This is a genomic window from Burkholderia sp. YIM B11467 (assembly GCF_052952715.1).
The window spans coordinates 390,421-446,335 of the sequence record NZ_JBQVSQ010000002.1; the positions used below are offsets into that span (position 1 = coordinate 390,421).

51 protein-coding genes, 2 pseudogenes and 1 riboswitch (2 of these 54 running past the window's edge) are annotated in these 55,915 nt (G+C 67.7%); of the genes and pseudogenes, 24 read left to right on the forward strand and 29 right to left on the reverse strand.

All coding sequences use genetic code 11. The annotated features are described in order from the left end of the window. A protein-coding gene (locus tag ACTRWB_RS08960) for a collagen-like triple helix repeat-containing protein (RefSeq protein WP_446901638.1) crosses the window boundary here: on the forward strand, positions 1-610 show its final stretch. The gene continues 725 nt to the left of window position 1, outside the view; only the last 610 of its 1,335 coding nucleotides appear in the window; the start codon falls outside the window, past its left edge; it ends in the stop codon at positions 608-610. 114 nt (positions 611-724) lie between these two features. Here ACTRWB_RS08960 and ACTRWB_RS08965 read toward each other — a convergent pair whose 3' ends face one another. Together ACTRWB_RS08965 and ACTRWB_RS08970 are read right to left on the reverse strand one after the other, a co-directional pair. Next, a complete protein-coding gene (locus tag ACTRWB_RS08965) occupies positions 725-1,498 on the reverse strand; it encodes a hypothetical protein (protein ID WP_446901639.1) in 774 nt (257 codons plus the stop codon). A 130-nt stretch (positions 1,499-1,628) separates the two neighbouring features. Beyond that, positions 1,629-2,090, reverse strand: coding sequence for an Lrp/AsnC family transcriptional regulator (locus ACTRWB_RS08970; protein ID WP_129514986.1), 462 nt, complete (start codon positions 2,088-2,090; stop codon positions 1,629-1,631). 116 nt (positions 2,091-2,206) lie between these two features. Between ACTRWB_RS08970 and ACTRWB_RS08975 the strand changes: the two genes are divergently transcribed. Continuing rightward, on the forward strand, positions 2,207-2,839 hold the full coding sequence (locus ACTRWB_RS08975; protein ID WP_419689482.1) for a LysE family translocator: 633 nt from the start codon (positions 2,207-2,209) through the stop codon (positions 2,837-2,839). Here the strand turns inward: ACTRWB_RS08975 and ACTRWB_RS08980 are convergent. The 4 genes from ACTRWB_RS08980 to ACTRWB_RS08995 form a co-directional block, all read right to left on the reverse strand. Continuing rightward, positions 2,836-3,873, reverse strand: a complete 1,038-nt coding sequence (locus ACTRWB_RS08980; RefSeq protein WP_446901640.1) for an alpha/beta hydrolase — start codon at positions 3,871-3,873, stop codon at positions 2,836-2,838. The genes ACTRWB_RS08975 and ACTRWB_RS08980 overlap by 4 nt on opposite strands. Before the next feature lie 22 nt (positions 3,874-3,895). Continuing rightward, the gene (locus tag ACTRWB_RS08985; protein ID WP_343494511.1) at positions 3,896-4,468 is read right to left on the reverse strand and encodes a TetR/AcrR family transcriptional regulator; all 573 of its coding nucleotides are present in this window, start codon (positions 4,466-4,468) and stop codon (positions 3,896-3,898) included. A gap of 129 nt (positions 4,469-4,597) precedes the next feature. Beyond that, positions 4,598-6,526, reverse strand: coding sequence for a TonB-dependent receptor domain-containing protein (locus ACTRWB_RS08990; protein WP_446901641.1), 1,929 nt, complete (start codon positions 6,524-6,526; stop codon positions 4,598-4,600). Positions 6,527-6,864: 338 nt separating this feature from the next. Beyond that, a riboswitch (cobalamin riboswitch) is annotated at positions 6,865-7,057 on the reverse strand. Positions 7,058-7,146: 89 nt separating this feature from the next. Next, positions 7,147-8,205: an AraC family transcriptional regulator ligand-binding domain-containing protein gene (locus ACTRWB_RS08995; protein WP_446901642.1), complete on the reverse strand. Its 1,059-nt coding sequence runs from the start codon at positions 8,203-8,205 to the stop codon at positions 7,147-7,149. Between the two features lie 166 nt (positions 8,206-8,371). Between ACTRWB_RS08995 and ACTRWB_RS09000 the strand changes: the two genes are divergently transcribed. The 5 genes from ACTRWB_RS09000 to ACTRWB_RS09020 are packed head-to-tail and all read left to right on the forward strand — an operon-like array spanning position 8,372 to position 12,113. Beyond that, the gene (locus ACTRWB_RS09000; RefSeq protein WP_446901643.1) at positions 8,372-8,716 is read left to right on the forward strand and encodes a hypothetical protein; all 345 of its coding nucleotides are present in this window, start codon (positions 8,372-8,374) and stop codon (positions 8,714-8,716) included. After that, a complete protein-coding gene (locus ACTRWB_RS09005; RefSeq protein ID WP_446901644.1) occupies positions 8,706-9,338 on the forward strand; it encodes a Dabb family protein in 633 nt (210 codons plus the stop codon). Before ACTRWB_RS09000 ends, ACTRWB_RS09005 begins: the two co-directional genes overlap by 11 nt. A gap of 50 nt (positions 9,339-9,388) precedes the next feature. Then, complete coding sequence (locus ACTRWB_RS09010; protein ID WP_446901645.1) at positions 9,389-10,381, forward strand: NADP-dependent oxidoreductase; 993 nt, start codon at positions 9,389-9,391, stop codon at positions 10,379-10,381. A gap of 30 nt (positions 10,382-10,411) precedes the next feature. Continuing rightward, on the forward strand, positions 10,412-11,287 hold the full coding sequence (locus ACTRWB_RS09015; RefSeq protein WP_446901646.1) for an SDR family NAD(P)-dependent oxidoreductase: 876 nt from the start codon (positions 10,412-10,414) through the stop codon (positions 11,285-11,287). A 1-nt stretch (position 11,288) separates the two neighbouring features. Further along, positions 11,289-12,113 (forward strand): SDR family NAD(P)-dependent oxidoreductase, encoded by an 825-nt coding sequence (locus ACTRWB_RS09020; protein ID WP_446901647.1) that lies wholly within the window; start codon positions 11,289-11,291, stop codon positions 12,111-12,113. Positions 12,114-12,149: 36 nt separating this feature from the next. Here the strand turns inward: ACTRWB_RS09020 and ACTRWB_RS09025 are convergent, their stop codons facing one another. From ACTRWB_RS09025 to ACTRWB_RS09040, 4 genes are all read right to left on the reverse strand, one after another. Continuing rightward, positions 12,150-12,398 carry a hypothetical protein gene (locus tag ACTRWB_RS09025; protein ID WP_446901648.1) on the reverse strand — a complete coding sequence of 83 codons (249 nt, stop codon included), beginning with the start codon at positions 12,396-12,398 and terminating at the stop codon, positions 12,150-12,152. A 117-nt stretch (positions 12,399-12,515) separates the two neighbouring features. Then, positions 12,516-13,490 carry a threo-3-hydroxy-L-aspartate ammonia-lyase gene (locus ACTRWB_RS09030; RefSeq protein WP_446901649.1) on the reverse strand — a complete coding sequence of 325 codons (975 nt, stop codon included), beginning with the start codon at positions 13,488-13,490 and terminating at the stop codon, positions 12,516-12,518. Positions 13,491-13,550: 60 nt separating this feature from the next. Continuing rightward, a complete protein-coding gene (locus ACTRWB_RS09035) occupies positions 13,551-14,189 on the reverse strand; it encodes a helix-turn-helix transcriptional regulator (protein WP_129514974.1) in 639 nt (212 codons plus the stop codon). Positions 14,190-14,250: 61 nt separating this feature from the next. Then, positions 14,251-14,766, reverse strand: a complete 516-nt coding sequence (locus ACTRWB_RS09040) for a YbaK/prolyl-tRNA synthetase associated domain-containing protein (protein WP_193100451.1) — start codon at positions 14,764-14,766, stop codon at positions 14,251-14,253. Positions 14,767-15,065: 299 nt separating this feature from the next. On the opposite strand from ACTRWB_RS09040, the gene ACTRWB_RS09045 reads away from it, so the two are divergent. The 4 genes from ACTRWB_RS09045 (at position 15,066) to ACTRWB_RS09060 (ending at position 18,094) form a co-directional block, all read left to right on the forward strand. Then, the gene (locus tag ACTRWB_RS09045) at positions 15,066-15,665 is read left to right on the forward strand and encodes a DJ-1/PfpI family protein (protein WP_446901650.1); all 600 of its coding nucleotides are present in this window, start codon (positions 15,066-15,068) and stop codon (positions 15,663-15,665) included. Between the two features lie 135 nt (positions 15,666-15,800). Further along, a complete protein-coding gene (locus ACTRWB_RS09050) occupies positions 15,801-16,100 on the forward strand; it encodes a DUF6881 domain-containing protein (RefSeq protein ID WP_193100453.1) in 300 nt (99 codons plus the stop codon). Positions 16,101-16,213: 113 nt separating this feature from the next. Next, complete coding sequence (locus tag ACTRWB_RS09055) at positions 16,214-16,903, forward strand: alpha/beta fold hydrolase (RefSeq protein ID WP_446901651.1); 690 nt, start codon at positions 16,214-16,216, stop codon at positions 16,901-16,903. A 123-nt stretch (positions 16,904-17,026) separates the two neighbouring features. Beyond that, positions 17,027-18,094, forward strand: coding sequence for a hypothetical protein (locus ACTRWB_RS09060; protein ID WP_446902036.1), 1,068 nt, complete (start codon positions 17,027-17,029; stop codon positions 18,092-18,094). Positions 18,095-18,293: 199 nt separating this feature from the next. On the opposite strand, the gene ACTRWB_RS09065 is transcribed toward ACTRWB_RS09060, so the two are convergent. Continuing rightward, a complete protein-coding gene (locus tag ACTRWB_RS09065) occupies positions 18,294-19,010 on the reverse strand; it encodes an EthD domain-containing protein (protein ID WP_226122498.1) in 717 nt (238 codons plus the stop codon). 51 nt (positions 19,011-19,061) lie between these two features. Beyond that, positions 19,062-19,574: a nuclear transport factor 2 family protein gene (locus ACTRWB_RS09070; RefSeq protein ID WP_193100456.1), complete on the reverse strand. Its 513-nt coding sequence runs from the start codon at positions 19,572-19,574 to the stop codon at positions 19,062-19,064. Between the two features lie 212 nt (positions 19,575-19,786). Here ACTRWB_RS09070 and ACTRWB_RS09075 point away from each other — a divergent pair, with 212 nt between their 5' ends. The 5 genes from ACTRWB_RS09075 to ACTRWB_RS09095 all read left to right on the forward strand — a co-directional run bounded on the left by ACTRWB_RS09075 (position 19,787) and on the right by ACTRWB_RS09095 (position 25,251). After that, complete coding sequence (locus ACTRWB_RS09075; RefSeq protein ID WP_446901652.1) at positions 19,787-20,287, forward strand: nuclear transport factor 2 family protein; 501 nt, start codon at positions 19,787-19,789, stop codon at positions 20,285-20,287. Positions 20,288-20,337: 50 nt separating this feature from the next. Then, on the forward strand, positions 20,338-21,204 hold the full coding sequence (locus tag ACTRWB_RS09080; RefSeq protein WP_446901653.1) for an SDR family NAD(P)-dependent oxidoreductase: 867 nt from the start codon (positions 20,338-20,340) through the stop codon (positions 21,202-21,204). Between the two features lie 9 nt (positions 21,205-21,213). After that, positions 21,214-21,969, forward strand: coding sequence for an SDR family NAD(P)-dependent oxidoreductase (locus ACTRWB_RS09085; RefSeq protein WP_446901654.1), 756 nt, complete (start codon positions 21,214-21,216; stop codon positions 21,967-21,969). A gap of 109 nt (positions 21,970-22,078) precedes the next feature. Beyond that, the gene (locus tag ACTRWB_RS09090) at positions 22,079-22,855 is read left to right on the forward strand and encodes a glucose 1-dehydrogenase (protein ID WP_412024491.1); all 777 of its coding nucleotides are present in this window, start codon (positions 22,079-22,081) and stop codon (positions 22,853-22,855) included. A gap of 527 nt (positions 22,856-23,382) precedes the next feature. Further along, the gene (locus tag ACTRWB_RS09095; protein ID WP_446901655.1) at positions 23,383-25,251 is read left to right on the forward strand and encodes a phosphoenolpyruvate carboxykinase (GTP); all 1,869 of its coding nucleotides are present in this window, start codon (positions 23,383-23,385) and stop codon (positions 25,249-25,251) included. 105 nt (positions 25,252-25,356) lie between these two features. Here ACTRWB_RS09095 and ACTRWB_RS09100 read toward each other — a convergent pair whose 3' ends face one another. From ACTRWB_RS09100 to ACTRWB_RS09120, 5 genes are all read right to left on the reverse strand, one after another. Next, entirely contained in the window at positions 25,357-26,265 is a 909-nt protein-coding gene (locus ACTRWB_RS09100; protein WP_446901656.1) for an NAD-dependent epimerase/dehydratase family protein, read from the reverse strand. Positions 26,266-26,338: 73 nt separating this feature from the next. Then, entirely contained in the window at positions 26,339-27,175 is an 837-nt protein-coding gene (locus ACTRWB_RS09105; protein ID WP_193100462.1) for an SDR family NAD(P)-dependent oxidoreductase, read from the reverse strand. A gap of 37 nt (positions 27,176-27,212) precedes the next feature. Further along, positions 27,213-27,971: an SDR family oxidoreductase gene (locus ACTRWB_RS09110; RefSeq protein WP_129514957.1), complete on the reverse strand. Its 759-nt coding sequence runs from the start codon at positions 27,969-27,971 to the stop codon at positions 27,213-27,215. Positions 27,972-28,011: 40 nt separating this feature from the next. Next, the gene (locus ACTRWB_RS09115; protein ID WP_048251561.1) at positions 28,012-28,869 is read right to left on the reverse strand and encodes an SDR family NAD(P)-dependent oxidoreductase; all 858 of its coding nucleotides are present in this window, start codon (positions 28,867-28,869) and stop codon (positions 28,012-28,014) included. Positions 28,870-28,872: 3 nt separating this feature from the next. Further along, entirely contained in the window at positions 28,873-29,289 is a 417-nt protein-coding gene (locus tag ACTRWB_RS09120) for a nuclear transport factor 2 family protein (RefSeq protein WP_193100465.1), read from the reverse strand. A 449-nt stretch (positions 29,290-29,738) separates the two neighbouring features. Here ACTRWB_RS09120 and ACTRWB_RS09125 point away from each other — a divergent pair, with 449 nt between their 5' ends. Both ACTRWB_RS09125 and ACTRWB_RS09130 read left to right on the forward strand, forming a co-directional pair. Beyond that, positions 29,739-29,948: a hypothetical protein gene (locus ACTRWB_RS09125; protein ID WP_047903855.1), complete on the forward strand. Its 210-nt coding sequence runs from the start codon at positions 29,739-29,741 to the stop codon at positions 29,946-29,948. A gap of 290 nt (positions 29,949-30,238) precedes the next feature. After that, positions 30,239-31,735: an FAD-dependent oxidoreductase gene (locus tag ACTRWB_RS09130; RefSeq protein ID WP_446901657.1), complete on the forward strand. Its 1,497-nt coding sequence runs from the start codon at positions 30,239-30,241 to the stop codon at positions 31,733-31,735. A 103-nt stretch (positions 31,736-31,838) separates the two neighbouring features. Here ACTRWB_RS09130 and ACTRWB_RS09135 read toward each other — a convergent pair whose 3' ends face one another. Continuing rightward, entirely contained in the window at positions 31,839-33,503 is a 1,665-nt protein-coding gene (locus ACTRWB_RS09135; protein ID WP_446901658.1) for an acid phosphatase, read from the reverse strand. 472 nt (positions 33,504-33,975) lie between these two features. Here ACTRWB_RS09135 and ftsH point away from each other — a divergent pair, with 472 nt between their 5' ends. Then, positions 33,976-35,952: an ATP-dependent zinc metalloprotease FtsH gene (gene ftsH, locus ACTRWB_RS09140; RefSeq protein WP_446901659.1), complete on the forward strand. Its 1,977-nt coding sequence runs from the start codon at positions 33,976-33,978 to the stop codon at positions 35,950-35,952. 83 nt (positions 35,953-36,035) lie between these two features. Next, entirely contained in the window at positions 36,036-36,503 is a 468-nt protein-coding gene (locus ACTRWB_RS09145) for an OsmC family protein (RefSeq protein ID WP_129514951.1), read from the forward strand. A 6-nt stretch (positions 36,504-36,509) separates the two neighbouring features. Here the strand turns inward: ACTRWB_RS09145 and otsA are convergent, their stop codons facing one another. From otsA to ACTRWB_RS09160, 3 genes are all read right to left on the reverse strand, one after another. Next, complete coding sequence (otsA, locus tag ACTRWB_RS09150; RefSeq protein WP_446901660.1) at positions 36,510-37,916, reverse strand: alpha,alpha-trehalose-phosphate synthase (UDP-forming); 1,407 nt, start codon at positions 37,914-37,916, stop codon at positions 36,510-36,512. Between the two features lie 656 nt (positions 37,917-38,572). Next, complete coding sequence (locus ACTRWB_RS09155; protein ID WP_446901661.1) at positions 38,573-40,192, reverse strand: methyl-accepting chemotaxis protein; 1,620 nt, start codon at positions 40,190-40,192, stop codon at positions 38,573-38,575. 468 nt (positions 40,193-40,660) lie between these two features. Further along, a complete protein-coding gene (locus ACTRWB_RS09160; RefSeq protein ID WP_446901662.1) occupies positions 40,661-42,739 on the reverse strand; it encodes a TonB-dependent receptor in 2,079 nt (692 codons plus the stop codon). Between the two features lie 451 nt (positions 42,740-43,190). On the opposite strand from ACTRWB_RS09160, the gene adhP reads away from it, so the two are divergent. Next, complete coding sequence (gene adhP, locus ACTRWB_RS09165) at positions 43,191-44,219, forward strand: alcohol dehydrogenase AdhP (RefSeq protein ID WP_446901663.1); 1,029 nt, start codon at positions 43,191-43,193, stop codon at positions 44,217-44,219. 60 nt (positions 44,220-44,279) lie between these two features. Here the strand turns inward: adhP and ACTRWB_RS09170 are convergent, their stop codons facing one another. The 3 genes from ACTRWB_RS09170 to ACTRWB_RS09180 all read right to left on the reverse strand — a co-directional run bounded on the left by ACTRWB_RS09170 (position 44,280) and on the right by ACTRWB_RS09180 (position 47,531). Then, on the reverse strand, positions 44,280-45,722 hold the full coding sequence (locus tag ACTRWB_RS09170) for a sialidase family protein (RefSeq protein WP_446901664.1): 1,443 nt from the start codon (positions 45,720-45,722) through the stop codon (positions 44,280-44,282). Between the two features lie 463 nt (positions 45,723-46,185). Then, positions 46,186-46,617, reverse strand: coding sequence for a MarR family winged helix-turn-helix transcriptional regulator (locus ACTRWB_RS09175; RefSeq protein WP_446901665.1), 432 nt, complete (start codon positions 46,615-46,617; stop codon positions 46,186-46,188). Continuing rightward, positions 46,614-47,531 carry an alpha/beta hydrolase family protein gene (locus tag ACTRWB_RS09180; protein WP_446901666.1) on the reverse strand — a complete coding sequence of 306 codons (918 nt, stop codon included), beginning with the start codon at positions 47,529-47,531 and terminating at the stop codon, positions 46,614-46,616. The genes ACTRWB_RS09175 and ACTRWB_RS09180 overlap by 4 nt, the downstream gene beginning before the upstream one ends. A gap of 300 nt (positions 47,532-47,831) precedes the next feature. On the opposite strand from ACTRWB_RS09180, the gene ACTRWB_RS09185 reads away from it, so the two are divergent. From ACTRWB_RS09185 to ACTRWB_RS09195, 3 genes and pseudogenes are all read left to right on the forward strand, one after another. Then, the gene (locus ACTRWB_RS09185) at positions 47,832-48,797 is read left to right on the forward strand and encodes an ABC transporter substrate-binding protein (protein WP_446901667.1); all 966 of its coding nucleotides are present in this window, start codon (positions 47,832-47,834) and stop codon (positions 48,795-48,797) included. Between the two features lie 52 nt (positions 48,798-48,849). After that, positions 48,850-49,125 (forward strand): annotated as a pseudogene (locus ACTRWB_RS09190) (LLM class flavin-dependent oxidoreductase); the annotation flags it as partial. A 292-nt stretch (positions 49,126-49,417) separates the two neighbouring features. Continuing rightward, positions 49,418-50,230 (forward strand): annotated as a pseudogene (locus ACTRWB_RS09195) (LLM class flavin-dependent oxidoreductase); the annotation flags it as partial. Between the two features lie 103 nt (positions 50,231-50,333). On the opposite strand, the gene ACTRWB_RS09200 reads toward ACTRWB_RS09195, so the two are convergent. The 5 genes in view from ACTRWB_RS09200 to ACTRWB_RS09220 are tightly spaced (at most 55 nt apart) and all read right to left on the reverse strand, a layout consistent with a single transcriptional unit that may run on beyond the window. Beyond that, positions 50,334-51,266 (reverse strand): ABC transporter substrate-binding protein, encoded by a 933-nt coding sequence (locus ACTRWB_RS09200; protein WP_446901668.1) that lies wholly within the window; start codon positions 51,264-51,266, stop codon positions 50,334-50,336. A gap of 43 nt (positions 51,267-51,309) precedes the next feature. After that, positions 51,310-53,091, reverse strand: a complete 1,782-nt coding sequence (locus ACTRWB_RS09205) for an amino acid ABC transporter permease/ATP-binding protein (protein WP_446901669.1) — start codon at positions 53,089-53,091, stop codon at positions 51,310-51,312. A gap of 55 nt (positions 53,092-53,146) precedes the next feature. Then, positions 53,147-54,499, reverse strand: coding sequence for an LLM class flavin-dependent oxidoreductase (locus ACTRWB_RS09210; RefSeq protein ID WP_446901670.1), 1,353 nt, complete (start codon positions 54,497-54,499; stop codon positions 53,147-53,149). A 7-nt stretch (positions 54,500-54,506) separates the two neighbouring features. After that, on the reverse strand, positions 54,507-55,556 hold the full coding sequence (locus ACTRWB_RS09215) for an LLM class flavin-dependent oxidoreductase (protein WP_446901671.1): 1,050 nt from the start codon (positions 55,554-55,556) through the stop codon (positions 54,507-54,509). 53 nt (positions 55,557-55,609) lie between these two features. Next, positions 55,610-55,915, reverse strand: partial view of an ABC transporter substrate-binding protein gene (locus ACTRWB_RS09220; RefSeq protein WP_048247689.1) — the final stretch only. It continues 636 nt past the right edge of the window; 306 of the gene's 942 nt are visible here — the last part of the coding sequence; its start codon lies beyond the right edge, outside the window; it ends in the stop codon at positions 55,610-55,612.

Genomic DNA, 55,915 nt, shown 5'->3' on the forward strand with positions numbered 1-55,915 from the left:
CAATCCGGTCAGCGGTCTCGCCGATACGGTGAAGGCGCTCGGCTCCGGCCCGCTGTCGCCGCTGGCACCGCTCACGACGCCGGTCGGCGGCCTGCTCGACACGGTGGCCGGCGGTCTGAAGTCGGGCGGCACGATGCTCGGCTCGGCGCTGTCGTCAGGCCCGGTCCAGCAGGCGACGCAGGCGCTTAGCACGGCGATCACGCCGCTCGTGACGACGGCCGGCCAGCTCACGCAACAGGTCGGCACCGCAACCGGCCTCGGCCAGCCGGTCGCCGGCCTGCTCGGGCAAATCGGCGGGGCAATCACGTCGGCCGGATGGAAGGTGACATCGGCGTCGCCGCAGCCGGTCGTGAGCGGTGTCGGTGAACTCGTCCGTGCGGTCGGCAATACGGTGACCAACGTGGGCGGGCTCGTGAATCCGAGCGGTGCGAACGGCGCGGTGCCGATCGCCGGCCTGGTGACGAGCGTGGTCGGCGGTATGCCGGCGGCCGTGCACGGTGGCTCTGCGACCGGCACCGGCGGCGGCAATCCGTTGGGCGCGCTCGGCAATCCGCTCGCGCCGGTGACGTCGCTGGTGGGCGGCCTGCTCGGCGGCGTGGCCGGCAAATAGCCGGTCGGCGCCGAACGTCGCACGGGCAGCGGTGCCCAATGACCTGGGAGACGGCTTCAAAAAAGTTGCATGGCGACACTCAACTTTTTGCGCAAGCCGTCTCCTGGCTTCACCTCAATGCGGCGGTGCCGCGGCATGCTGCTGCAACGCATCCAGGTGCCCGATGATCTGATTGGCGATATCCTTCGCCAACGAATCAACCGCGGTCGTCCCCTCGGCTTTCTTGACGACGAACTTCGCCGCAACGACGTACGGATTCCAGCTCGCCACCGTGCCTTGCGCCTTGATCGCATCCGCCACGCCGATGACCGCAAACGGCACGTTGGCGTCCCCGGCCGCGTCGGCGATCGTCACCGAGACTTCCGTGTTCGGGCTGTCGTCGCCCGAGCCGCCTTGCAGCAGCGACTGAATGCGGCCGCTCGGGGCGCGTGAATAGAAAACGCCGCCGATCAGCCAGCCCGACGCGACCCGCGGCGACGGTTCGCCGGGCGCGAGATAACGCGCGGTGACGCCCGCGTTGCCGAGCTGCTGGACGATGGCCTGCGCCAACGCACCTGCATTCTGGCTAGCCGACCTCGCGTGAATGGTCGCCCGCGTGCGGGACAGCAAGCGTCCCGAGCCGTCGCTTTCCTGAACGACCTGGAAAGGCCGCACGTACATGACCGGTGTGGCCGGCGCGACGTCCGAGCTGCTCGCAGCCGGCTGCTGCGCGTGCGCGAAACTCGTTGCAAACCCGATGACGAGCGCGGCAAACACTGCCTGATTGAGCTTTCTCAAGGGTTGCGCCTTCTTCACGATTGGAACGAGGGCCAGCTTATGGCCGTGAACAGGGGGCGTCAACCTTGCCATCTCCCACGACCTCGGCTTGCCCGGGTCGTTCAGATGCATGAGGTCAGCAGCTCGCGTCGAAAGTTAACTGCCCCATGAGGCCTTCTTGAAACCCTCGCTCAGGTGACCGGCCGGCACCGGTCGCCTGAGGTTCGGGCCAGGACCTGCCGGTCGGCGAGGCCTCGGCCGGCTACTTGCGGCCACCATCGAGCTTCGACGGCGGCCGCGCCAGCCCGCGCGCCGGCAGCGGCGTCGACATCACGATCGATGTGCGCGTTTCGCCGTACAGGTTGATGCGTTCGATCAGCTGTTCGAGATGGGCCATGCTGACGGCGACGAACCGCATGACATACGAGTCCGCGCCCGTCACGTGATGGCATTCGACGACTTCGGGAATCGTCTCCAGCAACTTGAGGAATTTCGCTTTCGCCGGTTGCGGCACCGTGATGCCGATCAGCGCGCTCACCGGATAGCCGGCCGCGGCCGGATTGATCCGGGCCGTGTAGCCGTCGACGACGCCCGCCGCTTCAAGGCGCTTCACGCGCTCCGTCACCGCCGGCACCGACAGGTGAACCTGGCGCGCCAGCTCCGTATAGCTGATGCGGCCGTTGTCCTGCATCAGCGCCAGTACCTTCCAGTCCAGTTCATCCATCGCGGCGGGATTTTTTAAGGAGGAGCAGCCATTTTTCCTTAAAAACCGCATTCAGCGATGACCGGACTTTCCCTACGATGCCTGTTCCACCCGTTGAAAGTCGCAAGGAGCAGGCGATGCTGTTCATCAAGTCCGTCGTGATGGGGCTGTCGATTGCGGTGCCGGTCGGCCCGATCGGCATGCTGTGCATTCAGCGCAGCCTGAGCCGCGGTTTTCAGGCGGGATTCGCGACGGGCGTCGGTGCCGCGTGCGCCGATGCGATTTACGGGCTGCTCGGCGCGCTGGGCATCGCGGGCATCGTCACGGCCTTCCCGATGCTGACCGTCGGCCTGAAAATCGGCGGCGGCGCGTTTCTCGTGTGGCTGGCGTGGACCATCGCGCGCCAGGCGCCGGCCGCGTCGGCGATGCAACGCGACCTGCCGCGCACGACCGTCCTGCGCGACTTCCTGACGACGTTCGGCCTCACGCTGTCGAACCCGATGACGATCCTGTCGTTCGTCGGCATTTTCGCGGCGCTGGGCCCGCTGTCGGGCGCGCGGGAAGGCGCGATGTGGCCGGCCGTGGCGCTGATGGTCGCCGGCGTGTTTATCGGTTCCGCGACCTGGTGGCTGTGCCTGAGCAGCGCGACCGCCGCGCTGCGCACGAAGATGTCGTTCGCGTTCATGCACGGGCTATCGCGCGTGTCGGCCGTCGTCATCGCGGCATTCGGCGCGATCCAGCTGGTCGCGGGCGTGCGCGGCCTGGTCTAGCCCTGCGGCGGGGCGCCGTTCGAACGAACGCCTTCGGCGGCATTCAACGCCTGCAGATGCGCACGCACGAAACGCGCGATCTCCTGGCTCAGTTCCATGTCTTCCGGCGCGCCCATGAACCCGCCATGCGGCATCCCTTCGAACACGTGAAGCTCGGTCGGCACCAGCGCGCGCCGTAACGCGCGGTGCAGGCGCACGGCGTTCGACAGGAACAGGTCGCGCGTGCCGCTCTGGATGAACGTCGGCGGAAAACCGGCGGCGAAATCGCCGAACAGCGGCGACAGATACGGATGCGCGAGATCGGCGCCATTCGCGTAGAGCAGGTTGTTCGACATCAGCGACGCCGGCAACACGACATCGACGAGCCGGTTGGTTTCGAAGCTGTCGCCGGATTCCGTCAGGTCGGCTTCCGGCGACAGCAGCACCAGCGCGGCCGGCAGCGGCAAGCCTTCGTCGCGGGCGCGCAGCACCATCGCGGCGGCGAGGTTGCCGCCCGCCGAGCGGCCGCCGATGACGATGTTTTCCGGTGCGTAGCGCTCCAGCACATACGCATACGCCGCGATGCAATCGTCGAGCGCGGCCGGGTACGGATGCTCGGGCGGCAGGCGGTAGTCGACGCCGTAGCAGCGGATGCCGAGCCGGTCGGCCTGCATCCGCGCGCCGGCCCGGCATGCAGCGCCGCCGCCGAAGATCAGCGCGCCGCCATGCAGGTCGATGTACGCGCATTCGCCGGAAGCCGGTGCGTCGGGCGTCGCGACATGCACGTCCGCGTCGCCGGCCCGGATCGTTGCCACGCTCGAACGCAGATAGCCGCCGAGCTGCTCGACGGCGGCCGCGTAGTGCGCATCGGTGGCCGCTTTTACGCGCAGCCAGGCGTCGACATCGTCCGGCGCCGGCATCACGTGCCGCGCGTTCAGCGGCACGCCGTCGTCGCCGACCAGCCGTTGCAACGCGGTGCGCGCTTCGTCGCTGATCGAGGTCGGGAAGGGAACGACACGGCTCGGCAGGACGACGCCGTCAGGTTTGTCTTTCATCGCGTGATTTCCGTTCGATGCGTCATGCGGCCGAAGGCCAGTGACGCAGCATCACGTCCAGCGCATCGAGACTGCGCGACCACGACGCGTCGGAATCCGGCGCGCTGTGCGAGAAACCGCCCGCGCTTTCGAGCGTCACATAGCCCATGAAGAAGCCGCCCAGCAGGCGGATCGCATGAGCCTGTTCGGCGTCCGGAATGTCGTAGCTGCGCAGCACCGCGGAGGTCATCCTGACGAGCCGGCCGCCCGCGCTTTCGGCGGCGCGCTCGGCGCTCACCGGATGGCGCGCGGCCGCAAAGCGGCCGGGGTGCGCGCGCGCATAGTCGCGATAGACGTTCGCGAGCGCGGCCAGCGCGTCCTTGCCGGTGCGGCCGGCCAATGCGTCGGTCGCGCGCTCGGCGAGCTCCTTCAGCGCGAACAACGCGATCCGGCTCTTGAGATCGTCGAAACTCGGGATATGCGAGTACAGGCTGGCCAGCTTGACGTCGAAGTGCCGCGCGAGCGCCGCGCCGGTGAGCTGCTCGAAGCCGGTTTCATCGGCGAGCTGCGCACCGGCTTCGACGAGCCTGTCTACGGTAATGCCGGCACGCGCCATGACGGATGCTATGCGGGTTAGTCAAAAAACTAATTCTATTAGTTTTTGCGGCGATGTCAATTTCCCGCGCGCGCCGGTTGCGCCGATACGCATCGGCGCCCGCGACGCAGGCGCCGATGCACGGGGCGGTCAGAACGTGTAGCTGACCTTGCCGAACGCGGTGCGTCCGAGCGTGTTGTAGCCGTACGCGGTCATGTACTGCCGGTCGAACAGGTTCGACAGCGATGCCGACACCGTCAGGTGCGAATTGATCCGGTACGACGCGCGCAGGCTCACCGTCAGGTACGACGGCAGATACTGCGTGTTGGCCGGGTCGTCGAACGTCGAACCGCCGTAGAGCAGCGACGCGCCGGTGCTCAGCGCATGCAGGTGCAGTTCGTCCCACGTGTGGTCGACGTTGAGGCTGACCGTCTGGCGCGGCCGGCGGTTGAGCCAGGTCTGGTTGGTCTCGTCCTGCGGATTCAGGATGCCGACCGCGACGCTCACCGGCGTCGAGCGGCCGATCGTCCCCTTGTACGACAGGTCGATGCCGCGAATATGCGAGCGGCCGATGTTGATCGGCGAGAACGTCGCCGGGTTGTAGGCGACCAGGTTGTTGACCCGCGTGTCGTAGATCGCGGCGGTGAACGTGCCGTACGACGTGTTCGCGTCGATCGCGGCCTCGACCGACGTGCTGCGTTCCGGGCTGAGGTTCGGATTGCCGTAGCCGGGGTAGTACAGGTCGTTGAAGCTCGGCAGGCGGTACGCATTGCCGTACGACACGCGCGCCGTATAGACCGGCGTGATCGCCCACGACAACGCGGCGTTGCCCGTGTTCACGGATTGCCCGGCGATGATTTCGTGGCGACCCGCGAGGAACATCGTCACGCTGCCGAGCGTGGCCGACTGATGCAGCGAGAACGCGGAGTCGTTGCGCGTCGGCACGCCGCCGGGAATGTCGATCGGCAGGAACGCCTGTTCGCGCGTGAAGTCGTAGGCCAGCTTCGATTCGCCCGACAGCGGCAGGCCGAACAGGCGGAACCCGTGCTCCTGATGCGTCAGCGACGTCGAGATGCTGAAGCGTTGCGAATTGATCTGGTCGGTCGCGAGGGCCGGGTTGTCCGCGTAGATGAACTGGCGATCGTTCGCATAACCAAAGGACTGGTCGAACTGCGTGTCGGGCGTGATGTCGAGATGGAACGCGACACCGGTCGTCAGCTGGTGATCGAGCTCGCGGTTCGCATAACCGAGGTTGTCGAAGGACAGATCGGAGCGGTGATACAGCGCGAACGTCGAGATCGACCAGTTGTCGCGCGCGTAACCGAGGCGCGCATCGAGATCCTGCGCGTGATACGGATTGCGGCCGGCCTCGTGACCGGAGAAGAAGGGCCGCGTCGCATCGATGCCGGCCGTGTTGTAGTCGTGCAGCCCGAGCGAATAGGTAAGACCGCCGAGCGCGGCAAGCGGCCCCGTCGACGGCACGGTGCCCGACGTGCGGAACTGCGTGTCGAACGTCTTGTTCGAGCCGCCGCCGAACGAGACGGTGGTCTGGTTCGGCTGGTTGGACGCACGGCGCGTGAAGAGCTGTACGACGCCGCCCATCGCATTGGCGCCGAACGACGCGGCGGCCGGGCCCGAAATCACTTCGACGCGTTCGAACGCTTCGGTCGGCAGGTCGGCCCACGGTGCGATGCCGGTAGTCGGCGAGCCGATCCGGATGCCGTCGATGAACACGGCGACCTGGCTGGCCGACGAGCCGCGAATGCTGACCGACGAGGATGAGCCGGGGCCGCCGCTCTGCGAAACGGTGACGCCCGGCAGCGTCGCGAGTGCCTGCGTGATGCTCGGGTCGCTCGGCGACAGCCGGTCGAGATCCTCGCGCGTGAGCACCTGCGTCGACGCATAACGCCGGTCGAACGATTCGGGCAGGTACCGCGTGTCGGTCACGCTGATCGTCGGCAGGTCGGCGCCTTCCGCGGGCTGGGACGGCTGCGGGAGCGCTGCGTCGCCGGCGGCATGGGCGATCGGGGAGAGCAGCGCGGTGGCGGCGGACGTGGCAAGGAGGTAACGAATGTTCATGAGGCAGCGAGAGTGAGCGTGTTGCGCGTACGGCGATCGTGTGCGGGGGGCGGGCAGGGCCGGCCGGTTTGTTCCTGGGTCATGGCGTGGCCGGGCCGCGCGGCGGGCCGTCGCGGGTGCAGGCGCGGCACATGCCGGACGACGCGATCGATGGCGCAAGCCGTATGCGCGCGGGCAGGCCGCGCCTGCCGGCGGCGTGCCGGTGCGACGCTTCCGGCGGGGAAGCGGATTCGGGAACGAAGGACATCTGAAGGATCCTGAGGTCGGGCCGTCCATGCAACGGGCGACCGCCAATGGCGGTGCTTGGCGCTCCGGGACACCCCGCCCGGTGCGGCTGCTTGGACCTCGGGTCGATGGCAGGTCTCCTGGCTCGCGGGTCGTCATCCGTGCCGGCCTTCCCGGTTTCCCAGTGGCACGCAGTGGCACGAATTCGCCGCTCACAGTTGCGGGGGCAGCCGCAGATTCGAGGCGCCGCCTCTCCTGCGTTCCCTTTTGATCCCGTCTCCGGGAACCATCAGCGCGCAAGCGTAATGGCGCGCACTCCGGCGCGTCAATTCTTCGGTCGCGCGAGGATGCGAAAAAACGTCATTGCCCGGTAAAAACTTTCGAAATCCTTTCTTTTATGCGCCGACGCCGCGTTTCATGTCTGACGAAACGGGTGGGCTCGAGGTTGCATGCTCGCGCCTGAACCGGCTCGGCGCGACGCCGGTCCAGCGCACGAACGCGCGCCTGAACGCCTCTTCGCCGCCGAAGCCGAGAAACGCGGCCACGCGGGTCACCGGCCAGTCGGTCTCGTGCAGGCATCGCCGTGCAGCGTCGGCCAGGCATTGCTCGCGCAGCACGTGATATCCGCTGCCTTCGGTTGCGAGCCGGCGCCGCAGTGTCGCCTCGCTGACGCCGAGCCACGCGGCCAGTTCCGCGAGCGCCGGCAGCGCCTGTTCGCGCGCGAGCGCCGCATCGAGAAAGCCGCGCACCTGCTGCGCCCAGGACACGACGGCCGGTGCCGCATCGATCAGACGAAACGGGAAATCGACGAGAAACGCGTCGAGCTCGCCCGGCTGCCGGATCACGCGGTGATCGAGCCGCGCCGCATCGAACGAGAAGCCGTAGGTTTTCCGGCCGACGTCGACCGGCGCGTTGAACAAGCCGAGCAGCGGCATCGCGTCGTCGCGGCGCGGATGGCCGAGCCAGACTTCGTCCGGCCGCAGCGGCTGCCCGATCAGCCAGCCGAACAGCTGCAGATAGCAGAACAGCCCCGTCAGGTCGACGAGGCATGCGGCCGGGCTGCGCGTGCGGCGCAGCGAGTCCATCCGGAACGTCGCGCGAGCGTCGCGTACCGAGAGCGACAGCGTACCGGCGCGCGGCGTCAGCATCTCGCAGAAGTCGCGCGCGCAGCGGATCGCGTCGGCGAGCGTCGCGCAGCTCAGCAGGCAGCGGCACATCAGGTCGACTTCCTGCTTGCGCATCGGCGGATGGCCGTTGCCGCGCGCGACCTGTGCCTCGAGCCGCTCGATCGCGTCGCGGTAGAGCGCGACGAAGCCGCGCGTCGCCGTCGCATCTTGCCGCGGCTGCGCATCGCGGTCGGCCGGCGGCGCGCCGCTGCGCGTGAGTTCGCTCAGCAGGCGCGCGTCGAGGCCCGGCAGGACCCGGCCGCTGGCCGGCATGGCGCGCTGTTTCATGTGTCTCCCGTTCTGATCGTTGCGACAGGGGCCGGTGAGCGGGCCGGTAGGGGTCCGTGAACCGTCGCCACGCAAGAATACTAGTCACGCCGGCCGCCTTCGGCCTCGCCGGAACGGCGTAGGCCGGCCACGCATCCCGCCATGAACGACCACGGACGACACGCGAATGATCCAGATCGTAGATGAAATCACGCTCGCGCCCGAGCGCATTCCCGACGTGCTTGCACTGCTGCGCGACCGCTACCTGCCGGGCCACGCGGCGCGCGGGCTGACGGCGGCCGGCCGCTGGGTGTCGCCGCCCGTCGCGGTGCCGGGTCAGGCGAGCACGCTGTGGCTGACGTGGCAGGTCGACGATGCGCCGGCCTATTACCGGATACGCGCGCTGACCGATGGCGACGTGGTTGCGTTCTGGGTGGCGGTCGACGGGTTGTGCGACGCACGCCGCCGCCACGTGATGACGGACGCCGATGCGCCGCTGCCCGCGCTGACGGAGGTCGACCATGCGGCATGACACGGCACAGGTGTTCGTTTCGGCGGATCGCGACGCCGGCGCAATCGAGCATGCATTGCACGAGGCCGCGCAGGCGTTGCCCGGCGCAACCCGCGTGGCGCTCGCACGCAATCTGGAAGGCAGCTGGGGCGCGGGCGACTACACGCTCGACGTGCTGCGCGACGAACGAACGGCCGATTCCGCGGCGGATTTCGCCGCGCTGGCTCGACTGCCGGGCATCGCGCGCATCGACGGCGCGGCCTGCCGTGCGATCGGCGGCGGCCTGCGCGAACCGGCGTTGCGCGATGGCATCTGGCGCACGCTGATGCTGCGCGTGCGGCCGCAGGTGAGCGAAGCGCAGGTCGCGTCGCTGGAGCACGAATTGCTGCAGATGCCCGCGTTCATGCGCGGCATCCGCAACTGGCGCCTGAGCCGGATCGTGACGCCGGGCGCATGGACGCACGTATGGCAACAGGAATTCGCGCAGGTCGGCGATCTGCTCGGCGAATACCTGATGCATCCGTATCACTGGGGCTGGGTCGACCGCCGGTTCGACGCCGAAAGCCCCGACTGGACGGTCGACGCGATCTCGCATGCGTTCTGTCCGCTCGCGTCGAGCCTGCTGCTCGACACGGCGGTGTAACGCGCGGCGCACTGCGCAACGAGCCAAACCAAAATCCTGGAGACACGAAAATGCGAGCCCTTCTGATCGACCAAGTCGGTCATTCCGACGCTTTCCGGCTGGCCGACGTTCCCGCACCGAAGCCGGGCCCCGGCGACGTGCTGATCCGCGTCGCGTATGCAGGCGTCAATCCCGCCGACTGGAAATGCCGCGAAGGTTATCTCGGTGCGTTCATGCAGTACTCGTTTCCGTTCGTGATCGGCTTCGATGCGGCGGGCGTGGTCGAAGCGGTCGGCGACGGCGTCGACGGCTTCGCGCCCGGCATGCGCGTGTTCGCGCAGACCGACGTCGGCGCGGGGCGCTGGGGCGCGTATGCGGAGTACGTCGCGGTGCGCCACGACTCGGTCGTGCGCTTGCCCGACACGGTGAGCTTCGCGGAAGCGGCTGCCACGCCGACGCCCGCGCTGGCCGCATGGGCCGGCCTGTTCGACGACGGCGGGCTGCGCGCGGGGCAGACCGTGCTGGTGCACGGCGGCGCGGGCGCGGTCGGCACGTTCGCGATCCAGCTGGCTGTGCAGGCCGGTGCGCACGTCGCGGCGACGTGTGCCGCGCGCAACCGCGACACGGTCGAATCGCTGGGCGCGGCGGCGAGCATCGACTACCGCGCGCAGGACATCGCGGTAGCGGTGCGCGCATGGGCGCCCGGCGGCGTCGATCTCGTGCTCGACGCGGTCGGCGGCGACACGCTGCCCGACGCGCTCGACCTGCTCGCGCCGGGCGGCACGCTCGTGAACATCATGACGCTCGCGGCCGGCGACGCCGAGCGGCTGGCCGAGACGGGTGCCGAAGCCGCACGGCGCGGGCTGCGCACCGCGATGACCTACAGCCGGATGCCGAGCGGGAACACGCTCGCATCGATTGCCGAACGCCTCGGCCGGCGCGCGTTGCGCGTGCCGCGCTTCGACAGTTTCCCGCTCGAACAGGCGGCACGGGCGCTCGATCTCGTTCAAACGGGCGAGGCGAAAACCAAGCTCGTGCTGCACGTTGCGGATATCGCCGGCTGAATGGCCCGCACTCAAATCACAGGAGACAACATGACCGACACCCGAGCCCCGATCCTGGCCGGCAAGTGCGCGCTCGTGACGGGCGCGAGCCGCGGCATCGGCCGCGCGATCGCGCAGCGCCTCGCGTCCGAAGGCGCGACCGTCGTCGTCACCGCGCGCAGCCTCACGCAATCGGCGACGACCGCCGGCACGCTCGCCGAAACGGTCGCGCTGATCGAACAGGCCGGCGGCCGTGCGATCGCGCTTGCGGCGGACCTGTCGAACGCGGCCGAGCGCGATGCACTCGTCGGGCGCGCGGCCGATGCGGCCGGCGGCCTCGACATCCTCGTCAACAACGCGGGCGTGGCCGACTACGCATGCGTCGACGCGATGCCGATGTCGATGTTCGACACGACGATCGAACACTATCTGCGCATTCCGTTCGCACTGGCGCAGGCCGCGATCCCGCTGATGCGCGCACGCGGCGGCGGCTGGATCGTGAACGTCGGCTCGGTGACGGCGCTGCCGCCGCTGCGGCCGTTCGACGATTTCTCGCGGGCGGGCGGCGCGACCGTCTATGCGGCGGTGAAGGCTGCGCTGTCGCGCTTCACGCAGGGGCTCGCGGCCGAACTCGAAGTGGACGGCATCGCGGTGAATCTCGTCGCGCCGAGCACGGCGATCCGCACGCCGGGCGCCGCGCGCTACATCCCCGAAGGTTATCCGACCGAGGACGTCGCGTATCTCGCCGAAACCGCGCTCGCACTGTGCAGCCTGCCGGCGCGCGAACGCACGGGCCTCGTCACGCACAGCCTGCATTTCCCGCTCGCGCAGCAGCTCGCGGTGCGTTCGCTCGACGGCCGCACGCCGCTGCTGCCGCCCGTGATTCCCGCGTACGCGCATCCCCACATCGACCCGACAGGATTCTGATATGACGAAATCGATTCGTTTCGACGGCGGCACCGCCGTGATCACCGGCGCGGCCAGCGGCATCGGCAGCGGGCTCGCGCGCCACGCGGCCGCACTCGGCATGCGCGTCGTGCTGGCCGATCTCGATCCGGCGAAGCTCGACGCGTTCGCCGCGACGCTCGATACCGACGTGCTGTGCGTGCCGACCGACGTCAGCCGGCCGGAAGCCGTCGACGCGCTGGCCAATGCCGCATGGCAGCGCTTCGGCGGCGTCGACCTGCTGTTCAACAACGCGGGCGTGATGGCGACCGGCTTCAGTTGGGAAATCACGCCGGAACGTTTCGAGCGCAGCTTCGCGATCAACGTGCACGGCGTGCTGAACGGGATCCGCAGCTTCGTGCCGCGGATGCTCGAACGCAACGTGCCGGCGCGCGTCGTGAATACCGCGTCGGTCGGCGGGTTCCTGCCGAGCCCGCTGATGTCGCCTTATTCGGCGACGAAATTCGCGGTGGTCGCGCTCACCGAATCGCTGTACGGCGAACTGAAGATGCTCGGCGCGCCGGTCGGCGTGTCGCTGCTCGCGCCGGGCCCCGTGCAATCGGACATCTTCAACGATCCGTTCGGCGCCGTGCACGACCGGCCCGAGGTGCGCGGCTTCGTCGACACGATGCGCTCGATGCTGAGCGCGCACGGGCTCACGCCCGACGCGTTCGCCGAGCGGGTGTTTGACGGCATCCGCGAAGGGCGCTACTGGCTGATTCCTCAGCCGGAGACGATCGACGGCGCACTGCAGCGGCGCACCGACGACATCCTCGCCGCACGCGATCCGTCGCTGCCGGCGTTCTGAGGGCCGGGCGCGGCAGCGGCGACCGGCGTGTGGCGCTTACATACGGGTGCCGGCGTGCGCGCGGCCGCTCGGGTCGCCGCCGCGATCGGGCGGCGTATTGTTCTGATCGATCTTCGCGAGCACGAAGCCGGTGGGCGGCAACGCGGCGGGCGAACGATGCGTCGCCTGCGCGACTGCATCGCGTGGCGATGCGGCGGGAAAACCGGAAGACGTAACGCCCGGTTGAGCGAACGCCGAAAGGGAGGCGGCCGCCAGGGCGGCGGCGACGATCGCGTGCGTGTTCATGTTGGCTCCTTCACGACTGACTGCGGGACAACGTAATCAGTCTAGGGCGCGAAACTTAACGCGACGTGAAGGAGCGGCGGCGCGCGGATTACCGGATGTTCCCGCGCGCCGCGACGCTCATGCCGATGCCGACACCAGCTTGCAGAAGTTCTCGAGATCGACGTTGCCGCCGCTGATCACCACGCCGACGCGCTTGCCCTGCAGCTGGTCCTTCATCCGTCGCACCGCGGCGAACGACAGGCAGCCGGTCGGCTCGACGACAATCTTCATACGAGTCGCGAAGAAGCGCATGCAGTCGATCAATTCCGCGTCCGTCGCGGTCAGGATGTCGTCGACGTCGCGGCGGATGATCGGGAACGTCAGGTTGCCGAGATGCTGCGTCTGCGCGCCGTCGGCGATCGTGCGCGGCGTGTCGATATGCACGATCGCGCCGGACCGGAACGATTGCTGGCCGTCGTTGCCGGATTCGGGTTCGACGCCGTACAACGTTGCGCGCGGCGACAGCGCGCGCGTGGCGAGCGCGGTGCCCGACAGCAGCCCGCCGCCGCCGAGCGGCGCGAATACCGCGTCGAGCGGGCCGACTTCGTCGAACAGTTCCTTGGCCGCCGTGCCCTGGCCGGCGATCACGTCCGCGTGGTCGTAGGGCGGGATCAGCGTGAGCCCGTGCTTTGCCGCGAGATCGCGCCCGATCTGCTCGCGATCCTCGGTGTAGCGGTCGTAGGTCACGACGTTGCCGCCGTATCCGCGCGTCGCGTCCATCTTCGCGACCGGCGCATCCTGCGGCATCACGATCGTTGCCGGGATGCCGAGGATTCGCGCCGACAGCGCGATCGCCTGCGCATGGTTGCCGGACGAGAACGCGACGACGCCATGGCGGCGCTGCTCCGCATCGAAGCGCGACAGCGCGTTGAATGCGCCGCGAAACTTGAAGGCGCCCATCCGCTGCAGGTTCTCGCACTTGAAGAACACCTGCGCGCCGAGCGCTTCGTCGATCGTCCGCGACGTCATCACGGGCGTGCGGTGGGCATGGCCTTCGAGCCGGGCCGCGGCGGCGGCAACGTCGTCGTACGTAGGCAGAGTCGGAGAGTTCATGGTGGTTCGAGGGTCGGAAAGATCAGTCAACAGGAAAGCAGCGCGCACGACGCGCACGCCTCATTTCGCATCGTTGTACACCGTCGCGCGCGATACGCCGAGATGCTGCGACACGATTTCCATCGCGCGGCGCACCTCGAGGAAACCGTCGGTTTTCAGCGCCTGCATCAGCTCGCGGCGCTGGTCGGTTTTCAGTTCGCGCGGCGTCGTCGCGAGGCGCGACGCGAACGCGTCGATGCGTTGCCGGATCGCGTCCGCGCCGGCCGGGTCGAGCGTTTCGGCGACGGTTTCGCCATCCGTGGCGCAGAACTGGTTCAGCATGCCCTGGAAACCGCGGAACAGCGTGACGTCGGCATTCAGACACAGCGCGGCCACATAGCGCCCGGTCGAATCCTTGATGCCGATCGATGTGCTCTTCGCGGTGCGGCCGTCGGCGAAGCGGTTCGGGTAGTTCGCGAGCACTTGCGGGAAATCGTCGTCGGCGATGCGGGCGAGGCCGAGCTCGGTCGCGGGATCGCCGACCGCGCGTCCGGACAGGTTGTTGTGGATCGCGAGGATCGCGTGCTGCGGCGTGCGCAGGTCGTGGACCACGACCTCGGTGAACGGCGCGAACATCTCGCCGAGCCCTTCGGCGATGCGCTGCACCTGTTCGATCAGCGATGCCTGCTCCGACAGCGCTTTGTTCCGGGTGGTGGTCATGGTGTATTCGCGTTCAGTGAGGCGGGTGGTTCTGCATCGATGCAATGGTTGCCGGAAACGGTCATCCGGCGAGTGCGTCGCCGTCCACCGCTTCCGGCCGCGTGATGTCGGCGAGCAACGGGCGTGCGATCCGCACGTAGTCGGCTGCGTCGAGCACGACCGAGCGGTCGAGGCGGCCTGCGTTGAATGCGATCTCGGCATTGCGTTCGACCAGCGCGGGGTCGACGACGAGCGTCACGTTGGCGTCGAACACGAACGGCGGCACGGCGCCCATCACGCAGCGCGTGACGGCGGCTGCGAGGTCGGGGGAGGCGAGTGTCGCCTTGCGGCGGCCGACGGCATCGGCGACCTTGCGGAAATCGATCTTCAGATGGCCGGGGATGACGGCGAGTGCGGTTGTGTCGCCGCCGTCCTTGAATGTGCAGAGCATCGCTTTCGCGCCCTGTTCGGGGCGCGTGCCGCGGATCGCGGCGATGACGTCGGATTTACCTTCCGCCGGGTGTTCCAGCACGCGGAAGCGTGCGCCGGAGGTCGTCAGCAGGTCGCAAAGCGTGTCGAAAACGGGGTAGGCGTTCATGTCGCTCCGGGGAGGCTGGGCCGGGGAATCGCGGTGTGCACGGGATGAGGCGTGTGCCGCGTGGTGGTCGATGGATTGTCCAATTATAGACGTTTTGTCATGGCGGGTGGAAGTGTGGGTTGTCACGGGGTGGCGGCCGTGGTCATCGGGAAAAGGGGATCGAAGAAACGGATCTTTGCGCAATGGTGCGGAACGCGGAGCGAACGGCCGGCGTTCAGTCAGGCAGCGTCGTTAACCGACGCTTCCGGATTGGCGGCAATCTGGCAATATGCTTCGACAGACCTCAGATACGGCACCCCATGCACATCGCGATCCTGACCTTCCAGGGCTTCAACGAACTCGATTCCCTCATTGCACTTGGCGTGCTCAATCGAATCAAGAAGCCCGACTGGCGGGTAACGCTCTCATGCCCGGAGCATTCCGTCACATCGATGAATGGTGTGACTGTCCACGCGCAGTCAACGTTGGCCGACGCCTGCACGGCGGATGCCGTCATCGTCGGGAGCGGCATTCAAACCCGGGAGATCGTCAACGACGCGGCACTGATGGCGCAGATCAAGCTCGATCCTGCCCGGCAACTTATTGGCGCGCAGTGTTCGGGCACGTTGGTTCTGGCAAAGCTGGGTCTCCTCGGCGGAGTCCCGGCCTGCACGGACCTGACGACCAAACCCTGGGTAGTCGAGGCGGGCGTTGAAGTCCTCAATCAGCCGTTCTTCGCTCAAGGCAACGTTGCAACCGCGGGTGGCTGCTTTGCTTCGCAGTATCTGGCCGCATGGATCATTGCGCGCATGGAAGGTGAAGAAGCCGCGCGGAGCGCACTCCACTACGTTGCGCCAGTCGGAGAGAAGGAAGCGTATGTTTCTCGCGCGATGACGAACATCACGCCTTACTTGCCGTAACTCCGTAAAAAATGGCACTGCCTCCGTCGCGGAGAGCCGACGTTTGATCGGCGTCTTCCATGGAGGGAACCGTCCTCCGCATTCGGGACGTGCAGGCCAAAAGCTATCGTCGACAACATCGCAATGAGAAGAAAAATGATCGCCATCGACGTCGCGTGGAAGCACGCTTTTGAGTCAGAGCCGGTCCGTCTCGTCTCGGTGCTTGACCGTGATCGTTATGAGGTGCGCAAGCTCGAGTTCTTTCGCGATGGCCGAGTGGGGTTTGCCGACGAAACGAGGTCGTCGCAGGGGACGGCGCTAGGAACCGTTCCGGTGCCCTCGCTGGTCGAGATCAACGAGGATCCGGAATTCGACGCACGAGAGATCACGTTGGAATTGTTCGACACGTTATGGTCATGCCACATGGCACCTATCGACAACCTCGACCAGGATTGACCAGAAGCGGCCAGCTGATGACCTCGGCCAGATTACGATCAATTGGTTTGCCGCTGCACCGTGATGCAAGCGCAGCTCGTTAGCCCGTTCAACTGCCAGCCCGAACCATTCTGATGTCGCTACCGCTCATATTTCTACCGGCGATGCCGTGTGATGGCCGCATGTATGCCGACCAGATCGAAGCGCTCAAGGACCTCGCTTCACCGACAGTGAAGATATTGGCGCATGCAACCTTCGCCGAGAGTGCCGAGAAGCTCCTGACATCCACGAGCGGCGCGTTCGTTCTCGTTGGTACGGCATATGGCGGGTGCCTCGCGATGGAAGTGCTCGCGAGAGCGCCAGAGCGCGTCCGTGGACTCTGGCTGATGAACTGTCAGCCGGGCATTCATCCGAACCCGGATGCCGCTCGTGCGACTAGCCGGAGAATCCGCACCGGCGAGCACGAGCGCGTCATTGCGGAGTTTGCCGAGAATGCAATCCCGGCTGACGACAGCACATCACGGGCTGCGTTCATCCAGATGGCTCGCGATGCTGGGGCGGATTTGTTTGCTCGTCAATCCGACGCGACGCTGACACGTTCGGATCATTGGTCGACCCTGGCATCGAGCCAGGTCCCCACGTTGCTCATATGGGGCGCCGCGGACCGCTTCGTTCCCGTCGACGTTGGTCGCCGCATCGCCGGCTTGATGCCGCATGCCCGTTTCGAATCAATAGACGGATGCGGCCATTTCCCGACCCTGGAGCGGCCCGCGCTATGCACGGCGATCGCGCGCGAATGGTTGATGGAGTCGGTGCTCGGTTGAATCGTGCGTGAGCGGTGGCCGCATGCACGATCGCGCGTGGTGATGCTCGGCCACAAAGAGGCAGTCGACGGTAGTATCAGGATTGGCGACACTCATGACTATTCCAACGAGGGCAAAACAATGATGAACTCCAGCGACGGCCTGACCAGTCCCGCGCGGCTCCTGCGACTCGCGTCATGGGTGATTGCGATCATCTTCGCTGTCTTTCTGAACATGCTCGGCAGTCTCGTGATCCGAGACATGGCGTTCGCTCCGAGGGGCGGACCGCCCGTCATCGAGCAATTCGCGGATGCTCCGGCGAAAGCGCGGCTGGACGCGGCGCGGCGCGATCTGCAGGCGCGGCACGACACGCTCGCCGAGAAGGCCGACACGATGGAGGTGGCACGCGGACGTGCCGCGAAGGAGTACGCGGCCGAGAAAGAAAGCTTCCGCAACTGGCTGGCCACGCGCTCGGTGACGGGAGACAGTGCGAGGGACCCGGACATTCTGGCGAGAACGCGCAAGCTGGATACGCTCCAGGCCGTGGTCGTCAACTGGCAGCATCAGATCGATGCGATCGGCGATCAGCAACGGGCGCTGGCATCACAGCAGGTTCAATTGGGCACGCAAATCGCCGACGCGGACGCAGCAGCCGAGCGGCGCCTCGAAGCGGCGACCCGGCATTACGAGTTGCAGGTGTTCGGACTGCGGCTTGCGCTGACGTTACCGATCCTGCTGGTAGCAATCTGGGTGTTCATTCGCTACCGCAAGGTGCGTTACTGGCCTTTCGTGTATGGTTTCGGCCTGTTTGCACTGAGCGCGTTTTTCATCGAACTGGTCCCGTACTTGCCGAATTTCGGCGGCTATGTCCGGGTCCTGGTCGGCATTGCGCTCACGGTGTTCGCCGGTCTTTACATGATGAAGGCCTTTCAGCGCTATGCCGAACGTAAGCGGCTCGAATTGCAGCAGGATCAAGGAGAACGCGCGCGCACGATCGGATACGAAAAGGCCGTTCGCTCACTCGAAAAGAAGCGCTGCCCGTCATGCGACAAACAATGGAATCTCGGCGGCGACGACTCCACGTTCTGCGTGCATTGCGGATTGAGGCTCTTCAATGTATGCGAATGTGGTGGCCGGAATTTCTTCTTCTTTCCGCATTGCCATCAATGCGGTGCCGCGCAGGGTAATGAGTTGCCGGCGGCATCGGACTGACGGTCAGCGTGTTGAAAACTAATGATCCGATTCGGGTCAGGCAACGACATCCATAGACGTCTTCGAAGAACGAAAAAAATCAGGCCGACAACGCGCAATGGACAGCGCACCATCGGCCTGCTGAGGAACACAAGACGGACCTTCGATAAAAGCAATCGACCCGCGCGACCACACCCGCGCGGCTCGCCACCACCACAACCTACCCGCGCACCGCCTTCACGACATACTGACTCGTCGGCACCACATCGATCTTGTCGAAGTCGATAAACCGCCCGCAGCTATCCATCATCTCGGCCACATTGCGCTGAAACTTCTCCTCATCACCGACCGCATCGAAGAACGCATGCGGATCGGTCATCGCCGCAGCCGGAAAACACTCCTCGACGATCGCGTCATACCCGGGCGCCGCATGCGTGAGCGCACGCACGACGACGTTCTGCACGTACAGAAAATTATCCTGCGTATCGATTGCCACACGCGTGTGATGCCCGTGCCACACATCGAGCCACGCTTCGTGCGTAAGGCGCGGCGGTCGTTTCAGGAACGCGAGTTGCGAAAAACCGGCCGTACGTTCGCCCGGCCGCGCCGGGAAGCGCGTGTTCGGAATCGGCTGCGACTCGGTGACGAGATACGCGGCCATGTGCGGGACGATCGCGCGCACTGCCTCGTCGAACGGCTGGCGGAACATCGCGTTCGCGCTGTCGACCCACACCGCGACGATCCCGTCGATGCCCGGGTGCGTGTTGGTCTGCTTCAGGCCGGCGGCCGGCGCGACATCGGCGTCGGCGACGTTCACCTGCACGCCGTGCGCGCCGAGCGACAGCAGCTTGTCGGCGAGCTGCGCGCGCACCGTGCGGCTCCACTGATCGGGCGCGGCCTGTGCGTCGCGCCACAACACGTAAATGACTTTCTCCATTGCTCCGGCTCCAGAAGGGAATGACGGGATCGGCGGCGCTGCCGCCGGGGTTCAGGACGCGGTTTCGGTCGATCCGGCCGCCTGGTGCGCGACCGGCGCGAAACGGTTCGCCGTCAGCGTGAACGACGGCGGGATCGGCGACGTGACGGTTTCGAACAGCCGCTCGTGACGCGTCGCGTGAATGCGCCACACGCCGTCGCGCTTCACGTACTGGTCGTCGTAGAACGCGGTGCCGTGCAGCAGGTAGTTGTCCTCGAGATTGATCGCGTGATCCTCGAGAAACCACACGCCGCACGCGTGATCGGCGGACACCAGCGTGAGTTCCGGGTGATGGCCGTGATGCATCGTCAGGAAGGTCGGCTTGCCGATCAGCTCACGCAGGCTCGACACGAACGTTTCGCGGCCGTCGTACGCGTAACGGCCGCCGTACAGCCGCGCCTCGCAATCCTCGGTCAGGCAATCCGCGAGCAGCGACCAGTCGTGCGTGTCGACCGCGCGGAAATACCGGTATTTCAGCTGTCGGATCTGCTCGTATTCATGGAGCGTGCGGGTCGTGTCGTCCATCGCCGTGTCTCGTGGTGGTGTCGTTCGATGGTAGGAACGAAGCCGCCTGCATCACATCGTCTGTTCGGACGAAAGCCGCTGGCGCATGCAGCCGGCGTTTCGACGATACATCGCCCGTTTAATCCGAACGGGTGATGGCCGGCGATTCGTGCGGCTGTAACGTGGCATCGACGCGGCCTTCGAACCGCGCCGGCACCGAACAAGGAGACGGGATGACCCTCATCGAATCGCTGGAAACGCGCGTGCGCAGGCTGGAGGACGCCGATGCGATCCGCCGGCTGAAGGCGCGCTACTTCACGTGCTGCGACCGCAAGGACCCGCAAGGAATGCGCGACTGCTTCGTGCCGGGTCGCGTGCATATCGACTACGGCCGGATCGGCACGTTCGACACGCGCGACGCGCTCGTGGATGTATTCGAACAACTCGGCTGCCATCCGCACATCGTCGAGATGCACCACGGCGTGAATCCCGACATCGCCGTGCTCGACGACACGCATGCGCGCGGCACGTGGGGCCTGCACTACCAGATGATCGACACGAACGCGCGCACGCTCACGCAGCTCGGCGCGTATTACGACGACGAATACCGGAAGGTCGACGGCGAATGGAAGATCGCGGCCACGCGCTGCGTCGTCACGTCGACGCTGTCGGCCCGCTACGAAGGCGACACGCCGGGCGTGCTGTTCGCCGGCGCGCAGCCGCCGGCCGCCTGACGCACGCCATCGCCACGCGTGTGGCGGACATTCCACTGGAGACATCGAACATGACACAGAACCACGAGACGCCGGTCGCCGTCGTGACGGGCGCATCGCGCGGCGCGGGCAAAGGCATCGCGCGCGCGCTCGGCGCGGCCGGCATGACCGTCTACGTGACGGGCCGCTCGCAGAACGAAGGTGATGCGCCGCTGCCCGGCACGATACACGAGACCGCGCGCGAGATCGACGCGCTCGGCGGCCGCGGGATCGCGGTGGCCTGCGACCACGCGGACGACGCACAGGTGAAGGCGCTGTTCGAGCGCGTCGAACGCGAAAGCGGGCGGCTCGACATTCTCGTCAACAACGCGACCTACCTGCACGACCAGCTGATCCTGCCGGGCCCGTTCTGGGAGAAATCGCTCGACCTCGTGAACATCCTCGACGTCGGGCTGCGTTCGGCCTATGTCGCGAGCTGGCATGCGGCGGCGCTGATGGCGAAGCGCCGCAGCGGACTGATCGCGTTCACGTCGTCGTTCGGCGCGAGCTGCTACATGCACGGCGCGGCGTACGGCGCGCAGAAATCCGGCGTCGACAAGTTCGCGAAGGACATGGCCGTCGACCTGAAGCCGTTCGACGTCGCGGCCGTGTCGATCTGGATGGGCCCGCTGCGCACGGAGCGTACGACGCGCGTGTGGGACGAGCATCCGGACCTCTACAAGGATTTCTCGCTCGTCGCCGAAAGCCCGGAATTCACCGGCCGCGTGATTCACGCGATCCACGGCGATCCGCAGCGCATGGCGCTGTCGGGGCAGGTGCTTGTCGGCGCGGAAGCCGCGCTGCAGTACGGCATCGCCGATCTCGACGGCAAGCAGCCGCCGTCGTATCGCGAGCTGCTCGGCGGGCCCGTGCAGGCGCATCCGGCAATCGTCGCTTAAGGGGCGCGCATGGGCATCCTGAAGGGCAAGGTCGCGCTGGTAACGGGCGCGGGGCAGGGCGTCGGCCAGGGCGTCGCGCACGCGCTCGCGGCCGAGGGCGCACATGTCGCGGTGGTCGGTCGCACGCGCGACAAGCTGCTCGCGACCTGCGACGCGATCCGCGCACGCGGTGGCGTCGCGGCGCCATTCGTGTGCGACGTGATGGACGCCGCGCAGATCGCGCATTGCGTCGACGCGGTGGTCGAGCGGTTCGGCGGCGTGCAGATCCTGATCAACAACGCGCAGGTCGTGCCGCTCGGCCGCCTGCTCGACGTGACAGACGAGGATTTTCTGGCGGGGCTCGAATCGGGGCCGATCGCGACGCTGCGGATGATGCGCGCGTGTCATCCGCATCTGAAGGGCGACGGCGTGATCGTCAATTTCGCGTCGTCGGCCGCGGTGCGCTGGGATGCGTCAGGGTACGGCGCGTACGCGGCGACGAAGGAAGCGATTCGTGCGCTGACGCGTGCGGCCGCGTGCGAATGGGGCGCGGACGGCATTCGCGTCAACGCGGTCGCGCCGCATGCGTTGTCGCCGGGCCTGAAAGGCTGGGTCGATGCGAATCCGCAGGAAGCCGCCGCGTTTTTCCGCACGATTCCGCTCGGCCGCGTGGGCGACTGCGAGCAGGACATCGGGCGCGCGATCGTGTTTCTCGCGAGCCGCGATGCCGCGTACCTGACGGGCGCGACGCTGCCGCTCGACGGCGGGCAGGCTTACTGGGGCTGACGGCGGGGCTGACGGCGCGCGGGGTGTGCCGCGTGCCAATCACGAATTCGGCACGCCCGCGCATGCCTGCGCGCGGCGGCCGGCAAACCGGAATCGAAGAGAGGACGACATGGGTCGACTGGAAGGAAAGGTAGCGATCGTCACGGGCGGCGCGCGTGGCATGGGCGCGGCAACGTGCCGGCTGTTCGTCGAAGAAGGCGCGCGCGTCGTGATCGGCGACGTGCTCGACGCGGAAGGCGAAGCGCTCGCGCGCGAGCTCGGCGATGCAGCGCGTTTCATGCGCCTCGATGTGGCCGACGAAGCGCACTGGGTGCGCGTGGCCGAAGCGACGGTCGAACAGTTCGGCCGCATCGACGTGCTCGTCAACAATGCGGCCGTATTGACGTTCGGCGGCATCACCGAGCTGTCGAAACGCGATTTCGAACGTGCGGTGTCGATCAACCTCGTCGGCACATTCGTCGGTATCCGCACAATCGCGCCGCGCATGATCGAGCGGAAGAGCGGGTCGATCGTCAACATCTCGTCGGTGGACGGCCTGCGCGGCGTGAACGCGCTTGCCGCGTACGTGTCGAGCAAGTGGGGCGTGCGCGGGCTGACGAAGGTCGCCGCGCTCGAACTCGGTCACCAGGGCGTGCGCGTGAATTCGATTCATCCGGGCGGCGTGAACACCGTGATGTCGAACCCGACGGGTGCGCCGCTCGAGGAGATCAACAAGCACTATGCGAACGTGCCGCTGCAGCGCGTCGGCCTGCCCGACGAGATCGCGCGCGCAACGCTGTTCCTCGCGAGCGACGAAGCGTCGTACTGCAACGGCGCCGAACTGGCCGTCGACGGCGGGATGGCGGCGGGCGCGTATTACCCCGGATTGCCGGGTGCGCCGTTTTGAGCGGGGGCGTACATCAAGCATTCGACCCGGATGTTTGTGTACGCAACCTAATTCAGGGTTTGCCTGAGTAGCGAAAACACGAATTCGCCGGGCGCGCATGCGCGATCGTCATGCATGCGTCCGGCGAGCCGAATTTACTGCTTCCCCGAAACCATTGCCGGATGGACGTTCCGGCCGTTTCGTCCCCGAAAGCGGACGCGTCGACGCCGTCGACCTGACGTGCCGGCAACGCATGTGCCGGCACGTCGTCACAGTTGTTTCTTGTTGCAACGCAACGCCCGAGCAATATCGGCGATGGTATGCTGGCCGGCATGGAAGTTGTAAGGCAGGTTGCATGCATGGCGAAACTCGCGTTCGCATCTTCTAACGAGACATCACATCCTCTCGCCCGCATCGCGGCATCGACACGCGCACAGCTCGCGTGTACCGCGCTGCGCGTTGCTGCGTCCTGCGCTCCAATCGCATTCCCCATCTGGCGGGTTCACCCCGCATTCCCCATCCCCGCCCAATAATCTGGAGACATCCTCATGTCGCAAAACAATCTGGCCGAAGCGACAACACACGGCCCGCTGATCGCTCCTCCGGCTTTCGTCAAACATCGCAAGCTGATCGACTGGGTGTCGCGCATCGCGGCGCTTACGGAGCCCGCGCGCATCGTATGGTGTGACGGTTCGCAGGAAGAAAACGATGCGCTGTGCCAGGCGATGGTCGACCAGGGCACGCTCACGCGCCTGAACCCGACGAAGCGCCCGAACTCGTATCTCGCGCAATCCGATCCGTCGGACGTTGCACGCGTCGAGGATCGCACGTTCATCTGCTCGGCATCGCGCGATGACGTCGGCCCGACCAACAACTGGATCGAGCCCGCCGAAATGCGCGAGACGCTCAACGGTCTGTTCCGCGGCTCGATGCGCGGCCGCACGCTGTATGTCGTGCCGTTCTCGATGGGCCCGCTCGGCTCGCCGATCGCGCACGTCGGCGTCGAACTGTCCGACAGCCCGTACGTCGCGGTGAACATGCGGATCATGACGCGCATGGGCCGCGACGTGTACGACGTGCTCGGCGAGGACGGCGAATTCGTGCCGTGCGTGCACAGCGTCGGCCATCCGCTCGAAGCGGGTCAGCAGGACGTGCCGTGGCCGTGCAACCCGGTCAAGTACATCGTGCACTTCCCCGAAACGCGCGAGATCTGGAGCTTCGGCTCGGGCTACGGCGGCAACGCGCTGCTCGGCAAGAAGTGCTTCGCGCTGCGCATCGCATCGACGATGGGCCGCGACCAGGGCTGGCTCGCCGAGCACATGCTGATCCTCGGCGTGACGTCGCCGGACGGCAAGAAATATCACGTCGCGGCCGCGTTCCCGTCCGCATGCGGCAAGACCAACTTCGCGATGCTGATTCCGCCGCAGGGCTTCAACGGCTGGAAGGTCACGACGATCGGCGACGATATCGCGTGGCTGAAGCCGGGCCGCGACGGCCGCCTGTATGCGATCAACCCGGAAGCCGGCTTCTTCGGCGTCGCGCCGGGCACCGGCGTGAAGACGAACCCGAACGCGATCTCGACGCTGACGGAAAACGTGATCTTCACGAACGTCGCGCTGACGGAAGACGGCGATGTGTGGTGGGAAGGGCTGACCGACACGCCGCCCGCGAAGCTGACCGACTGGCAGGGCAACCCGTGGACGCCGGAGATCGGCAAGGAAACGGGCCGCAAGGCCGCGCATCCGAACTCGCGCTTTACCGCACCGGCCGCGCAGTGTCCGTCGATCGACGGCGACTGGGAGAACCCGGCCGGCGTGCCGATCGATGCGTTCATCTTCGGCGGCCGCCGCTCGACGACGGTGCCGCTCGTGACCGAGGCGCGCGACTGGGTCGAAGGCGTGTACATGGCCGCGACGATGGGCTCGGAGACGACCGCCGCGGCGGTCGGCCAGCAAGGCATCGTGCGCCGCGACCCGTTCGCGATGCTGCCGTTCTGCGGCTATAACGTCAGCGATTATTTCGCGCACTGGCTGAAACTCGGCAAGCAGCTCGAAGGCGCGGGCGCCGCATTGCCGAAGATCTACTGCGTGAACTGGTTCCGCAAGGACGCGAACGGCAAGTTCGTGTGGCCGGGCTTCGGCGAGAACATGCGCGTGCTGAAGTGGATGCTCGATCGTCTCGAAGGCACCGGCGGTGGCGGCGAGCATGCGTTCGGCGTATCGCCCGCGTATGAGGATCTGCACTGGGATGGGCTCGATTTCACGCGCGAGCAGTTCGACGCGGTGACGTCGATGAACGCCGACGAATGGCGCGAGGAACTGAAACTGCATGCGGCGCTGTTCGACACGCTGAAGTTGCGCCTGCCGGCCGAAATGACCGACACGATGAAGAAGATCGAACAGCGCCTCGGCGCCTGACGATCCGCAGCGACGCATCGCCGCGTCAACCCTGACGTCCCGCCGCCGGCATGCATCGCCGGCGGCGGGACGTTTTCGCATCCGCGCCGCGTGTGCGCGGCTCGCTTACTGCGCGCTGCAATGCGCAACGACTTCGTCGACCGCGCGCTGCACGTCGCCGCGCCGGTAGCGCAGCAGCGCGCTATCGGCCGGATCGGGCTCGTACGACACGACATTGCCGCGCCCCGTGTAGATCGCCATGTCGGGCAACAGCGGATGCTCCTGGTCGAGCGACGGCACGGGTTGCGGGTTGCCGGCCGCGCGGAAGAACGCGGCGAAGTAGTCGGCGAAGCTGAGGTTCTCGTCGCCGACGAGGTAGGCCTTGCCCGCTTCGCCACGCTGAAGCGCACCCCAGATCGCTTCCGACAGCGATTGCGTCGAGATGAAGTTGCTGCCGCCGGCCGGCCCGTACACAGGCAGCCCCGCGAACTGGCCCCGCGCATAACCCGTGTACGCGGCGAACATCTCGTTGCGCAGCCCCGGCACCGACCCGACGACGAACGGCGCATTGACGCTGCACACCGCGAACGACGGCGTCGCGAGTGCACGTACGCGTTCGTCGGCGAGATGGCGCGAGCGCACGTACGGCACGGTATCGACGAGTGCCGGTGCGACCTGCGGATAGAAGCTGCCGACGAGCACGGCGCGCTTCACGCCCGCGTCGCGCGCGAGCGCGAAGAAACGCGGCACCGCGTCGACGTTCGCGCGTTCCCAGTGCGCGGCTTCGTCGGTGCCGGGCGGCAGATGGCGGATGTCGTTGCCGGCCGCGAACACGATCGCGTCGAACGGCGCGAGATCGTCGCGCGTGAAGTTGCCGGCGACATAGTCGCGCAGCAGCACGTCGAACTGCGCGAGCGCGCTGCCGGCCGCGGGCGGCTTGCGCGCGGCGAGCGTGACGTGGTTGCCCTGCGCATGCAGGTGCAGCGCGGCATGGCCGCCGATGAGGCCGGTGCCGCCGACGATCAGGATCTTCATGGTGTCTCCGGTGGCGGCGCACGCGCGCCGCGAGAAATGAACGGACGAAGCCGCGCTGATGCGCGGCTGTCGCTCAGAAATTGAAGCCGTTACCCGTGACGACGGGCATGTTGGTCCAGAATCCTTTCGGGTCGCGATACCAGCCGGCCGCCGCGAGCGCGCCGCCGTCGACGTGCAGCGTCGTGCCGGTGACCCACGCGGCGAGCGGGCTCGCGAGGTACAGCGCGGCGCCCGCGATGTCGCCGGCCGCGCCGAAGCGCCCGAGCGGAATCCAGCGCGGGATGTGGTCATGGTGCTCGGCCGCGACCATCGCGCTGACGGGCACTTGCGGTGTCTCGGTGGTTTCGGGCGCGATCTGGTTCACGCGGATGCCGGCCGGCCCGAGTTCGAGCGCAAGGCTTTTCGTGAAGCCGGTGAGCGCGGCCTTGAACGATGCGTACACCGAACAGTTCGGAATCGCGCGGAAGCCTTCGATCGACGACACGCCGACGATGCTGCTGCCCGCGCCGCGCTTGCGCAGCAACGGCAGCATCGCGCGCGTGACGACGAACACCTGGCGCAGGTTCACGTCGAACAGCCGCGCGATGTCGTCGTCGGTGTAGTCGTCGAACGGTTTCGCGATCTGCAGGAAATCGCCAACGTTGTTGACGAGCACGTCGAGGCCGCCGAAGCGCGCGTCGACCGTCCGCGCGAACGCATCGACCTCGTCGCGGCGCGTGACGTCCACGGTACCGACGAGCGCGTCGACGCCCGCCGCTTCGAGCGCCTGCCGCACGTCCTGCGCGCGGGCCGCGTCGATCTCGGCCACGGCGACGCGCGCGCCCGCCGCGCCGAATGCTTCCGCGCACGCACGGCCGATGCCCGCGCCGCCGCCCGTGACCAGCACGGTCTTGCCGGTGAATGAAATCATCGATGCACTCCTTCGAATGGAAAAGCGTTGCGCCGCGTCACAGCGACGACACCAGTTGCGCGTTGTCGATCCGCAGTTCCGCGCCGTTCACGAAGCGCGATTCGTCGGAGGCGAGGAACAGCACGAGATTCGCGACGTCCTGCGGGTCGCACATGCGCGCCATCGGGTCGCTGCCGATGCCGAGCGCGGCCGGGTCGAGGTCGGGCATCAGTGCCTGCGTCATCGGCGTCCAGATCCCGTCCGGGTGGATCGAGTTGCAGCGGATCCGGTAGCCGCTGCGCTTGCAGTGCACGGCGACGCTGCGCGCGAGCGCCGTCACCGCGCCTTTCGAGCCGGTGTACGCGCACATCATCGGCAGCCCGCCGAGCGCGGCGACCGACGACATCATCACGATCGAGCCCGGCGTGTCGTTGCCCTTCATCGCGCCGATCGCATACTTGCAGCCGAGGAAATAACCGTCCGCATTGGTGCGCATCACGCGCCGCCACGTGTCGAGGCTCGTCTCCTCGATCGAGCCGACCGGGCAGATCGCCGCGTTGTTGACGAGCACGTCGAGGCGGCCGAAGCGGTCGAGCGTCGCTGCGAGCGCGTGCCGCCAGCCGTCTTCGTCGGCGATGTCGTGGCGCACGAACAGTGCCGCGTCGCCGATCTCGCGTGCGAGCGCACGGCCTGCGTCCTCGTCGATGTCGGTCAGCACGACGCGCGCGCCTTCGGCGGCGAGCAGCAGCGCATCCGCGCGGCCGACGCCGCTTGCCGCGCCGGTGATCAGCGCGACCTTGTTTGCGACTCGATTCATGGTCGGTCGATGTCCTGTGAAGTTGGAAGAAGGTAGGCGCTCATGCGGCGCCCGGTGCACGGCCGGCCTTGACCGCATCGAGCGCGGCCGCGCCGTAGATCTGCGCGATCGTGTCGTCGACGCGCGGGTTCGTGCGCAACTCGTGGCCGCCGTCGACCGCGAAGCTCTGGCCGGTCACCCAGCCCGACTCGGGGCCCGCGAGATAGCGCACCGCGTGCGCGATCGCTTCGGGTTCGCCGAGCGTGCCGAGCGGGATCTGTTCGAGAAAGCTGTCGACCAGTGCGCGGTTGTCGAACATCGGCGCGGTCGCTTCGGAGCGCGTGAGGCCCGGGCGCACCGCGTTCACGCGGATCTTCGCGCCGGCCAGTTCCTCGGCCGCGCCGCGCACGAGCGCTTCGAGCGCGGCCTTCGCGGTGCAGTACGCGGTCAGCCAGCGGAAATTGATCTGCGCGGCGGTCGACGAGATGCAGACGATCGCGCCGCCGCCGCTCGCGGCCAGCCGCGGCGCCGCATGGCGGATCGCGGCGAACGCGCTGTGCAGGTTCAGGTCGATCTCCGCGCGGAACGTGTCGGCGTCGTGCATCAGCAGCGGCCGGAAGCCGGCGCCGCCGACCGTCGGCACGACGATGTCGAGGCGGCCGTCGAGCGCCCACGCACAGTCGAGCGCGGCCTGCAGGTCGGTTTCGTCGCACGCATCGCCCGCGTGGATCGCGACACGGCTGCCGGGCACCGCGTCGGTCAGGTGCCGTTGCGTGCGTTCGAGCGCGTCGCGACGGCGGCCCATCAGCACGACGGCCGCGCCGTCGGCGACGAGCGCGTGCGCGCAGGCCGCGCCGATGCCGCCGGCGCCACCCGTCACGAGCGCGGTGCGGCCGTCGAGGGGAAGGGAGGTGCGCATCGTTCAGCCCTCCAGCGGCAGGTCTTGCGCCCAGTCGACGTGCAGCGTGCGCGCGGCGAAGCGCCACGTGCCGCCGTCGAACACGCAGCGGTCGCGATAGCGCAGCCCCCAGTCGAGCTTGCGCTTCACGCCGTCGCGTACATACACGTGGCACGCGATGCCGTAGGTCTCGACGTCGGCTTCGCCGCCGTCGAGCGTGACGAGCTGGTTGTGCACGTGATGCTGGGTGGCCTCGTAGCGCTCGATCACGCGCATGCCGGCGACGATCGCATCGCGGTCGTCGAAGCGGAAGCCGGGGCCGGCAAGGGTTGCATCGGCGGTGAAGAGGCTGGTGAGCCGCGGCCAGTCGCGCCGGTCGACGGCTTGCGCGTAGCGGCACGCAAGTTCGTACAGCGCGTGGCGGGGATTCGAATCGGTCATGCGGTGCTCCCGTGGAAGAACGGAAAGAGTCGGCCGCGCCGCGAATGCGGACGTGGCGGCATTGCGACGTCGACGCGCAGGTTCGCATCGGACCGGTCGCGATCCATCATCCATACGGAGCAGGGCGAGGCTCGGGGAAAACACCGGGGCCGGCGGCCGCGCGTTGCGCGATGGTGCGGTGCAGCGGCCGACGTGCGGCATGGGTCTGACGATTGATTTGACCCGTCGCGAAAGGCGTACGACATGAAGTGTTCCCTCCGCGCATGCGAATCCGTTGCCCGCGATGTTGCGACGCCGCATGCCGTACGACCTCCGCTCAGCGTTTGCCCCTAGTCGAAATGGACGATGGCTGGCGGCCGGGCGCTGGCTACCGTGCAGTCATCCGGTGCTGCAACCGATGCGCACCGGACACGAACCGCACGAGCGGCCAACCGGAGGGGACGACGATCATGAGACTGACGACTCGCAAGCTGTGCGTATTGGCAATGGGCACGTTCGCTGCCATGGCGATGGCGCGATACGGAGCCGATCAGGTCCCGTCACCGCCGTATGCGGCCGGCATCCTGCAATGCCGCTCGGTCGACCCGAACGGCCTGCCGACCGGTTGTGTGCCGATCGATCCGTCGCACTTCGGTTTCGCCGCGTTGCGCGGCATGTGACGCCGGCGCGGCCGCGCGACGCGCGGGCCGGCAGCCGTCGCGTTGCGGTGGCACACGGACGGTTTTTGCCGGCGCCACGGCGCAAGCGTCACGCGTCGGCGCGGCCGATCTACCGAGCCGGCTCAACGCCGTTCGACTTCAACCGCGCATCAGACGGCGCACGGCTTGCGTTCGCACCGCCGCGCGCTGCTCGTAGCGGCTGCGACGCGACGCGGCAACGCCAGCATCAGGCCGCGTGTCCGCAGGCCCGCGCCACGCGCGCCGATTTCCTTCACGCTGACCCATTCCCCATGTCATCCGACCATTCCCTGACCCGCCCCCTGAACATCCGCGACGTACATCGCTGGGACGCCGAGCACGACGTCGTGATCGTCGGCTTCGGCGCGGCCGGCGCATGCGCGGCGATCGAAGCCGCGAGCGCCGGCGCCGACACGCTGATCGTCGAACGCGCATCGAGCTACGGCGGCACGAGCGCGCTGTCGGGCGGCGAGATCTACCTCGGCGGCAGCGGCGGCACGCCTGCCCAGCGGCAGGCCGGCTTCATCGACGACACCGAGGACCTGTACCGCTACCTGATGCTCGCGGGCGGCCGCGACGCCGACGAAGCGAAGGTGCGCCTCTACGCGAACGAAAGCCTTGCGCATCACGACTGGCTGGTCGCGCAGGGCCTCACGTACAAGAACACGTTCATCGCCGAGCGGATCGTCGAGCCGGAAACCGACGACTGCCTGATCTGGTCGGGCAGCGAGGAGGCCTGGCCGTTCAACGAGGCCGCGAAACCGTGTCCGCGCGGCCACACGCCGCAATGGCCGGGCTGGGGCGGCGGGCAGATGCTGATGCGCGTGCTGGCGGAACGCGTGGCGGCGCTCGGCGTCGCGACGCGCTACGACACGCGTGCGCTCGCGCTGATCGTCGACGACGGCGGCGCGGTGCGCGGCGTCGTGCTGCGCGCGTATGGCGAGACGGCGTTCGTGCGTGCGCGCCGCGCGGTGATCCTGTGCGCGGGCGGCTTTGCGATGAACCGCGACATGGTGCGCCGGCATGCGCCGCAGTTCCTGCGCTCGGACGAACCGATCGGCAGCCCCGGCGACGACGGCTCGGGCATCCTGCTCGGCCAGAGCGCGGGCGGCGCGGCGATCCACATGGACCAGGGTTTCGTCAGCCTGCCGTTCTATGCGCCCGAATCGCTGATCAAGGGCATTTTCGTGAACGCGCGCGGGCAGCGCTTCATCAACGAGGACGGCTACCACGGCCGCACGGGCCATCATGCGTTCCACCAGGCCGACGACCGGATCTACCTGCTCGTCGACCACGCGACGTACCAGGAGCCGCCCGCGATCGCGCGGATCGGCATCGCGGCGGCCGGCGAAACCTGGGAGGAAGTCGAACGCGACCTGCAGATGCCGGCCGGTACGCTGACGGCGACCGTCGACGTCTACAACCGCCATGCGGCCGAAGGTGCCGATCCGCTGTTCCACAAGGCGAAGAAGTGGCTGCAGCCGCTGATCGAACCGCCGTTCGTCGCGCTCGACTGCCGGATCGACTACGCGTTTTATCCGCATTTCACGCTCGGCGGGCTCGACACGTTGCCGACCGGACAGGTGCTCGATGCGGCGCGCACGCCGGTGCCGGGCCTCTATGCGGCCGGGCGCACGACGTGCGGGCTGCCGCGCTGGGGCGCCGGGTACAGCTCGGGGCTGTCGCTGGCCGACGCGACGTTCTTCGGCCGGCAGGCCGGCCGTCACGCCGCGCAGGCGGTGCGCGACGCATTGCGCAGCGCCGCTTAGCGGTGCCGTAAACGAAAGACGCCCCGGGCAATCCATTGCATTGCCCGGGGCGTCGTCGTTTCAAGCGGTCACGCGATCACACGATCACGCGACCAACCGGCCGTCAGCCGAGGTCGAGCGCGTTCGTGAGATCGCCCGGCGGCGTCTCGCCGCGCGCGGCGAACGCCTTGTTGCGCGCGGCCACGCCGTCGAGCGGCGCGAGCCCGTGCACGCGGCTGATGAAGCGCAGGATCGAGTTCGTGTCGTACAGCGTGTGATCGACGAAGCCCTTTTTCGCGAACGGCGAGATCACGAGCGCCGGAATCCGCGAACCCGGGCCCCAGCGGTCGCCGACCGGCGGCGCGACGTGATCCCACCAGCCGCCGTTCTCGTCGTGCGTCATCACGATCACGGTGTTCGCCCATTGCGGCCCGCGCCGGATATGGTCGATCACGGTTGCGATGTGGCGGTCGCCCGATTCGATGTCCGCGTAGCCCGCATGCATGTTGAGGTTGCCCTGCGGCTTGTAGAACGTGACGGCCGGCAGGCGGCCCGCGTCGATGTCGGCGATGAAGCGGTTCGTCGACGGATCGTCGCCGAGCCCCGCGTCGCGCAGGTGCTGGCGGCGGGCTTCAGTGCCCGGTGCATAGTTCACGAAGTAGTTGAACGGCTGGTGGTGGTACTGGAAATCCGGCACGGTGCCCGTGTCGCGATGCTCGAGCGCGTACTGCCACGCGCCGCTGTACCACGCCCAGTCGATGTTCTTCTCCGACAGGCGATCGCCGATCGTCGCATAACCCTGCGGCGGCATCACGCGATGGTCGGCCGGGTCCGCATACGCGGCGTTGCCCGGGTCGGGCGGTGGCACGTAGCTCGGCTGGTACGGCGGTGCCATCGTGTTGACGCCGTAGCCGTCGGGCGTCAGCGGGCCGTCGCCGGCGAATTTCGGCGGGCCGTCGAGCGCGGACGCGGGCGAATCGTCGGCGAGCTTCAGGCGCGTGCCGGCAGGATCGTCGCCTTCTACCTTCGACAGCAGCTTGGCCGCGTGCGGATGCTTGTGCGCGTCCGGATACATCGGCGGCTGCGCGGAGATCAGGAACATGTGGTTCATCCACGAACCGCCGAAGGCCGCCATGAAGAAGTTGTCGCACAGCGTGTATTGCCGCGCGAGATTCCACAGGCGCAGCGTGTCGGCCGAATTGCGGTAATGGCCCATCACGAGGCCGCCCGAATCGGCCCACGCGGCGAACTGGTTGTTGCGGCCGGCCGCGATCTGCATCTGGTTCTGGTAGAAGCGGTGCCACAGGTCGCGCGTGATCACGCCGTTCGGCAGCGGCTTGCCCTGCGCATCGGCAACCCGGAACGGCGCGTTCGGCAGCTTGTCGATGTCGCGCTCGGCGATCGCGTAGCGTTTGCCGTCCACTTCCTGCGCCTGCGGCACGAGCCCGCCCCAGATCTTCGGCAGCACGGGCAGCGGCGTCTTGCCGTCGCGATCGAGCTGCTGCGCCTGCTCGGGACGCACTTCGCTCAGCGGATGGCGCACACCCGGGAAATCGCCGTACAGGTTCGCGAAACTGCGGTTTTCCGCATAGATCACGACGATGTGGCGCACGCGTTCGCGCAACGCTTCGTCGACGCGCAGGTCGGCGGCGGAACGCGGTGCGCCGCCCGGCGTGGTTTCACAGCCGCTGAGCGCGACACCCGCACCGAGCGCGGCGAGGCCGCCGAGCATGCGGCGGCGGTCGGGATCGGCGGGAAGGTCGTCGGGGCGATCGGGGGTGTCGTTCACGTCGTGTGCTCCTCGAATGGGCGGGTTGGCGGTGTGGTTCGATGCGCGGCGGCGTCGCACAGGCTGCCGCGACGCGGGACGGAAAGCAACGGCCGGCGTTGCGTGCAAGCGGGTGCGATGCAATTGTCATAAAAATGTCACGAATGCGACTATAACGCGGCTGGGGCTGCCGATGAAAGGCGTTTGTCGGACGATTCGGTTCGCACGGCGGGCGATGCGCGACGCGCGCGCGCGAACTAGACTGGATTCAGGGGCGGCACGTTGCGGCGTGCCGCCCGGGCGAGGATCGCCCGGCGGCGCCGGCCGACGGCGTCGCCGCGGCGTCATCGATGCGACGAAACGAGGCGATCAAGCGAGGCGACGATGGCGCGGATGAATGGCGCTTTCGCATGGCGGCCGATGCCGCGCGCCGACTGCGCGTGCGTGCCTGCGTGAGCGTGTGCCGCGCAGCGTGGATGGCTGGCCCGATGCCATGGACAGGAAATTCGACTACCCGGGATTGCTGATCGCGGCGGGCTTCTTCGTGCTGTTCGCCGCGCAGTTGCTGATGCTGCACCAGACGTCGGCGTCGATCGCCTACAGCGATTTCCACCGGCTCGTTGCCTCGCGGCTCGTCGACGATCTCGAGGTCGGCCCCACGCAAATCACCGGCACGCTGAAGATGCCGCAGGCCGCGACGCTGCTGCCGGCGTCCGAGGCCGCGGTCGTGCAGCAGGCCGGTACGCCGTGGCGCTTCACGACCAACCGCGTGACCGACGAGCATCTCACCGACACGCTGACCGCCGCCGGCATTCGCTATCACGGCACGCCCGACACGAGCTGGATCGCGTCGTTGGCTTCGTGGCTGCTGCCGCTCGTGCTGTTCGTGTTCATATGGAACATGATGCTGCGCAGACGCGGCGGGCTGCAGGATTTCACCGGGATGGGCAAGAGCCGGGCGCGCGTGTATGTGCAGCAGGAAACCGGCATCACGTTCGACGATATCGCGGGCATCGACGAGGCGAAGGCCGAGCTGCAGCAGCTCGTCGCGTTCCTGCGCAACCCCGATCGCTACCAGCGGCTCGGCGGCAAGATTCCGAAGGGCGTGCTCGTCGTCGGCGCGCCGGGCACGGGCAAGACGCTGCTGGCGCGCGCGGTGGCCGGCGAGGCGGCCGTGCCGTTCTTTTCGATCAGCGGCTCGGCGTTCGTCGAGATGTTCGTCGGCGTGGGCGCGGCGCGTGTGCGCGACCTGTTCGAGCAGGCGCAGCAGAAGGCGCCGTGCATCGTGTTCGTCGACGAGCTCGATGCGCTCGGCAAGGTGCGCGGCGTCGGCCCGATGTCGGGCAACGATGAGCGCGAACAAACGCTCAACCAGTTGCTCGTCGAGATGGACGGCTTCCAGGCCGGCTCCGGCGTGATCATCATGGCCGCGACGAACCGGCCGGAGATTCTCGATCCCGCGCTGCTGCGGCCCGGCCGCTTCGATCGTCATATCGCGATCGACCGGCCCGACGTGAACGGCCGCCGGCAGATCCTCGGCGTGCACGTGAAGCGCGTGAAGCTCGCGCCCGACGTGGACCTCGGCGAACTCGCGTCGCGCACGCCGGGTTTCGTCGGCGCCGATCTTGCCAACGTCGTCAACGAGGCCGCGCTGCATGCGGCCGAACTCGGCAAGCCGGCGATCGGCATGGCCGACTTCGACGAAGCGATCGACCGCGCGCTGACGGGCCTCGAGCGCAAGAGCCGCGTGATGAACGCACAGGAGAAGCTGACCATCGCGTATCACGAGGCCGGCCATGCGCTCGTCGCGGAAAGCCGCGCGCATTGCGATCCGGTGAAGAAGGTGTCGATCATTCCGCGCGGTGTCGCCGCGCTCGGTTATACGCAGCAGGTGCCGACCGAGGATCGCTACGTGCTGCGCAGGAGCGAGCTGCTCGACCGCATCGATGCGCTGCTCGGCGGGCGGGTCGCGGAAGAACTCGTGTTCGGCGACGTGTCGACGGGCGCGCAGAACGATCTCGAACGCGCGACCGCGATGGCGCGTCACATGGTCATGCAGTACGGGATGAGCGAGAAGATCGGGCTCGCGACGTTCGACGACGGCGATGGGCGCCAGGGCATCCCCGGCGCATGGCGTGCGGCCGACGGACGCTGCAGCGAGCATACCGCGCGGATGATCGACGACGAGGTGCGTACGCTGCTGGCCGACGCGCATACGCGTGTCGCGGCGACACTCGGCGAACGCCGCGATGCGCTCGAACGCATCGCAAAACGGCTGTTGGAATGCGAGGTGCTCGAACGCGACGCGCTGCAGGCGCTGATCGACGGGCGCATCGAATCGTCGTCTGCCGCGGCAGCGGCACCCGATGACGACACCGGCCCGCGCGGCGACGCGATCGCGCCGGAGCAGGCCTCCGCGGTCGAGCGCGATTTCGTCGCGTACGGGCCGCCGCGCGAGCCCGAGCGCTGAACGCGCTACCGACCTGAGACCGGCGCGCGCCGATGCGGCGCCGCGCCGCGATTCAATTCCCTCTTTTCCGCCACGGAGTCGCCATGAGCGAGCCGCACGTATCGGTCAAGGTCGCGCAGCAAGCGCGCTTTTGCTTCGAAGTCACGTTTGCCGGCACGACGCTGTCGCCGGTGTTGATCGACGAGCCGCCGCCGCTCGGCGCCGGAAACGGGCCGAACCCCGTCCGGCTGCTTGCCGCGGCCGTCGCGAGCTGTCTCGCGGCAAGCCTGTTGTTCGCGCTGGAAAAGCATCATGTCGATCCGCAGCCGGTCGCCGCGCACATCGACGTCGACATGGTGCGGAACGAAACGGGCAGGGTGCGCGTGGGCGCGATGTCCGTGCGGCTGTCGATCGGGAAAACGTGGTCGGATCTCGCGGCGGCGACGCGCGTGCTCGACCGCTTCGATGCGTATTGCGTCGTCACCGAGAGCATGCGCGCGGGCATCCCGATCGCGGTCGACCTGTGCGACGCGAACGGCACGGTGATGGAATACGCGGCGACGGACGGGTGAGTGCGGTCAGTGCTCGGTGGCCGCGGCGACTTCGGCCGCTTCGGCGAGCGCTTCGAGAAAGCGCGTGCGCCACCAGTGCACGTCGGTCTTGCGCACGATCGCCATCAGCGCCGCATGACGCTGGCGGCGTTCTTCGAGCGGCATCGCGAGCGCGCGCTGGATGGCCTGCGCGGTGCCTTGCGTGTCGTACGGATTGACGAGCAGCGCCGACTTCAATTGCTCGGCCGCGCCCGCGAAACGCGACAGCACGAGCACGCCCGGGTCGGCCGCGTCCTGCGCGGCGAGGAACTCCTTCGCGACGAGGTTCATCCCGTCGCGCAGCGGCGTGACGAGCGCGACACGGCTCGCGCGATAGAGGCCCGGCAAGCGCTTGCGCGCAACGGTGCGGTGAATGTAGCGCATCGGCATCCATTCGAGTTCGCCGTAGTCGCCGTTGATCGCGCCGCACAGGCTGTCCATCTCGCGCCGCAGGTCGTCGTAGGCGCCGAGATCCTCGCGGCTCGGCGCGGCGATCTGGATCAGCGTCGCGCGGTTGCGGTTCTCCGGATACTGTTCGAGCAGCTGGCGGAACGCATGCACGCGCTGCGGCAGCCCCTTCGTGTAGTCGAGGCGGTCGACGCCGACGAGCAACTGGCGGCGCGAATATTCGTCGCGCATCCGATCGAACATGTCGATGCCGTCGCGATCGCGGGCGAGCGACTCGAACTCGTCGACGTTGATGCCGATCGGGAATGCACCGGCCGACAGCGTGCGGCCGAACGCGCGCAGGCGGCCGTCCGGCAGCCGCGCGGCACCCGCTTCCGCTTCGACGTAATGCTCGAAGTGCAGCAGGTCCGATTCGGTCTGGAAGCCGACGAGGTCGTACGCGAACAGCGAACGCATCAGCCATTCGTGTTCCGGGATCGCGGCCATGATCGGCGGCGGCGGCATCGGGATATGCAGGAAGAAGCCGATCGGATTCGGGCAGCCCATCGCGCGCAGTTCGGCGGCGAGCGGAATCAGCTGGTAGTCGTGGACCCAGATGGTGTCGTCGGGTCGCAGCAGCGTGCGCAGCTTGCGCGCGAACAGCTGGTTCACGCGCCGGTAGCCGTCGGCGAAGCGGCGGTCGAACTGCGCGAGATCGAGGCGGTAGTGAAACACCGGCCACAGCACGTTGTTCGAATAACCGAGGTAGTACGCGTCGTAATCCTGCGGGTCGAGGTCGATCGTCGCGAGCTGGATGCCGCCGACGTTCTGGATCTGCACCTCGTCGCCATGCGTGGGCTGATCGTCGCCGCCGCGTAGCCTGCCGCTCCAGCCGAACCATACGCCGCCGGTTTCCTGCAGGCTGTCCTTCACGGCAACGGCGAGGCCGCCGGCCGCGGCTTTACGGGGATCTGCAATGCGATTGGATACGACGACGAGTCGGCTCACCAGCTCTCCTGACGATTGTTGGGGGAAAGGATCGTGCGGCCGGCGGCGCGAAGCGGACGCCGCCATCGCCGCGCTGTGCGCGATGCGATGAGGCCGCAATGCAATCGGACGGGAGTCAGGGCACGCGATTCGCCGTCCGAACGGGGAGTGCTCTTTTTAGGATACTCGTCATTCGCCAGTTTTAAAAGGCTGCATCCGCGAGCGGCGCGGGCGCGCATGCGGCGCGATGGGCATGACGTTGGCGTGACGTGGGTGTGGCAGCACGCGATGCGAGGGCGGAACCGACACTTGTGCGGCGCTGCAAACGCAGCGTGCGCCCTGCATAGCGGAGGAAGGCGAATGCCGTGCGGTGATTGATCTCGGTGTGCGTGCGGACATGCATGCATACACGCGCACGCGCACGATGCCGCGACGATCGACGGCGATGGCTTTCGATGCGGCTACGCCGATGCGCGACCTACATGCATGCGTGCCGTGAACGCGCGACGCGGATCGGCGACGCGCGATGTCGTGCATGGGTGCAAAGCGCGCCGGACCGCGATGCTGCGCAGCCGCACCGCGTGCCGCGCGCGGCCGCGCATCGCGCGGTGCGCGCAAGCGAGACGCAGGCGGACCACCGGCGCAGCGTGCGCATCATCGTCTCCTTTCCGTAGCCGTCAGGCGGCGGCCGGTTGCCAGTGATGCGTGTCGGCTGCCTGTGCATGCATGCCCGGCGACGCGACATGCGCGCCGGACGGCATCCGGAATGCGGAGACCGTTTCGGACAGCTCGCGGCCCTGCGCCTCGAGCGACTTCGATGCGGCCGCGGCCTGTTCGACAAGCGCCGCGTTCTGCTGCGTTGTCTCGTCCATCTGCGTGATCGTCAGGTTCACCTGGTCGATGCCGCGGCTCTGCTCGGCCGACGCGGCCGCGATCTCGCCCATGATGTCCGTCACGCGCGCAACCGCCTGCGTGACGTCGGACATCGTCTTGCCGGCTTCGCCCGCGAGCGCCGAGCCGTTCTGGATCGTCTGCACCGACGCGGAGATCAGCTCCTTGATCTCCTTCGCCGCCGTCGACGAGCGCTGCGCGAGACTGCGCACCTCGCTCGCGACGACCGCGAAGCCGCGGCCCTGTTCGCCGGCACGCGCGGCTTCGACTGCCGCGTTCAGCGCGAGGATGTTGGTCTGGAATGCGATGCCTTCGATGATGCCGGTGATGTCGGCGATCTTCGACGAGCTGTGGCCGATCTCCGTCATCGTATCGACCACGCGGCCGACCACCGAGCTGCCGCGCTGCGCGACGTCGGACGCATTCGCGGCGAGCGTGCTCGCCTGTTGCGCGTTTTCCGCGTTGAGCCGCACCGTCGACGTGAATTCCTCCATCGTCGCGGCGGTTTCCTGCAGCGACGCGGCCTGTTCCTCGGTGCGCTGGCTCAGGTCGAGGTTGCCCGATGCGATCTCGCCCACCGCATGCGCGATGCTGTTCGACGAATCGCGCACGCGGCCGACGATGCCGATCAGCCGTTCGTTCATGGTCCGCAGCGCGTCGAGCAGGTCGCGCGTCTCGTCGTTGCCGCTCACCTGGATGCGGCTGCCGAGATCGCCGTTCGCCACCGTGCGCGCGACGTCCACCGCCGAGCCGATCGGCGCGGTGATCTTGCGCGTCAGCCACAGGCCGCCGCACGCGGCGATCACGACGGCGATCAGGCAGATGCCGGCCAGCAGGTTGCGCTCCATCGCATAGCGATCCGCGAATTCCTGCGCGATCGCGAGTTCGCGGTCATGCGTATAGGTCGCGTACGCGTCGGTCGCGCGCACCAGCTGCGCGAGCAGCGGGCGGCAATTGTCGTCGATGTCGGCCGTCGCCTCGTCCTTCTTGCCGGCCTGCGCGAGCCCGACGATACGCAGCGCGACGGGCCCGTAGCTGGTTTCGACGCGCACGATGTCGGCCACCAGCTCGCGCGCGCGATCGGAGGTGTCGGTCGCGCTCGCCATCATGTCCTTGAGCTTCGCGAGATGTTCCTGCACGTCCTTGTGCGCCTGGTTCACTTCGGCCAGTTCGAGCTCGATGTCGGACGGTTTGGTCACGAGCACGAGATTGCGCGCGGCGATCGCGCGCCGGTCGACCGCGGTGCGGATTTGCGCGGACAGGGTTGCCCGTGCATTGATGCCGTTCATGTAGCGGGAAAACTCGGCGTTGGTATCGGATAGCGCCTTGAGCGCCATGCCCGACACGATCACGACGACTGCGGCGAGCAGGCCGAAGCCGCCCAGGAGTTTTGTTTTGATGCTCATTCTGGCGATTTTCACGTTGTGCCTCTGCGCGTGTGGTTGGCAAATGGAATTTATTCTTCGACCAGATACGGGCTCGTGCCGGCATTAACGGGTATCCCGGATGATTCTTTACCCTTCGAAAACCCTGATATTAGTTTTTTTAGCGATGAGAGCCTTGTGGGGCGGGGCGGAATTGATTCTTGTCAAAAAACAGCGGATCACCCGTGATTCGAAAATTTATACGCAGAATTTGAAACCGGTTTTATTGGTGAAACAAAAATCATCTTTTTGTTAATAATCGTCTGATGATTTTGTTTCAATTTATGGGTGAATAACGGAATTTCCTTGCGGATGAATCGGGAGGCGGGAACCGGTACGCGTCATTGACGTGCGCTGCACCATGCTGTGGTAATGGCGGATAAATGGAAATTGGCGGCGAATCGTTGTCGCGCCACGGGCCTGCGGCGCCAACCGCAGGCCCTGAGAGGGTCAGAACGTGGTGCGCAATCCGGCCATCGCGCTGCGGCCGCCTTGCGGCGAGAAGCCGCGCACGACCGAGGTCGAGTAGCGGATTTCCTGGTTCGTCAGGTTGTCGCCTCGCAGGTACGCGAGCCAGTGCGTCGGGCCGACGCGGAACTTGTAGGTCAGCATCACGCCGAGCGACGTGTAGCCGTCCGTCGAGAAGTCGTTGTCCGGCACGCGGTGCTGCGACCATGCATGCGTGACCTGCGCGCGTGCACCGAACGGACCGTAGCCGTAGTCGGCCGCGAGCGTCGCGCGCAGCGGTGCGATGCGCGGCAGCGGCTGGCCCGTGTCGACGTTGCGTGCGTGCGTGTAGTCGGCCGTCAGTTCCAGGTCGACCGTATGGCCGCGCCGCGAGAAGGCGCGCCACTTGCCGTCCAGCTCGATACCGTAGAACTCGGCGCGCACGCCGCGATAGATCGCCTCGCTGAGCGAACCGTCGGTGCCGGGTGCGACGGGCTCGCCGTCGTCGTTGACGACGCGCCCCGTGTTGTACTCGGTCAGGTAGTTCGAGAAGCGGTTGTAGAACACGCCGACGCTACCGCGGTTCGGGCCGCTCGCATAGCGCAGCGACAGGTCGGTCGACACGGCCTTTTCCTTCGATGCGTTCGGGTTGCCGATCAGGAACTGGCCGGTCGCATCGTGCGGACCGTTCGAATACAGCTCATAGAAAGTCGGTGCGCGTTCGGTGTACGCGACGTTCGCCGCCACCGACCACACGGGCGTCAGCGAGAACAGCGCGCCGGCCGACAGGCTGCCCGCATTGAAGTCGCGCGGTTGCGCGCCCGCGAATTTCTCGACGCCGGCCGGATCGGGATCGACCTTCACATGCTCGAAGCGGCCGCCGAGGCTCAGCTTCAGCGCCGGTACGACCTGCCATTCCTCGAGGCCGAACAGCGCGACGCTGTTCGTGCGCGTGGACGGCACGAGCATCTCGTCGCCGAGCGCGGAGAACGTGTTCTGGCCGAACTGCACGCCGATCGCGCCTTCGAACGGGCCGATCTTGCGGTGTTGCGCCTCGATGCGCGCCTCGTAGCCGCGGTTGCGGAAGGTGGTTGCGGTCTGACCGTTGTCGACTTCCTTGTGGCGGTAGTCGGTGTACGCGAAATCGAATTTCAGCTTCGTGAATGGCCCGTTCAGGTTGCGCACCTCGGACGCAAGCGCGAGGCGTTCCTGGCGCATCCGCAGCCGCACGTCGCTCTCCGCGACGGAGCCGTAGTTCGACTCGTAGCCGCTGTACGACAGGCCCGCGAAACCGTCCGCCCACGTGTACGACGCGCCCACCGCGCCGCCGTGCACGCGGCCGTCGCTGTTCGGCACGCTGCCGACCGGCTGCGGCGTGTCGGGGCCGTCTATCGCGCGCTGCTGGCTGCTGCGCGCGTAGCCGGGAATCCGCAGCTTGCTCGTTTCGCGGTCGAACGCGTCGACGTGGAACGCGAAGCGGCCGTTGCCGCCTTCGACTTGCGCGGCGCCCGCACGTACCGAATTCGCGCCGCCGTAGCGCGCGTCGACTGCGCCGGTCACGCCCTGGATCGCTTCGCGCGGAATGCGGTTGTCGATCGTGTTGACGACGCCGCCCACCGCGTTGCCGCCGTACAGCAGCGCGGCCGGGCCGCGCACGATCTCGACGCGCTCGATCGACAGCGGATCCTGCGGCACCGCATGGTCGTACGACAGCGACGACGCGTCGTAGGCCGCGACGCCGTTCTGCAGCAGCCGGATCCGGTCACCGTCCATCCCGCGGATGATCGGGCGGCCGACCATCGGCCCGTAGGTGGTGGTCGACACGCCGGGCAGCCCGTTGAGCGTTTCGCCGAGCGAATCGGCCTGGCGGCGCGTCAGCGCATCGCCGGAAAGCTGCGCGGTCGGCGCGATCAGTTCGGTGTCGCCGAGCGGGTTCGCGGTCACGAAGATCGGCGCGAGCGGAGCGGCGGACGGCGTGCCCGATGCGGCGGGCGCATCGGCCTGCGCGTGCGCGGCGGCGGCGAACAGCATCAGCGAAAGGGGCGAGAGCGGGCGAAGCGGTAGACGAGGGAGGTCGCGCATGGTCGGTGAATCGGTTGGAATCGGATCGGATAACGAGCGATGCGGGTCACGACTGGATACGATATATTGTTGCGTCTGTGACGCGGAGTGACCCGTTGGGACATGGCTCGGCGAGGCTCGGCCACCCACAGTGGAACGGCGTCAGGCGGACGAGCACACGAAATGATATGTTATATCATTTCAAATTCCAAGCCGAATGGCAGCGGTACGTACGGTTTCCGTCGGACCGACGAAAGGTCGGCTGAAGTGGCAGGCGCGCTGGCCGGCGATGGTCCGTGCTTACGCCGGCGCGGCGTGGAACGAAGCGGCGCGCCCGATCGTGCCGTGCCGCCGTGCGCTGCGATGATGCAGCCGCGATCGCCGGACAGCGCGCATCGCGTTGATACGCATCAACGTCCTCCGGTTCCGAAACCGGATACTGGGTCGCTCAATGACCAGACAGGAGCGACGCATGACGCAAACCATGAAAGCGGCCGTGGTGCACGCATTCGGCGAACCATTGCGCATCGAGGAAGTGCCCGTGCCGGTGCCGGGCCCCGGCCAGATCCTCGTCAACATCAAGGCATCGGGCGTCTGCCATACCGACCTGCACGCGGCCGACGGCGACTGGCCCGTCAAACCGTCGTTGCCGTTCATTCCGGGGCATGAAGGCGTGGGCATCGTCGCGGCCGTTGGCGCGAGCGTCACGCACGTGCGCGAGGGTGACCGCGTCGGCGTGCCGTGGCTCTACACGGCCTGCGGACATTGCGAGTACTGCCACACGGGCTGGGAAACGCTGTGCCACGGTCAGCAGAACACGGGCTATTCGGTGAACGGCAGCTACGCGGAATACGTGCTGGCCGATCCCGACTACGTCGGCCATCTGCCTGCGCAGGTCGAGTTCGACGAAATCGCGCCGATCCTGTGCGCGGGCGTGACCGTCTACAAGGGGATTCGCGTGACCGATACGCGCCCCGGGCAGTGGATCGCGATCTCCGGCATCGGCGGGCTTGGGCATGTGGCGGTGCAGTACGCGCGTGCGATGGGCCTGCACGTCGCGGCGATCGACATTTCGACCGACAAGCTCGCGCTCGCGCGGCAGCTCGGCGCGCAACTGACGATCGACGCATCGGTCGACGATCCGGCGAAAGTGATCCAGAAGGAAATCGGCGGCGCGCACGGCGTACTCGTCACGGCGGTGTCGCGCAGTGCGTTCGCACAGGCGCTCGGGATGGTGCGGCGCGGCGGCACGGTTGCGCTCAACGGCCTGCCGCCCGGTGATTTCCCGTTGCCGATTTTCTCGACGGTGCTGAACGGCATTACCGTGCGCGGCTCGATCGTCGGCACGCGGCGCGATCTGCAGGAATCGCTCGACTTCGCGGCCGACGGCCTGGTGCGTGCGCATATCCATCGCGACCGGCTCGGCAACATCAACGACGTGTTCGCAAAGCTGCGCGAAGGCAAGGTCGACGGGCGCATCGTGCTGACCGACATGCAGTGATGCATGCGGCCGCCGCGTGGCGGATCGCGTCGCGACGGCGGCCGTGCCGCAGGGTTCGCGTTACTGCGCGAAGAACACGTCCGTGCGATTCGTCAGGTTGCCCGCGTTGGTTTGGACGAAGAACGGATGGAACGACGACGACGGGCCGACGTCGAGGCCCTGATAGTCGCCGATGAAGAAGCCTTCGGCGTTCGGCGCGAGTTTCATGTCGAACGGGCCGCCGACGCGCCGCTCGGCGACGAACGTGGTGCCGCCGTCGAGCGAGATCTTGCGCCAGAAGCCCGTCGGCAGCGTCGTCGTGTTCCCGGCCAGCAGGTCGCGGAAGTCGTAGTGGGTGACCATCACGGCGCCTGCGTTGTCGACACGCACCGACGGATTGAAGGCCGGCCGGCCGGTCGGCGTGTTGACCTGCAGCGGCGCGCTCCAGGACGCACCGCCGTCCTTGGACGTCGATAGCGCGATCTCGTCGTACTTGCCGCCGTTGAAGCGGCTGTCCTGCCACACGACGTAAAGCTGGCCCGACGCGGGATCGATCGCGGGCTCGGGAATGATGTCGCCGGTGCGCACGGGTTCGCCGGTGTTCGGGTCCGTCACGCCGACCGTCTGCAGCCCCGCGATCACCTGCGGCTGCGTCCACGTCGCGCCGTCGTCGGTCGACTTGATGAACGCGACCTTGCCGGCGGCCTTGCTGAACGGCGGCTGGATCAGGTCGAAGAAATCGTAGAGCGTGCCGCTCTTCGGATCGACGACGATCTGGTTGCCGATCGTCTGCTGGCGCGACCGCACGTGGACGATGACTTTCGCCTTGCTCCACGTCTTGCCGCCGTCGGTTGTCTTCGAGAACAGCGTCGGCCCGCGGAACGCCTGCGTGTGCAGGTTCGCGTACGGGTTGCCGTTCGGCAGTTCGAGGCGGTCCCATACCGCGTACGCGGTGCCGGCCTTCACCGGGTTCGCCGTCACCGATTCCTTGTCGTTGAAGAACTGCGTCGTCGGTTCGTTGTTCGCGACCAGCAACGCGGGACTGCTCCACGTCTGCCCGCCATCGGTCGATACCGAGCCGGCGACCGCGTTGCTGTTGTTCGACTGGTTGAACGTGATCGCGACCGAGTACGCAGTGCCGTCCGGCCCGATCGATACCCACGGGTCCGACGCGCGTTCGTACGACAGCCCGCCCGGCGCGCATGCACTGAACGGCTGCGTCGTCCGTGCCCAGGTGGCGCCGCCGTCGAACGTGTAGCCCGCGACATGGCCGTGCGCGCCGCCGTTCGACCAGCGGTCCTGCTGCCACACGCCGATCATGTTTTGCGGGTTGGCCGGATTGACCGCGAGCCACGGTTCGACCTCCGCATTCACGTAGGCGGTGCCGGGCCCGCCGATGGTGCAGGCGGCGTATGGACTGGGGCCGGACACGAGCACGGGATCGGCATGCGCGGCGGCACAGGCCAGTGCCATCGCGGCGGGCAGGCAGGTGAATAGCGGGTGGGACACGATAGTGCGTCGCATGGACTGCTCCTCGTTGACGTGCGGCCGCGATGGTGCGGTGGAACGAGGCCGTGCGAGCCGATGCGCGGCGGCTCGGGCCGCCCGGGTCGGGGTGTCGCGGCGACGCGCACGATGCATGCCGCCGGGACGTGTCGTTCAGGATGCCGCTTCAGCCATCGCGATCCGCGTGCGCTGGATACCGCCAGCACTGCGGTCAAGACTCCTATTCGTTTTTATTGCTTGTGACGGATGTGTCGTTGATGCCGCCCTGCGGGGAGGCCGGTTCGGGCAGGCGAAGAATGCGTAGAAGTGGATTGCAATGTAGTTGATCCGGATGCGGCGAGGCAGGCAATTTTTTGTAACAGCACGTAGCCGGAAAGCGTTGCCGAACGAGAGCAAACGCGCGGGCAAAATTTGCCGTGGCGAGCACGCGAAATCGAAACGGAAAGATGAATTGCTATCGTTTCCGCTCGAGGTACGTTGCTCAGCGCTCCGCCGGAAACCGGTCCTGCAACGTGTGCAGCCAGCGCGCGACGACATCGAGTTCCGCGTCGGAAAACCCGTCGCCCAGCTTGCCGTTCAGTTCGCGCAGCAGCACGCGCGCACGCTTGAGCGCCGCGTGGCCATCGTCGGTCAGGTACAGGCGCGTCGCGCGGCCGTCGTCCGAATCGGCGTGGCGCGCGAGCAGGCCGGCTTTCGCCATCCGGTCGGCGAGCCCGGTCATCGCGGACGGCGCGAGCTGCAGCGTGGCGCCGACTTCGCCGATCAGCGCGCCGTCCTGCTTCGCGAGACAGAACAGCACGCCGGCCTGCGCGGCACTCGCGCGCGCATCGGTCTCGGCCTTGCGGTCGATCCAGCGCTGCACGCGCCGCTGGCCGATGTTCAACAGGAAAAACAGTCGTCGGTCTTCGCTCAAGCTGGGTTCCCGGCTGCAATGGAGAGGGAGGGGCGGCCCGCCTCGCGTGGCGTGTCGAGCGCCTGCGCGAGCCAGTCGGCCACGTCGGGCCACAGCACGGCGCCGGGCCGGCTGCGGAAAAATCCCATGTGCCCGACCGGACCGCTGCCCGCCGCGCGCGGATCGATCTGACGGCGTTCGACTGCCGCGCGGGTCAGATAGCTTACCAGCAGGTCGATCGCGGTCGGGTTCGCCCACGGATCGTCGTCGAAGCCGAGCGCGAGGATCGGCAGCTGCTGTTTCGCGAAGCGCTCGGCCGCGCCGAGCGTCGGATCGTCGAAGAAATAGCGCGGCAGCGCGGTCCAGCGGCTCCATTCGCGAAACACGCCGGCCGGCAAATCCTCGCCGAGCCCGAGCCGCTTGCCGGGCACGTAGCCGAGCAGCGCGGACATCAGCGGGCCGAGCACACGCAGGATCAGCCGCACTTTCAGGCGCTCGGTCGCTTGTTTGATCAGGCGCGTGCTGCCCGCATGCGCGGCGACGAGCACGGCCGCGCGCAGGTGCGTCGTGCTGGCGGACAGTCCGATCGCATGCCCGCCGACGCTGTGGCCGACCGCCAGCAGCGGCAGCCCGGCGTGCGCCTGCCGCGCCCACGCGGTTGCGGCGCCTACGTCGAGTTCGATCCAGTCGCGCATGCTCGCCTGCAGCGCGTTCAGGCGCGCGGGCCGCGACGTATCGATGCCGCGGTAGTTGTAGGTCAGCGCAGCGAAGCCGCGCTCGGTCAGAAAGCGTGCGAATCCGGCATACAGCCGTTCCGGCACGGCCGTGGCCGGATGGATCAGCACCAGCGCGCGCGGTTCGGCATCGCGCGTCCACAACGTGCCGCGCAACAGGTAACCGTCGATGGCGGAAAACTCGATGGGTTGGGAGGTCATGGCTGTCCTCGTTCCGGGTAGTTATTTCGTATGCGAAATATAGTCCGGGAATTATTTCGTGCACGAAATATCTATCGAGGAATCATTCGAACGACGGGGCCGGAGGTTGGTGCCCGGTATCGTGCGGCTGCACTCGCTTCATAAAATATTTGCATCTTTCGATAGCAGAATATTGCGTTTGTCTCATGAAGCGGACCGACGTATCTTCACCGGTTCCATCCGCTGCGCCGGCCGTTGCGCAACGCGGACAACGAGGCGCCGCCATCGCGTGGCAGCCTGCCAACCCTCCGGGAGATCACGTTGCTGAGCCGAATCGTCACGGCGCTCGTGCTGGCGCTTGCCGCGCAGTCGGGTATCGCGAAAGACACCGTCACGCTGCGCGTCGGTGAACAGAACTACTTCAACATCCAGGCGTCGATGGAGGCGTCCGGCGTGCTGAAGGACCTGCCTTACACGATCGAATGGAAGCACTTCCAGGCCGCCGCGCCCGTCGCCGAGAGCCTGAACGGCAACGCGATCGACGTCGGTTTCCTCGGCGATTCGGCGCTGTTGACGCTGGCCGCGCGCGGTGCGCCGGTCAAGGTCGTCGCGGTGTCGCGGCAGAGCCTCGACGGCGTCGCGATCCTCGTGCCGAAGCATTCGCCGGTGCGTACCGTGGCCGACCTGCAGGGCAAGACCATTGCCGTGTGGCGCGGCGCATGGAGCCAGCAGCTCGTGCTGCGCGCGCTCGAACATGCGGGCCTGCGTGCGGATTCCGTCAAGTACGCGTACCTGATGCCGATCGACGCGACCAACGCGCTCGCGAACGGCTCGGTCGACGCCGTGTCGCTGTGGGAGCCGTTCGTCAGCACGCTCGCGTTGCGGCAGGGCGCACGACCGGTGACGACCGCGCAAGGGCTGATGCCCGCGCTGAGCTTCGTCGCCGCGAACGAGCAGGCCGCGTCGGGCAAGCGCGCGGAGATCGCCGATTTCCTGCGGCGCGTCGTCGTCGCGCGCCAGTGGGTCGACAACCATCCGCGCGAGTACGCGGACCTATGGGCGAAACGCGCGAAGCTCGAGCCCGACGTCGCGTACCGCTGGCTCAATAACGCGAAGCAGCGCGTGGGCCCCGTCGACGACGCGGCCGCGAAGGACGCGCAGAACACGGCCGACTTCCTGCACAAGGCCGGCGTGATTCCGGCCGCGTACGACACGTCGAAGCTGCTCGACCGCTCGTATGCAGGCGCATTCGTGGCGCCCGCGCAAAAGACGGCCGCCGCGCAGTGATCGTGCCGCCCCCTCCACGATTCCCGATCGAGAACCAGAAGGACATTCCGACATGCCAGTCGACATCATCGGCATGATCACCGCGACGCCCGGCGCGGAGGTCGACGTCCCGGGCGGCGCGGCCGTCCAGCCCGACTACGTGCGCCGCTTCGCGCAAGCGCACGAGGCCGCGGGCTTCGACCAGATCCTGGTCGGCCATTTCAGCAACGCGGCGGACGGCTTCATCGTCGCCTCGTTCGCGGCCGCCGCGACCGAACGCATCCGCATCCTGCTCGCGCACCGGCCCGGCGTGATCGTGCCGTCGGCCGCCGCGCGGCAGATTGCGACGCAAGGGCCTGTTCCCGCTAATAACGGGCTTGCGCTGGCCGCCAGAAGGGCCGAGCGCAAGGACTGCGACGAAGCGAATACTCAACGTATTCGCGAGGAGCATGACGCCGCGATCGGCCCTTCTGGCGGCCAGCCCCACGAATGATTTTTTCCAAACAGGGGAACGTGCCTTGCCGGCCGTATTGCGGCGTCGATCGTTGCTTGTTTGGCGCGGCCAAACGGCGCTCCTCACTCCTTGCACTACGACCGGCAAGGCACGTTCGCAAGCCCGTTATTAGCGGGAACAGGCCCTTGTGTTCAGCGGCGGCCGCCTCGCACTGAACGTCGTGTCGGGCGGCGACGACACGGATCTGCAGCGCGACGGCGATTTCGTGGCGCACGATGCGCGCTACCGCCGCACCGGCGAATATCTCGACGTGCTGAAACGGATCTGGCTGGCCGACGCGCCGGTTGACCACGACGGCGAGTTCTACCGGCTGCGCGGCGCGTCGCCGCTCGTGAAGGGCGCACAGCGGCCGCACGTGCCGATCTATTTCGGCGGCTCGTCGCCGGCCGCGCTCGCGGTCGCGGGCCAGCATGCGGATGTCTACATGACGTGGGGCGAGCCGCTTGCGTCGGTGCGCGAGCAGATCGCGCGCGTGCAGGCCGCCGCCGCACCGTTCGGGCGTGCGCCGCGCATCAGCGTGTCGTTCCGGCCGATCGTCGCGGACACCGAGGCCGCCGCCTGGGAGAAGGCCGAGGCGATCCGCGAGCGCGTACGCGCGGCACGGCTCGCGAACGGCCAGCCGATTGCCGGTCACGCGCCGCAGAATGCAGGATCGCAGCGGCTGATGGCGGCCGCCGCGCAGGGCGACGTGCTGGATGAGCGGCTGTGGATGGGTGTCGCGAACCTGACCGGCGCGCGCTGGAATTCGACCGCGCTCGTCGGCACGGCCGAACAGGTCGCGCGAGCGCTTGGCGCGTATTACCGGCTCGGCGTGTCGACGTTCCTGATTCGCGGGTTCGATCCGCTCGACGACGCGCTGGCCTACGGGCGCGACCTGATTCCGGCGATTCATGCGCATGTCGCGGATCTCGACCGTTATCGCGCGGCGGTGACGGCGTAGGCGAGACTCACTGGCACACCGGTCTTCGATTCGCCCCGGCATTTCCACTGCGGAATGCCGGGGCGATTGCATTACGTGCGTCGTTGTCGCTCCGGCATTCCGTTCAGAACGACGGCAACCCCGGCGGATTGGTCTCCGCGCGCGCGATCGCTTCGCTCTGCAGGCCCCAGCGCGCGAGCGCCTGCCCGTAGCGGCCGCTGCCGATCAGCGCATTCGTCGCAAGCGTCAACGCGGGCGCGAGCCCGCTGCCGCGACGCGTTGCGATCGCGACATCGGCATTGTTCGGCCAGCCCGCATTGACGACGCCGACGCGGCGAATCTTGCCGCTGCGCGCGGCCTCGTACGCGAGCGACGCGTTCGGGTTCAGCTCGGCATCGGCGCGGCCCGACAGCAGCGCGACACGCGCGGTCGCATCGTCGTCGAAATAGAGCAGCTCGGTCGGCTTCAGCCCCTGCGCGACGTTGCGCCGGCCCCATTCGAGCAGGATGCGCTCCTGACTCGTGCCGGCACCGGTGATGATCCGCAAGCCCGCGATGTCCTTCGGCTCGGCGATCTTCGCGATCGGGCTGGCGGTGCGGACATAGAAGCCATGCAGCCCGAGCCGGTAGGTCGTGAAATCGTATTTCTCCTTGCGCTTCTCGGTCACGCCGACGTTCGAGATCACCGCGTCGTATTTGCCGGACGTCAGCCCGAGCGGCCAGTCCGCCCACGCGATCGGCACCAGCGCGAGCGTGCGGCCGAGCGCATCGGCGACGAGCTGCGCATAGTCGGGATCGGCGCCGACCACGGTGCGCGCGTCGGTCGCGTAGGTCGACACGGGCGGCGCGTGCGGCGAAATCGCGACCGTGAACGCGCCGTCGCGCACCCAGCGGTAGCCGGTCGCCGCGCGGATCGCGGCGTCGTCGCGTTCCGCTCGGAGGCGCCCGGCCTGGCGCGGGTCGAGGTCGGCGGTCGCGGCGGCCGCGTGCGCCGCGCGCCAAGGCAAGCCGGATGCCGCCACCAGCGCGGCGGTCATGAACTGGCGTCGGTCGATCATCGTGGCGCGCCTCGCAGGTCTCGCAGGTCGGGGGCGACGCGCATCACAGCACCCGCGACAGGAATGCGCGCGTGCGCGGATGCGCCGGCGCGTCGAGCACGACGGCCGGCGGCCCGGCCTCGACGATGCGCCCGCGCTCCATGAACAGCACGTTGTCCGCGACTTCGCGCGCGAAGCCGATCTCGTGCGTGACGATCACGAGCGTCGTGCCCGAGCGCGCGAGTTCCTTGATCACGTCGAGTACCTCGTTGACGAGTTCGGGATCGAGCGCCGACGTCGGCTCGTCGAACAGCAGCACCTTCGGACGCAGCGCGAGCGCCCGCGCGATCGCGACGCGCTGCTGCTGGCCACCGGACAGCTGGCGCGGGTACGCATCGGCCTTGTCCGCGAGCCCGACGCGCGCGAGCAGCGTGCGGGCGGTGCGCTCGGCGGCGTCGCGCGTCACGCCGGCGACGGCGACCGGCGCCTCGATCAGGTTCTCGAGCACCGTCAGGTGCGGGAACAGGTTGAAGTTCTGGAACACCATCCCGACGGCCGTGCGCCGCGTCAGCACGTCGCGCTCCTTCAGCTCGTAGAGCACGTCGCCGTCACGCCGGTAGCCGATCAGTTCGCCGTCGATGTCGATGATACCGTCGTCGACCCGTTCGAGATGGTTGATCGTGCGCAGCAGCGTCGATTTGCCCGATCCGGACGGCCCGATGATCACGGTCACACTGCCGCGCGGCGCCACGAACGACACGTTGTCGAGCACGCGCTGCATGCCGAACTGCTTCGATACGCCGTGCACGGCGACTTCGCCGCCCGTTCGGGGCGCGGCGGCGGCGAGTTCGCTGTCGGCCTGCACGTTCGACGTCGCGTTGCGCGCCGTTGCACGCCGCCACAGCACGCCGATGCGTGCAAGCGCGAACGTGAGCACCGACGGCGGCGGATTGCGCAGCGCGCCGCGTGCATAGTGCCGCTCGACCTGCACCTGGATCGCCGACAGCACGGTCAGGATGATCAGGTACCAGACGGTCGCGACCATCAGCAGCGGAATCACTTCGAGATTGCGGCGATAGATCACCTGCACCGTGTAGAACAGTTCCGGCATCGCGAGCACGTACACCATCGACGTGCCTTTCGCGAGCGTGATCAGATCGTTGAACGCGGTCGGCAGGATCGCGCGCATCGCTTGCGGCAGCACGATCCGTGCGGTCTGGCGGCCGCGCGGCAGCCCGAGCGCGGCGGCCGCTTCGAGCTGCCCCTGGTCGACCGCGAGAATGCCGCCGCGGATCACCTCCGCGGAAAACGCCGCGTGGTTCAGCGTGAGGCCGAGCACGGCCGCGAGGAACGGGCTGATCAGGTCGGTCGTCGGCGCTTCGAACCACACGATGTCGGTGAACGGCACGCCGAGCCGCACGTGCTCGTACAGGTAGCCGAGATTGTTGAGGATCAGCAGCAGCACGATCAGCGGAATCGAGCGGAACAGCCAGACGAAGGTCCACGCGCTCGCGGACAGCAGCCGCGAACGCGACAGCCGGGCCAGTGCGACGAATGCGCCGAGCACGAAGCCGAACACCGCGCCGAGCAGCGTCAGCACCAGCGTGCGCGCGAGTCCCGACAGCACCGGTGGTGACAGGAACCATTCGGCGAACACCGGCCAGCCCCATTGCGGGTTGCCGAGGATCGAATGCAGCGCGATCGCGATCAGCACGACGGCGAGCACGGTGCCGGCCGTGCGCGCCCGGTGGCGCGCGGGCACGATCCGGAAACGCGTGCCGGCGTCGCGCGTGCCGGGAGAAGAGAGCGGCGGCAGCGCGCCGCCGAAGTGGGTCGTGTCGCTCATGTCGTGGGAAGTCCTCGAGTCGGTCGGGCGCGCCGCGCACGGGCGGCGCGGTGCGTCAGGCGTGCGCTTCGGCCGCCGGTTCCTGCGAGGCGCCGGGCGCCGCGTGGCGGCTCGCCTTGCGCGGCAGGCCGAGGTGGTCGCGCAGCGTGGCGCCGGGCAGGTCGCGGCTGTAGCGGCCGCGCGCCTCGAGCACCGGAATCACGAGCTCGACGAAATCGTCGACGCCCTGCGCCTGCACCGGAAAGCCGAGGATGAAGCCGTCGCCGGCGCCCGCGTCGTGCCAGCGGATCAACTCGTCGGCCACATGCTCGGCCGTGCCGATGAAGTTCGGGCGCGGCGTCGCGACCGCGAGTGCCGTCTCGCGCAGCGAGAGGCCTTTCTGTTTCGCGTCGGCCTTGATCCGGTCGGTGGTCGAGCGGAAGCTGTTGCGGCCGAGCTCGCCGAGTTCGGGGAACGGCGCGTCGAGCGCGTATTGCGTGAAATCGTGGTGATCGAAATAGCGGCCGAGATACGCGAGCGCCTCGTCGATCGTCAGCAGGTTGCGGATCGCCTGGTATTTGTCTTCCGCCTCGGCGGCCGTGCGGCCGACGATTGGCCCGACGCCGGGGAAGATCCTCACGTCGCCGGCTTGCCGCCCGTGTTCGATCGCGCTCTGCTTCACGCGCCGCGTGAACGCGGCCGTTTCGTCGAGCGACGGCGAATGCGTGAACACCGCATCGGCGTACTTGCCCGCGAGCCCGATGCCGGTGTCGGACGAGCCGGCCTGGAAGATCACCGGCTGCCCCTGCGGCGAGCGCTGGATATTGAGCGGGCCCGCGACCTGGAAGAAGCGGCCGTGATGATCGAGCGTGTGCAGTTTGTCTCGATCGAAGAAGCGGCCGGTCGCACGGTCGCGCACGAATGCGTCGTCGTCCCAGCTGTCCCACAGGCCCTGCACGACGTCGAGGTATTCGTCGGCGATCTCGTAGCGCAGTTCGTGATCGGGATGCGCCTTGCCGAAATTCTTCGCGGTGCCTTCGAGCGGCGTCGTCACGACATTCCAGCCCGCGCGCCCGCCGCTGATCGCGTCGAGCGACGCGAGCTGGCGCGCGACCGTGAACGGCTCGCTGTACGACGTCGAGATCGTGCCCGCGAGCCCGATCTTCTTCGTCGCGACCGCGAGCGCCGACAGCACGGTCAGCGGCTCGAAGCGGTTCAGGAAGTGCGGAATCGACTTCTCGTTGATGTAAAGGCCGTCCGCGACGAACGCGAACGTGATGCCGGCGGCTTCCGCCTTGCGCGCGATGCCGATCGCGAAGTCGAGGTTGATGCTCGCGTCTGGCGGGTTGCTCGGGTGCCGCCACGCGTTCATGTGGCTGCCTGCGCCTTGCAGCATCAGGCCGAAGGGGATCGATCGTCGGGTCGTCATGGGAGCGTCACGCGTTCTGGTCAGGGGAAAGGGAGCGGTCGTCCGCGAGGGCCGCATGCAAAGGCGTGGCCGACAGTGCGCCGCCGAGCCATTCGACCGACGCGAGCCGCGCCGCGTAGTCGGTCACCGGCGAATCGATCACGAACGCGTCGACGTCGAGCCGCCGGCTCAGCGCATCGAGCGCGCGGTGCACGCGCTCGGGCGTATCGGCCAGCACCGTCGGGCGCAGCTCGTCGATCCGGTAGTCGGACGCGCCGCTTTGCCGCGCGAATTCGGCGGCTGCCTGCGCGCTGCCGAGATTGAAGCTCTGGCCGCCCGCGAATTGCAGCTTGAAGATCTTCAGCGGTCCGATCAGTTGTTCGGCTTCGTCGCGCGTCGGCGCGGCGACCGCGTACAGCGCGACGAGCGGCCGTGTGCCGCCCGCGCTGCGATACGCGTCGAGCGAGCGTTCGAGATTCGCGTCGTCGCCGTTGAAATGCCCCGCGTAGCAGAAGCGCCAGCCGTTGCGCGCGGCGAGTGCGCCGCTGTCCGGCGAACCGCCGAGCAGGATGCGTTCGGGCGGCTGCGGCGGCACCGGCATCGCGACCGCGCCGGCGAGCGGATGATCTTCGGCGACGCCCCAGCCGAGAAACGCGTCGAGCTCCGCGAGCTGGCCCGCGAAGTCGGGCTTGCGCGCCTTGTCGTGGAACCATTGCAGCGCGCGCGTGGTCAGCGGCAACCCGCCGGGCGCCTTGCCGATACCGAGATCGACGCGGCCCGGCGCGAGCGCGGCCAGCAGCTTGAACGACTCGGCGACCTTGAACGGGCTGTAGTGCTGCAGCATCACGCCGCCCGAGCCGACGCGGATGCGCGACGTGTGCGCGAGCAGATGCGCGACGACGATCTCCGGCGCCGAGCTCGCGAAGCCGGGCGTGCCGTGATGTTCGGCGACCCAGAAGCGCTCGTAGCCGAGCTGTTCGGCACGTTGCGCGAGCGTCGTGGTGAAGCGCAGCGCGTCGGCGGCGTTCGCGCCGTCGGCGATCGGACTCTTGTCCAGCAACGAAAGCGAATAAGACATGATGAGCGGCGTACCTGCGTGTGGCGTGGATGGACGGTGGCCGGGCGCGACGCTCAGCTCTTCGGCAGCCCCGGCGGATTCGTGCGCGACTGGTCGAGCGCTTCGGACGCGAGGTTCCAGCGGTCCAGCACCTGCTGGTAGCGGCCGTTCCTGATCAGCCCGTTCAGCGCGACGGTCAGCGGATCGGCGAGGCCGCTGCCGCGGCGCGTCGCGATCGCGATATCGGCGGTGCGCGGCCAGCCGCCGCTGATCGCGCCGACGAGCCGCGTCTTGCCTTGTTGCGCGCTTTGATACGCGAGCACCGAGTTCACGCTGAACACGGCATCGGCGCGGCCAGACTGCACGGCGACGATGCGCAT

Coding starts and splice junctions, on each gene's coding strand:
- ACTRWB_RS08970 (WP_129514986.1), bottom strand. CDS start 2,090: ATGGATGAACTGGACTGGAAGGTACTGGCGCTGATGCAGGACAACGGC.
- ACTRWB_RS09070 (WP_193100456.1), bottom strand. CDS start 19,574: ATGGACGACACGACCCGCACGCTCCATGAATACGAGCAGATCCGACAG.
- ACTRWB_RS09030 (WP_446901649.1), bottom strand. CDS start 13,490: ATGAACTCTCCGACTCTGCCTACGTACGACGACGTTGCCGCCGCCGCG.
- ACTRWB_RS09170 (WP_446901664.1), bottom strand. CDS start 45,722: ATGCGACGCACTATCGTGTCCCACCCGCTATTCACCTGCCTGCCCGCC.
- ACTRWB_RS09110 (WP_129514957.1), bottom strand. CDS start 27,971: ATGAATCGAGTCGCAAACAAGGTCGCGCTGATCACCGGCGCGGCAAGC.
- ACTRWB_RS09215 (WP_446901671.1), bottom strand. CDS start 55,556: ATGTCTTATTCGCTTTCGTTGCTGGACAAGAGTCCGATCGCCGACGGC.
- ACTRWB_RS09005 (WP_446901644.1), top strand. CDS start 8,706: ATGCGGCATGACACGGCACAGGTGTTCGTTTCGGCGGATCGCGACGCC.
- ACTRWB_RS09000 (WP_446901643.1), top strand. CDS start 8,372: ATGATCCAGATCGTAGATGAAATCACGCTCGCGCCCGAGCGCATTCCC.
- ACTRWB_RS09085 (WP_446901654.1), top strand. CDS start 21,214: ATGGGCATCCTGAAGGGCAAGGTCGCGCTGGTAACGGGCGCGGGGCAG.
- ACTRWB_RS09125 (WP_047903855.1), top strand. CDS start 29,739: ATGAGACTGACGACTCGCAAGCTGTGCGTATTGGCAATGGGCACGTTC.
- ACTRWB_RS09055 (WP_446901651.1), top strand. CDS start 16,214: ATGTCGCTACCGCTCATATTTCTACCGGCGATGCCGTGTGATGGCCGC.
- ACTRWB_RS09210 (WP_446901670.1), bottom strand. CDS start 54,499: ATGACGACCCGACGATCGATCCCCTTCGGCCTGATGCTGCAAGGCGCA.
- ACTRWB_RS09020 (WP_446901647.1), top strand. CDS start 11,289: ATGACGAAATCGATTCGTTTCGACGGCGGCACCGCCGTGATCACCGGC.
- ftsH (WP_446901659.1), top strand. CDS start 33,976: ATGGACAGGAAATTCGACTACCCGGGATTGCTGATCGCGGCGGGCTTC.
- ACTRWB_RS09015 (WP_446901646.1), top strand. CDS start 10,412: ATGACCGACACCCGAGCCCCGATCCTGGCCGGCAAGTGCGCGCTCGTG.
- ACTRWB_RS08985 (WP_343494511.1), bottom strand. CDS start 4,468: ATGGCGCGTGCCGGCATTACCGTAGACAGGCTCGTCGAAGCCGGTGCG.
- ACTRWB_RS09075 (WP_446901652.1), top strand. CDS start 19,787: ATGACCCTCATCGAATCGCTGGAAACGCGCGTGCGCAGGCTGGAGGAC.
- ACTRWB_RS09205 (WP_446901669.1), bottom strand. CDS start 53,091: ATGAGCGACACGACCCACTTCGGCGGCGCGCTGCCGCCGCTCTCTTCT.
- ACTRWB_RS09145 (WP_129514951.1), top strand. CDS start 36,036: ATGAGCGAGCCGCACGTATCGGTCAAGGTCGCGCAGCAAGCGCGCTTT.
- ACTRWB_RS08965 (WP_446901639.1), bottom strand. CDS start 1,498: ATGCATCTGAACGACCCGGGCAAGCCGAGGTCGTGGGAGATGGCAAGG.
- ACTRWB_RS09105 (WP_193100462.1), bottom strand. CDS start 27,175: ATGATTTCATTCACCGGCAAGACCGTGCTGGTCACGGGCGGCGGCGCG.
- ACTRWB_RS09050 (WP_193100453.1), top strand. CDS start 15,801: ATGATCGCCATCGACGTCGCGTGGAAGCACGCTTTTGAGTCAGAGCCG.
- ACTRWB_RS08990 (WP_446901641.1), bottom strand. CDS start 6,526: ATGAACATTCGTTACCTCCTTGCCACGTCCGCCGCCACCGCGCTGCTC.
- ACTRWB_RS09045 (WP_446901650.1), top strand. CDS start 15,066: ATGCACATCGCGATCCTGACCTTCCAGGGCTTCAACGAACTCGATTCC.
- ACTRWB_RS09155 (WP_446901661.1), bottom strand. CDS start 40,192: ATGAGCATCAAAACAAAACTCCTGGGCGGCTTCGGCCTGCTCGCCGCA.
- ACTRWB_RS08995 (WP_446901642.1), bottom strand. CDS start 8,205: ATGAAACAGCGCGCCATGCCGGCCAGCGGCCGGGTCCTGCCGGGCCTC.
- ACTRWB_RS09160 (WP_446901662.1), bottom strand. CDS start 42,739: ATGCGCGACCTCCCTCGTCTACCGCTTCGCCCGCTCTCGCCCCTTTCG.
- ACTRWB_RS09065 (WP_226122498.1), bottom strand. CDS start 19,010: ATGGAGAAAGTCATTTACGTGTTGTGGCGCGACGCACAGGCCGCGCCC.
- ACTRWB_RS09095 (WP_446901655.1), top strand. CDS start 23,383: ATGTCGCAAAACAATCTGGCCGAAGCGACAACACACGGCCCGCTGATC.
- ACTRWB_RS09090 (WP_412024491.1), top strand. CDS start 22,079: ATGGGTCGACTGGAAGGAAAGGTAGCGATCGTCACGGGCGGCGCGCGT.
- ACTRWB_RS09010 (WP_446901645.1), top strand. CDS start 9,389: ATGCGAGCCCTTCTGATCGACCAAGTCGGTCATTCCGACGCTTTCCGG.
- ACTRWB_RS08975 (WP_419689482.1), top strand. CDS start 2,207: ATGCTGTTCATCAAGTCCGTCGTGATGGGGCTGTCGATTGCGGTGCCG.
- adhP (WP_446901663.1), top strand. CDS start 43,191: ATGACGCAAACCATGAAAGCGGCCGTGGTGCACGCATTCGGCGAACCA.
- ACTRWB_RS09040 (WP_193100451.1), bottom strand. CDS start 14,766: ATGAACGCCTACCCCGTTTTCGACACGCTTTGCGACCTGCTGACGACC.
- ACTRWB_RS09130 (WP_446901657.1), top strand. CDS start 30,239: ATGTCATCCGACCATTCCCTGACCCGCCCCCTGAACATCCGCGACGTA.
- ACTRWB_RS09200 (WP_446901668.1), bottom strand. CDS start 51,266: ATGATCGACCGACGCCAGTTCATGACCGCCGCGCTGGTGGCGGCATCC.
- ACTRWB_RS09100 (WP_446901656.1), bottom strand. CDS start 26,265: ATGAAGATCCTGATCGTCGGCGGCACCGGCCTCATCGGCGGCCATGCC.
- ACTRWB_RS09025 (WP_446901648.1), bottom strand. CDS start 12,398: ATGAACACGCACGCGATCGTCGCCGCCGCCCTGGCGGCCGCCTCCCTT.
- ACTRWB_RS08980 (WP_446901640.1), bottom strand. CDS start 3,873: ATGAAAGACAAACCTGACGGCGTCGTCCTGCCGAGCCGTGTCGTTCCC.
- ACTRWB_RS09115 (WP_048251561.1), bottom strand. CDS start 28,869: ATGCGCACCTCCCTTCCCCTCGACGGCCGCACCGCGCTCGTGACGGGT.
- ACTRWB_RS09080 (WP_446901653.1), top strand. CDS start 20,338: ATGACACAGAACCACGAGACGCCGGTCGCCGTCGTGACGGGCGCATCG.
- ACTRWB_RS09035 (WP_129514974.1), bottom strand. CDS start 14,189: ATGACCACCACCCGGAACAAAGCGCTGTCGGAGCAGGCATCGCTGATC.
- ACTRWB_RS09120 (WP_193100465.1), bottom strand. CDS start 29,289: ATGACCGATTCGAATCCCCGCCACGCGCTGTACGAACTTGCGTGCCGC.
- ACTRWB_RS09060 (WP_446902036.1), top strand. CDS start 17,027: ATGAACTCCAGCGACGGCCTGACCAGTCCCGCGCGGCTCCTGCGACTC.
- ACTRWB_RS09180 (WP_446901666.1), bottom strand. CDS start 47,531: ATGACCTCCCAACCCATCGAGTTTTCCGCCATCGACGGTTACCTGTTG.